The sequence below is a fragment of the Morganella psychrotolerans genome (genome assembly GCF_001676055.1).
Classification (GTDB): domain Bacteria; phylum Pseudomonadota; class Gammaproteobacteria; order Enterobacterales; family Enterobacteriaceae; genus Morganella; species Morganella psychrotolerans_B.
In genome coordinates this window covers 1-57,671 of record NZ_LZEX01000046.1, presented here as the reverse complement: position 1 = coordinate 57,671, position 57,671 = coordinate 1, and the positions used below count along the sequence as shown (strand labels likewise).

Sequence of the window (57,671 nt, the reverse complement as noted above, 5' to 3'; positions counted from 1 at the left end):
ACGGTTAACATATTTCCCGTCGTCGCCCACTTTTTTCGCCGTACCGGTTTTAATCGCCACACGATACCCTTTGATAGCCGCGCGCGTTCCGCCGCCGCCGGGTAATGCCACACTTTCCATCATCTGAACCACGGTTTTCATCACCGGCTCAGGGAAGACGCGGGTGCCCGGCACCGGCGGATCGACTTTTGTGATGGAGAGCGGGCGGTAAATCCCGAAACTGCCTATTGTTGCGTAAGCCCGCGCTAACTGTAACGGTGTTACCATCAGCCCGTAGCCAAAAGAAAAGGTGGCCCTTTCAAGTTCTGACCACCGTGTTTTTTTACTTGGATATATGCCACTGCTTTCCCCGACCAGCCCCAGATTGGTCGGTTTTCCCAGCCCGAAACGCGAATAGACGTCCACGAGTTCCTGAGCGGGCATCGCTAACGCAAGTCGTGAAACCCCTACGTTACTCGATTTCTGTAAAATACCGGTGATAGTCAGTTCGGCATAACGCCCGACATCCTTGATTTCATGACCACTGATCCGGTACGGATAGGTATTCACCACGCTGTTAGGTTTGATGATGTTATTGTGCAGAGCACTCATGACTACCATCGGTTTTACCGTCGAGCCCGGTTCAAAAATATCGGTAATAGCGCGGTTGCGCATCGAATCCTTCGGCGTACCCTGGAGATTGTTCGGGTTATATGACGGGCTGTTTGCCATCGCCAGAATTTCCCCGGTATTCACATCCACCAGAATCGCAGTACCGGATTCGGCTTTATTGAGCGCCACCGCACTGCTGATTTCGCGATACACCAGCGCCTGTAAACGCTCATCAATACTGAGCGTCAGGTTATGACCTGCCTGGCTTTCCTGTGAAATCGTATCTTCAATCACCCGTCCGCTGCGATCTTTACGGACAGTACGCTGTCCCGGTACCCCGGTCAGCCAGCGGTCGAAACTTTTCTCGACCCCTTCAATACCCTGGTCATCGATATTTGTGACACCAATGATATGAGCCGTCACCGAGCCTGCCGGATAGTAACGTTTTGATTCCGCCTGAAGGTAAATGCCCGGCAGATTCAGTTTTTTCACATAATCGCCGATGGTCGGATTCACCTGACGGGCAAGATACACAAAGCGGCCTTTCGGATTCGCCGTGACTTTGCGCTTAACCTGATCCAGCGGAATATTGAGCGCTTCAGACAGCGCCCGCCAACGGGTGTCATCCCCTACCCCGCCTTTGTCCGCTAACTCTTTCGGATCGGCCCAGACCGCATTTACCGGCACACTGACAGCCAGCGGTCGCCCCATGCGGTCGCTTACCATGCCGCGTGCCGTCGGAATTTCCTGAACCCGCAGGGAGCGCATATCCCCTTCTTTTACCAGCATGTCCGGGTTGATAATCTGTAAATACGCCACCCGTATCAGCAGTGCGGCTAACGCGATACCGATTCCGCCGCATAACAACGCAAAACGCCAGCTTATAAAACTGGCTTTTTCTTCCGGGCGCTTGATGCGGGCGCCACCCTGTGTTTTGCCTGCTGTTTTTTTGCTCTTCATGCCTTCGTCATTTTGTTACGACAATTTGTTCATTTGCAGGATCCACATGCTGCATGCTGAGACGCTCAACAGACATTCGCTCCACACGACTGTGATCCCCTAACGCGTTCTCTTCCAGAATCAGATTACGCCACTCGATATCCAATGAATTACGTTCCAGCACAAGGTGTTCCCGCTCCGCGGTCAGCAGACGCGTTTTATGTGCCGTGATCACAACAAAAATGGCACTGATTATCACGGCGACGAATAAAATCGCGGGGATAAACCCGTGGCGCAACATGTCACGGCAGATAACGCGGGCTAAATTGTGCCGTTCCGTTGTCATTCGTTATCTACTTTCTCAGCAAAACGCAGAACAGAACTGCGCGCGCGCGGGTTAACACTAATTTCCTGCTCAGACGGTTTCATTTTTCCGGCCAGTTTCAGCGATGGTGCGCCGTGCGCTTTTAATTGTGCTTCAGTCAGCGGTAACCCGCGCGGAACCTGCGGACCCCGGCTCTCGTTACGCATAAACTGCTTAACAATCCGGTCTTCCAGTGAATGGAAGCTGATTACCGATAAACGCCCGCCGGGTGCCAGAATACTTAATGCGCCCGTAAGTGCCTGGCGAATTTCATCCAGTTCGCTGTTCACATAAATACGGATAGCCTGGAAGCTGCGTGTCGCCGGATGCTTATGTTTTTCTGTCACCGGAGAAACCGCGGCGATCAGTGACGCAAGGTGTTTTGTTCTTGTCAGCGGCTCTTCGGTCTGATTACGCTCAACAATGGCGCGGGCAATACGTTTGGAAAAACGCTCTTCTCCGAAGTTTTTCAGTACCCACGCAATATCCTCTTCTTTCGCTTCTGTCAGCCATTGCGCCGCAGAAATACCGCGGGTCGGATCCATCCGCATGTCCAGCGGCCCGTCACGCATAAACGAAAATCCGCGCTCCGGGTCATCCAGTTGCGGGGAAGACACGCCTAAGTCCAGCAGCACGCCGTCAATCTGACCATTCAGCCCCAGGTCATTCACATACCCGGCAATACCGGAAAACGGACCGTGAACGATGGAAAAACGCGGGTCATCAATCAGTGCTGCGGCGGCAATCGCCTGCGGATCACGGTCTATTGCTATCAGACGACCCTGTTCGCCAAGCTGCGATAAAATCAGACGGGAATGCCCGCCACGGCCAAATGTACCGTCGATATAAATTCCGTCTTTGCGGATATTTAATCCGTTGACGGCCTCATCCAGTAAGACACTGGTATGCTGAAACTGACTCTCTGTCATTTAAAGTGATAAATCCTGTAACCGGGCTGATAAAGGTTCAGATGCCGTCTGTTCGGCGGAAATGTCATCCTGCACCTGCTGATACCAGGTTTGTTCATCCCACAATTCAAACTTATTGAACTGTCCGACTAACATAACCTCTTTGGTTAGCCGCGCATGGGTACGTAACGTACCGGCTAACAAAAGACGTCCTGCGCTGTCCATCTGGCATTCCGAGGCGTGCCCGAGCAGCAACCGCTGAACCCGGCGCTCCGCAGGGATCATCGAGGATAGCTGTGCCAGTTTCAGTTCGATCAGTTCCCACTCCGGTAAGGTATAAAGCAACAAACACGGCTGGTGGAGATCGATGGTGCATATCATCTTTCCCTCTGACTTTTCGGCAAGCAGCGACCGGTACCGTGTCGGTACAGTAATCCGCCCTTTACCATCAAGACTCACCAGTGTTGCACCACGAAACATTCGTTTCTCCGCCCTGTTTTTCCCGTAATTACCACATTCACCCACAATTCCCCACTGACAGAGTTTACGAATGGTACGAAAAGCTTGTCAAGCCAGAGCTGACAAGGTTTCGGATCTATCGTCGGGGAACAGGGGGGTGAGAAAATATGGTATTTTTAGCTTCAGGGAACAGAATTCAGGTAACACACTGATTCAAATCAGAAAAAAAATCACATAATACACACTCAGCTAACAGGGGTAAATTATACCGAATATGATGAAAGAAAGATGCATTTTTGCGAGCCACTACTCACTTTCAGGATAAAAATTCACCGTTGTATTATACCACTCCGGACTTGTACTCCGGAAAGTTACCTTGCTGTTATTTGTTACACTATGTAATTATTCAATTATTGAAAATTAAATGTTCATCAAATCAATTATATATGCATTGTTTTAATGCGGGAAATTGGTCACCCAGTAAATTACCTTACCTTAAATAAGTGTATTTACTGATGAGGAATAGCCGGTAATAAAATTTGTCAATTTCTGTCAATCAGCAAAAATGAAAAAAAAATCTTAGGATTCCTCTCAAAAAGTGCTTTTCGGCTATTTTTCTGAGGATTAAATAAAAATACCTATACGTTTTCGTATAGGTATCAGGTTAAACCATAAATTAGCGGGCAAAAAAATTACCGGCGGCTTAAGCTTCCGCGGCGGCAAAGGTCACGACGGATCCGGGTAATTCCGGCAGCGGGTTTTTGTTTTTCATCAAGACTCGCCAGCACCAGTTCCAGAACGCGTTCAGCAATATCGCGGTGGCGCTGAGCCACAGACAGAACCGGACACTCCAGGAAATCCAGCAGTTCATGATCACCGAAGGTCGCGATAACCAGCTGATTCGGCAGACGACCGCTGCGCGCAAGCGTTGCATCCATCACACCCTGCAATAACGCAAAAGAGGTGGTAAACAGCGCATCCGGCATCGGATTGTCTTCCAGCCAGGCGTTGAATGCTTTCGCTGAGGCTTCCCGCTCATAGCTGCCTGCGTACAGGAAATTCACATTCCGTGCATCACCTTCCCAGGCCTCACGGAAACCCTGCTCACGCAGAAAGCTGACAGAGAGCTCAGGCAGCGCACCCAGATACACCACAGATTCTGCCGGGAACTGGCGTAATTCAGATGCCAGCATTTTGGCATCTTCAAAGTCATCCCCGACCACACTGATAAAATGTTCGTTTTCCAGCGCACGGTCAAGCGCGACAATCGGCAGTGAACGGTTTGCCCAGCGCTGATAGAACGGATGCTCCGGCGGCAGTGCCGTGGAAACAATTATCGCATCCACCTGACGCTGTAACAGATGTTCCACACAACGGATTTCGTTATCCGGCTGATCTTCCGAACAGGCTATCAGCAGCTGATAACCGCGGCTCCGTGCCTGGCGTTCGAGATAATTAGCGATACGGGTATAACTGGTATTTTCCAAATCAGGAATAACCAGCCCGATAGAGCGCGTACGACCGGCACGCAGACCGGCGGCAACCGCATTCGGATGGTAATTATGCTCACGAACCACCGCCATCACTTTTTCGACAGTTTTGTCACTCACACGATATTGTTTTGCTTTTCCGTTGATGACATAACTGGCCGTCGTGCGCGACACACCGGCAAGTCGGGCGATTTCATCCAGTTTCACGTTAACCCCTTACAAATCAGGAACGGCCCTGAAAAGAGGGCCAACAAGAAGAACCCGTAGTTTACCCTTTCACCACGAATATTTCATCGCATTATTTTATCACCCCGCGACATTCCGACGATGCCGGAACGGGCGATTTCAACAATTTCAGCAAAGCCGCGCACTGCATCCAGGAAGGCGTCCAGCTTTTCACTCGTCCCGGTCAGTTGCACGGTATAGAGTGTAGCGGTGACATCCACAATCTGCCCGCGGAAAATATCCGTGCTTCGTTTGATTTCATCGCGCGCATAACCGCTTGCCTGTAATTTCACCAGCATCACTTCGCGCTCAATATGTGTTGCCGCACTCAGTTCCGTCACACGGAACACATCCACCAGCTTGTTGAGCTGCTTTTCTATCTGCTCCAGTACACGGGCATCCCCTTTGGTCTGGATAGTCAGACGAAACAGTGACGGGTCGTCCGTCGGGGCGGCGGTGATACTTTCGATATTATAACCGCGCTGGGAAAAAAGCCCTGCCACACGAGATAAGGCTCCCGTTTCGTTTTCTAATAAGATTGACAGAATCCGCCGCATAATCAGGTCCTCTCCGTTTTGCTTAACCACATTTCATCCATGCCGCCGTTGCGGATTTGCATCGGATAAACATGTTCTTTTTCATCCACCTGCACATCAACGAAGACCAGCCGTTTTTCTTCACGGACAATACGTAATGCCTCTGTGAGCTGTTCGCGCAATGTGGCTTTGTCGCTGATTGCGATACCTTTGTGTCCGTAGGCTTGCGCCAGTTTCACAAAATCCGGTAGTGAGTCCATATACGAGTGTGAATGACGTCCGTCATACACCATGTCCTGCCACTGTTTGACCATGCCGAGGAAACGGTTGTTCAGATTGAGCACCAGCACCGGCAGATTAAATTGCAGCGCAGTGGAGAGCTCCTGGATATTCATCTGAATGCTGCCGTCACCCGTCACGCAGACAACCATATCGTCCGGTTTTGCCAACCGGACACCCAGTGCCGCCGGTAAACCGAACCCCATCGTGCCCAGCCCGCCGGAATTTATCCAGTGCCGGGGTTCATCAAACGGGTAATAGAGCGCGGCAAACATCTGGTGCTGCCCGACATCTGAGGTCACATACGCTTTGCCTTCCGTCAGTTCCCACAAGGTGCGGATCACGGTCTGCGGCTTAATTTTGTCACCTTTTTCATCTATCGCCAGGCACTGTTTTTCTTTCCAGTGATCAATACGCCGCCACCAGTCACACAGTGCATCCGGATCCTGACCATCCTCAAGCGATTCCAGTTGTAACAGCATCTGCGCCAGACACAGCTTTGCATCCCCGACAATCGGGATATCGGCGGCCACCGTTTTGGAAATGGATGCCGGATCGACATCAATATGAATAATGGTTGCCTGCGGGCAATATTTTTCCAGATTATTGGTTGTCCGGTCATCAAAGCGCACGCCGACCGCAAAAATCACATCACTGTGATGCATGGTATTATTTGCTTCATATGTCCCGTGCATACCTAACATGCCGACACATTGCGGGTGAGTACCGGGAAATGCGCCCAGCCCCATCAGGGAGAGCGCGACCGGCAGCCGCAGTTTTTCTGCCAGGGTGAAAATTTCCGGGCTGCACTCTGCACTGACAACCCCGCCGCCGACATACATGACCGGGCGTTTCGCCTGCATCAGTGTGATAAGGGCGCGTTTTATCTGCCCTTTATGCCCCGCGCCTGTCGGGTTATAAGAACGCAGGCTGACCCGGGCAGGATAGCTGTATTCATGTTTTTGCTGGACGATATCTTTGGGGAAATCAATCACCACCGGTCCCGGTCGTCCGGTTTGTGCCAGATAAAAGGCTTTTTTGATGGTGGCGGGAATATCGGCCACATCGTGGATAAGATAGCTGTGTTTCACCACCGGCCGGGAGATCCCCACCATATCGACTTCCTGAAAAGCATCGTTGCCGATAAGCGCACTCGCAACCTGCCCGGACAGCACCACCAGCGGCACAGAATCCATATACGCAGTAGCAATACCGGTAATCGCATTGGTCGCACCTGGACCGGATGTCACCAGCACCACGCCGGTTTTACCCGTTGCGCGGGCATAACCGTCAGCCATGTGAACTGCCGCCTGCTCGTGGCGGACAAGAATATGTCCGATGCCGCCCACCGTGTGCAGTGCGTCATAAATATCCAGTACCGCGCCGCCCGGATAGCCGAAAACATGCGTCACTCCTTCATCAATGAGTGAGCGCACGATCATCTCAGCGCCTGTCAACCTCTCCATAAATGCTCTCCTGCCCGTGATTGCGGGTTATAGCTGCAAGTGTGTGTTTTTTAGTTATCTGAGGATTAACATAACGACAAACTGACAGTGCTGGCAAATGCGTTTTTTCCGCCGCCAATACAGCCCGGAAAGAGGAACAAGGTAAATGTTGTGATCCGCAGACGATCATGCCGGAGAGGACAGAACTGCAAAGCAGAGTTCACTGAGAGGAGAGGAAAAAGCAACGGGATATAAAAACGGCACCGCACACGAAACATGCGGTGCCGTCTGAGAGAATTACTCGGTATACATGGATTCAATTTCCTGATGATAACGCTGCGCAATCACTTTGCGGCGTAATTTCAGGGTCGGCGTGAGTTCGCCAAGCTCCATAGAGAAGTTCTGCGGCAACAGTGTAAAGCGTTTTACCTGATGGAATGCGGCAATATTTTTTTGCAGCTCTTTCAGGCGGCTCTCAAACAGTGCCACAATCTGGCTGTTTTTCAGTAACTCCATGCGATCAAGATACTTCAGGTTCAGCGCACGGGCGTGCTCTTCCAGGGTATCAAAACACGGGACAATCAGCGCCGACACAAACTTGCGCGCATCCGCCACAATCGCAATGTGCTCGATAAAACGATCCTGACCTAATGTGCCTTCCAGCATCTGCGGTGCAATGTATTTGCCGTTGGAGGTTTTCATCAGATCTTTGAGGCGCTCAGTGATAAACAGATTGCCCTGCTCATCCAGTTCACCGGCATCTCCGGTACGCAGCCAGCCATCTTCCGTAAAGGCCTGACGCGTCTCTTCCGGTTTATTGTAATAACCGCGCATCACGACCGGTCCGCGAACCTGAATCTCATTTTTCTCACCGATGCGCACGTCCACATCCGGCAGCGGCACACCAATCGAGCCGAGACGGTAGCCGGTATTTTCCCAGCAGGAGACGGTGGCGCAGGTTTCAGTCATGCCGTAGCCGTATTTAATATTAATACCGATGGCCAGGAAAAAACGGATAATTTCATCATCCAGCCGTGCGCCTGCCGCCGGTAAAAAACGGACATTGCCGCCCAGAACATCGCGTAATTTGCTCAGTACCAGCTGACGGGCAACATTATCACAGCGCGCTGCCAGCCATGACAATGGCTCACCGCGCTGTTGTGCATCCAGTGTTTTCTTACCGGTACGCACCGCCCAGTGGAACAGTGCCCGCTTATACCAGGGTGCCTGTGCCACTTTTTTACAGATGCCGCTGAAGACTTTTTCATAGAAACGGGGAACGGCACACATCACGGTTGGCTTCACTGAAATCAGGGCTTCACGGACTAAGTTGGTGTCGCTGAGGTAAACATTGAGCGCCCCGGTGTGCATCACATAAAAGCTCCAGGCCCGCTCGAATACATGGGTCAGCGGCAGAAAACTGAGCGAGGTATCATTTTCATTCAGTGTCAGGCGCTCATCATGGAGATAGAGCTGAGCTGCAACATTGCGGTAATCCAGCATCACGCCTTTCGGCTCGCCGGTGGTGCCGGAGGTATAAATAAGGGTGAAAAGGTCGTCGAGTGAACAATCGGCAATCCGCTGACTCAGTTCCTCTGCGGATGCACTGACATCTCTGTCCATAAACTGGCGCAGGGTACAGACAGCCGGATGTGACGGTATGGCGGCCGTTTCCGGGTCCATAATAATGATTTTTGCCAATGTCGGGCACTGTTCCAGGAGTGACAGCGCGATTTCCGCCTGTTTTTGTCCGTCAACGAACAGAATACGCGTCTGCGCATCATTAATAATATAAGCAGCCTGGTCATCACTGCTGGTGGCATACAGCGGCACAACAATGGCGCGGCACTGTAGCACTGCCAGATCAACTAACGTCCACAGAGCGCTGTTGTGTGAAAATATGGCAATATTTTCCTGTATAGTCACACCTTCTGCCAGCAGCGCTTGTGCCAGATTTTCACTGAACGCGCCAACCTGCTGCCAGGTATAATCTGTATTCGGTCCCTGCTCACACCACTGACGCAGTGCAATTTTGTCGCCCCGTTGTTGTTTCTGCTGGTGCAGCCGCGTCACTAAATGATAGTGATGCAAATTTGTAGTTGTCACACGCGTTTCCTTTACTGTGCCGCCATACTGCGCGGTTCCACGTTATGGAATTACTTTCAGCTTACAGCTGTAAGCTGAGATTTTCAGCAAGTGTAGCCTGTTGTCTGCGGGAACAAAAGCAAATTTAGTTATCTTTGCAATAGCGGGATCACAAAAAAATCTCCCGGCAGGAAAACCGGCCCGCCGGGAGGATTATGTGACTTAAATGAATGATTAAATACTATGTGTGAACTGGCTCAGCAGCGCTTTCATCCATTGGTGACCTTTATCCCGCGTACAGGCTTCATGCCAGATAAGAAATGCCGGGCGGCTGACTTTATCCCACGGCAGCTGCACTTCCTGAATCGGCAGCAGAGACGAATAAAGCTGGATAAGCCATTTTGGTGCAATCGCAACCAATTCTGTTTTAGAGACAATATTCAGCACACTGATTAAATTTGTGCCCTGATAAACAATAGCCCGCAGCAATTCATTGTTTTCATAATAGGGGGCGCTGAATGAATCAATTAAATCAAGAGCGACAACCGCATGCTGCTCTGTAAATATTTGCTTCTCAGAAATAGAATATTGCACACGGGGATGATGACGGGCAGCAACCAATGATAGTTGATCGTTAAACAATAAGTGGTGATTATAATTTTGTTTGTCGAAGCGATTATAACTAATGGCAAAATCTGTTTCCTGATATTTCAGATCATGCTCAATATTTTTACTCATATATGACTGAATATTGATATCAATTTTTTTACTGTGCTGTTTAACCTGTTCAATGATTTTATCTGTTAAGCGAATATCTAACGGGCTGGATATTGACAGGTTAAATGTCCGCTCACTGGTTGCCGGGTCAAATCCGGCGCCGGGTAACTCATTGTGCACCAGTTGCAACGCTTGTCTTACCGGACCGAATAACTGTTTTGCTCTGGCAGTCGGCTGGATCCCCCGCCCGTAACGGACAAATAACTCGTCATTAAACATAACCTTAAGCCTTGACACAGCATTACTGACAGCAGGTTGTGACATCCCTAATAGTTCAGCAGCACGGGTGACATTCTGCATTTGCATCACCGCATCAAACACGGTCAATAGATTAAGGTCTACATTACGCAGGTTTGTTTCACCGGATTCTTCTTTTACATCTGCCACTGAGGTGTATTCAGTCATCTTAAACTCCAATAAATGATTATAATGATTTCAATATGACTCATGCCATTAATAAAAACAGCCAATGAATTATAAATTGAAATCTATTATCTCAATTGATTATTAATTTAATAATTGAGTCTCTTCCTTGTACGGTTCTGAATACGCTGATGCGTATCATCATCACGATGCATACTATTTAAATATTTAAAGCCAGTAACTTATTCATATTGGTAATAAACTACTACTGCTTTATTCATTTAATTTTCACGCAGTGAGATAATAAAGCAAAGATTGTGTTTATTCATAATAAAATTGTCTTTTATCAGCATAAAAAATTCAATTTTGCATGTTAACGTAATTAAAAAATAAACCGTTTTATGGATATCGCCTGCGGCACCCGGTAACAAAAGCACTGCCGGTTACCCGTATCCCCTGCTTACTCAATTGATTCAGATTATCTGCAAAAAAATCGTGCTGAAATATTAACCCAATCATTGAGCAGGCTTATAGATGAAAACGCTGATTAATTTTTATAAATTAGTCGATACCGCTGAATTTTGCCTTTTTCTTCTCCGTTTGCAGATATCTCCTGCGAAAGGCCGGTGTTGACATCCCTTTTCATATTCAGTATCAATAATACATCGCACGACACGGCATCACACCGGATAGTGCTCATCACTCATCAGATATCAACAAAGAAGGTCATTATTATGTCATCCACTTTCCGCCTAAACCGTCTGCTAATTATCGCCTTAACTGCGCGTGGCGGGCTGGTGGCTGAAAGTATGAGGTAAACTTTCTCCCTGAGAGCTGAAGAACCCGCGCAAATGTCGCGGGTTTTTTTTATACCTGCAAACCGGAAAACAGAACAAATAAGAATAAAGAGGATCACAACATGAGCGATAACGTCATCATTTTTGATACCACACTGCGTGACGGGGAGCAGGCATTACAGGCCAGTCTCAGTGTCAAAGAAAAATTGCAGATTGCATTTCAGCTCGAACGCATGGGTGTGGATATTATTGAGGCGGGCTTCCCTGTCTCCTCTCCGGGCGACTTTCAGTCTGTTCAGACTATCGCCCGTGAGATTAAAAACAGCCGGATAGCGGCGTTATCGCGCTGTGTGATCGGGGATATTGATGCCGCTGCTGAATCATTGAAAGTCGCGGAAGCATTCAGATTACATATGGTACTGGCGACCTCCGGGATCCACGTCAAAACCAAATTACGCAAAACCTTTGCAGACATCATCGATATGGCGGTCGGCTCCATCAAACATGCCCGCCGCTTTACCGATGACGTCGAATTCTCCTGCGAAGATGCCGGGCGCACGGATATTGATGATTTATGCCGCATTGTGGAAGCCGCAATTAACGCCGGGGCCACCACAGTCAATATCCCGGACACGGTCGGTTACACCACGCCATATCAGTTCGGCGGGATCATCAGTGAATTATTCAACCGCGTACCTAATATTGATAAAACCATTATTTCAGTCCATTGCCACGACGATTTAGGCATGTCTGTTGCAAATTCCATTACTGCTGTTCAGGCGGGCGCACGCCAGATAGAGGGCACAATCAACGGATTAGGTGAACGCGCCGGTAACTGCGCGCTGGAAGAAGTGGTGATGGCGATCAAAGTGCGCGAAAAAATGTTAGGCGTGCGCACGGGGATCAACCACAAAGAAATCTACCGTACCAGCCAGTTAGTCAGTCAGTTATGTAACACCCCTGTACCACCGAATAAAGCTGTGGTCGGCAGCAACGCCTTCTCTCACTCCTCAGGTATTCACCAGGACGGCGTGATTAAAAACCGCGAAACCTACGAAATCATGACGCCCGCCAGCATCGGGTTAAAAGATAATTTAATCAACCTGACCTCCCGCTCCGGGCGCGCGGCGGTAAAACACCGCATGGCAGAAATGGGTTATCAGGAAGCGGATTATAACCTGGATGAATTATATGCCGACTTCCTGAAACTGGCAGACAAAAAAGGTCAGGTGTTTGATTATGACCTGGAAGCCCTGGTATTTATGAAACAGCAACATGCGGAGCCGGAGCACTTCTCTCTGGCCTTCCTCAACACCCAGTCAGGTACCGGCGTGAAAGCCTCCGCGACAGTCAGAATGCAGGCAGGCGATAACATTATCTCTGAATCCGCACAGGGGAACGGCCCGGTTGACGCGGCTTATGAAGCCATCCGCCGGATCGCCGGTTATTCCCTGACACTCGCCTCGTATCAGCTGACCGCCAAAGGTCAGGGAACGGATGCGCTGGGACAGGTCAATATTGTTGTGGAGTACGAAGGGCGCAAATACCACGCATGGGGCTGGCAACCGATATTGTGGAGTCATCCGCACAGGCCATTATCCATGCCATTAACAGTATCTGGCGGGCAGGTCTGGTCAAAGAAGAAAAGCAACGTATTCAGTCAGATGACGCAACCAATAACAATACAGAAACAAAGGAAGCGGTGTAACTATGTCGGAACATAACGCAAAAAAAACATCAGAAAAATACCATATTGCTGTTTTACCGGGCGACGGAATAGGCCCTGAAATCATGGCTCAGGCTTACAAGGTGCTGGATGCAGTACGCGGGCGCTTTAATCTGACCATCACCACCAGTGAATATGATGTCGGCGGCATTGCCATCGACAATCACGGGCACCCGCTGCCGCCTGCCACACTGAAAGGCTGTGAACAGGCGGATGCTGTTCTGTTCGGCTCCGTCGGCGGCCCGAAATGGGAAAAATTGCCGCCGGATTCACAACCGGAGCGCGGCGCACTGCTGCCGTTGCGTGCTCACTTTAAATTATTCAGTAACCTGCGCCCTGCCCGGCTCTATCCGGCGCTGGAAGCATTCTGTCCGCTGCGCAGTGATATCGCCGCGCGTGGTTTTGACATCCTGTGTGTCCGCGAACTGACCGGCGGGATCTACTTCGGTCAGCCGAAAGGCCGTGAAGGAGAAGGCAAATATGAGCGTGCTTATGATACCGAGGTGTATCACCGCTATGAAATCGAGCGTATCGCCCATATTGCTTTTGCATCCGCGCAAAAACGTCGCAAACAAGTGACCTCTATCGACAAAGCGAATGTGCTGCAAAGTTCAGTGTTATGGCGCGAAGTAGTGACTGAAATCGCGCAGCAATATCCTGATGTCGCGCTGTCACACATGTATATCGATAACGCTGCCATGCAGATGGTAAAAGATCCGTCCCAGTTTGATGTCATTCTCTGCTCAAACCTTTTCGGTGACATTATTTCTGATGAGTGCGCCATGATCACCGGCTCTATGGGTATGCTGCCGTCTGCCAGTCTGAACGCGGAAAAATTCGGATTATATGAACCGGCGGGCGGCTCCGCACCGGATATTGCCGGGCAAAATATTGCCAATCCGGTCGCACAAATTTTATCTGCCGCCATGATGCTGCGTTTCAGTCTGGGACAAGCCGCAGCGGCCGATTGCATCGAAAATGCCGTCAATAACGCGCTGAACGCCGGTTACCGGACAAGAGATGTCGCCGGCAACGGCAAAAGTGTCACTACTGGTGAGATGGGCGATATCATCGCGCGATTAATTACACAAGGGGCTTAAAATGCGCACAGGCAAAACCTTATACCAGAAATTATATGATGCCCATGTGGTTCGTGAAGCAGAAAACGAAACCCCGATCCTGTACATCGACCGCCATCTGGTGCATGAAGTGACTTCCCCGCAGGCATTTGACGGATTACGGGCAAAAAACCGCGTGGTGCGCCGCCCGGAAAAAACCTTTGCCACCATGGATCACAATGTGTCAACGCAGACCAAAGATATTAATGCCTGCGGCGATATGGCACGTATTCAGATGCAGGAACTGATGAAAAACTGCGACGCATTTGGTGTCCGTCTCTATGACTTAAACCATCCGTTTCAGGGCATTGTCCATGTGATGGGACCGGAACAGGGTATTACCCTGCCGGGCATGACCATTGTCTGCGGCGATTCCCACACCGCCACCCACGGCGCGTTCGGCTCCCTGGCATTCGGGATCGGCACATCAGAAGTTGAACATGTATTAGCAACCCAGACATTGAAACAGGCGCGGGCGAAAACCCTGAAAATAGAAGTGCGTGGTCAGGTGGCGCCCGGTGTTACGGCAAAAGACATAGTGCTGGCAATCATCGGACGTACCGGCAGCGCAGGCGGAACAGGCTATATCGCAGAATTTTGTGGTGATGCCATCGAAGCGCTCTCCATGGAAGGCCGTATGACCGTCTGTAATATGGCGATTGAAATGGGCGCGAAAGCCGGGATGATTGCCCCGGATCAAACCACATTTGATTATATAAAAGGTCGTCAGTTTGCACCGACAGAATCTGACTGGGATGCCGCCGTTGCTTACTGGGCAACCCTGAAAACAGATGCGGACGCTCAATTTGATGCTGAAATTATTATTGAGGCCGCCGATATTGCCCCGCAGGTCACCTGGGGCACCAATCCGGGTCAGGTCATTGCGATCGACCAGGCGATACCGGCACCGGACAGTTTCACAGATCCTGTCGAGCGGGCATCAGCTGAAAAAGCGCTGGCTTATATGAACCTGACACCCGGCGAAAAATTAACCGATGTGAAAATTGACAAAGTATTTATCGGCTCCTGCACCAATTCACGGATTGAAGATTTACGTGCAGCCGCTGCCATTGCCAAAGGCCGGAAAGTGGCTCAGGGCGTGCAGGCGATAGTGGTGCCGGGCTCCGGTCCGGTGAAATCACAGGCGGAAGCGGAAGGTCTGGACAAAATATTTACCGAAGCCGGCTTTGAGTGGCGCTTGCCGGGCTGCTCCATGTGTCTGGCGATGAATAACGATCGTCTGGAGCCGGGTGAGCGCTGTGCCTCCACCAGCAACCGTAACTTTGAAGGACGCCAGGGGCGCGGCGGACGGACTCATTTAGTCAGCCCGGCAATGGCTGCCGCTGCGGCTGTCACCGGCAACTTTGCCGATATCCGCACCATTGAAACGCACTGAGCGGGGAGAAAATAATGGAAAAATTTATTGTACACCGGGGCATTGTCGCCCCGCTGGATACGGCAAATGTGGATACGGATGCCATCATCCCTAAACAATTTCTGCAAAAAGTCACCCGCACAGGGTTCGGGCAGCATTTGTTTAATGACTGGCGTTTTCTCGATGATGACGGACAAATACCAAACCCGGATTTTGTCCTTAATTTTCCGCGTTATCAGGGCGCATCGATTTTGCTGGCACGGGAAAATTTCGGCTGCGGCTCTTCCCGTGAGCACGCGCCGTGGGCGTTAACCGATTACGGCTTCAACGTCGTGATAGCACCAAGCTTTGCCGATATCTTTTACGGCAATTCATTTAACAACCAATTGTTGCCGGTAAAATTACCTGAAGCCGCAATAAATGAACTGTTTGCCTGGGTGCAGTCTACAGAAGGCGCAGAAATAACCGTTGATCTGGAAAAAGAGACGGTTTTTGCCAACGGCAAAGCCTATCCGTTCTCTGTGGATACTTTCCGCCGCCACTGCATGATGAACGGACTGGACAGCATCGGGCTGACCTTGCAACACGACAGTATGATTTCCCGTTTTGAATCACAGCAACCTGAGTTCTTGCGTTAATCTCCACCATTGAACCCCTGCCATTACCCCTTTTGTAATGGCAGCTTTTTCCCTGTTTAACCTACTTTTATACCTGCCTTTATACCCTGTAATTCAGACATAAAAAAAACCAGCCTTACGGCTGGCGGTTAATATATACCCGACGTCATTCAAGATGCAGGAAGGCGGCAAGCTCCGATTGCCGGGGAGCATACATCAGTATGTGACCCGGCAAGCTGAGCGCAGCCAACACACCTGCAGTTTGAATGAATAAGGGTATAACCATTACTCAAGAATAAGGGAGTGAGTCAGGTATCACACTGACATCATGAGCTGCTTTAATGATAAGAAGTATGGATCTAATATAAGGAAATATAAATGGATGAAAAAAAACCCGGAGTTCCCCTTTTATGAGCACACCCCGCCTGCAATATCAATTCATCCGCCTGTGGCAACACCATCAGGGACAAAATACCGACATCACCCTTCAGGAACTTGCTGCGATCCTGCACTGCTCACGCCGCCATGTCCGCTCACTGCTCAATAATATGCAGAGCGCAGGCTGGCTTCACTGGCAGGCGGAAGCAGGACGGGGTAAGCGCTCACATCTCAGCTTTCTGCAAAGCGGACGTGAGTTACAGCACGCCCGCGCCGAACTATTGATTGAACAGGATAATATCGAAAAACTGGTTGAGATGGTCAATGACAAGGATGCCATGCGCCAAATGGTGTTGTCTCAGTTAGAACGCAGCTTCCGGCAGGGAAAAAGTCTGCTGCGCATTGTCTATTACCGGCCGTTTTATAATTTACTGCCCGGCTCGCCGCTGCGCCGCTCGGAAGTGCATCTGCTCAGCCAGATTTTTAATGGTCTGACCGCCATAAATGAGGAAAACGGGGAAGTTATTCCTGCGCTGGCGCATCACTGGCAACAAATCGGCGATAAACAATGGCGTTTCTGGCTGCGCCCTGCGGTCTTTTTCCACCACGGGCGGGAATTGCAGATGGTGGATATTATCTCCTCCTTTGAACGCCTGCGAGACCGGCATCCGCTCTTCAGCCATATCCGGACGGTCCGCTCAGATAGCCCTCATATCATTGATATCACGCTGAGTGATGAAGATCAGTGGTTTCCGGTACTCACCGGCAGCCCGCATGCCGCTATCCTGCCGCATGAATGGCAGGAACTGCCGGATTTTTCCCGCCACCCGGTCGGTACAGGACCTTATCAGGTCGTCTGTAATAATGACAAAAAACTGACTATCCGTGCCTTTGACCATTATTATGGCTACCGCGCGCTTCTGGATGAAGTGTCTGTCATCGTCGTGCCGGAACTGGAAGAGAAAATGATCTGCACCACGCTGCACATCGGCAACGACAGAACGCAGAGCGATTCCCTCGACAGCCGCATGGAAGAGGGCTGTTACTTTCTCCTTCATGACAAACGTTCAGAGAAAGGAAAACGGGAAGATATCCGCTGCTGGCTCAACAGCCTGATGACACCCGTCAATCTGCTGTATCATTGCGACCCGCTCTATCAGCGCCACTGGCGACCCGCATACGGTCTGCTGCTGCGCTGGCATCACAGCAAACTGATCGCACCCTGTGAAAAACCGGCGGATCTCACCGAACTGACACTGACTTATTATCACGATCACCATGAATACCATGCAATCGGCAAGTTACTGCAAAAACTGCTGGCTGAGTACGGCGTCACTCTGCACATTGTTATCACTGATTACGACACCTGGTTTCACGGCAACAGTGAGAGTGATTTCTGGCTTGCCACCGCCAACTTCTATAAACCGCTGGAATTTTCCATCTTTGCCACCCTTTATGAACTTCCTCTGCTGCACCACTGTCTGGCTGATGATTTGCGCACGCCGCTGAAACAGTGGCGTCAGAACACACTGTCACTGGCACAGTGGTGTGAAAAGATGGTGGATGAACAGATGCTTTACCCGCTGTTCCATCACTGGCTGGAGTTACAGGGACAACGCAGTATGCGCGGTGTCAAAATGAACACCTTTGGCTGGTTTGATTTTAAATCAGCCTGGTTTATCCCGCCGGAGAGTTAATTCACAGAAAATGGCAAAGTTATAAACACCCATCAACAAAAAAATGGCTTTTATTCACGTTTTCTGTGGATATAGTTGTGAAGAACGCAAGGGTAATGGGGGTATAGTTTTTATTACCCCTCGGTTGACAAAAAACAATGCAACAATCAATTCGTTAATAATCAATAATATAATCGCAATAAAAAAGAGAATTATCTGAATTATTCACTCCCGGTGATTTTCACAAACTCACGGAGAACAAAAAATAACCATCACTATAGTTATCCACAGATTGTGGCTTATCAATAAGCAAAATTGCGTCTCAGACGCGAAGGAGACCGTAAGTCAAGGCTGTAAATCGAACCAGTAGTACAGTGGTTTTCCACTTATCCCATAAAGCTGTGGATAACTTGGTGTGTGATCCTGTACATTGTTTGAAGATGCCCGTGCACAACCCGCCAAACCAGCTCTGTACACATCGGCGAAAAATTAAAATTAATAGCTATATATCAATAAATTAGATAGCATTTATTTTTCATTCATATCCATGTATTATTTTACCGGATACCACTGTTCAAATTTTAAGCAGCTATAAATGATGACACGCCCCTTTCAGCCACCGTTACCCCCTGACAGCGAAACCGCGCTGCTTTCCCGTGCCCGGTCCCTGGCGGGAGCCACCTTCGGTGAGCTTGCCGCCGTCGCAGGAATACCCGTGCCGCCTGATTTGCGCCGTGATAAAGGCTGGGTCGGCATGCTGCTGGAATACTGGCTGGGCGCGGAAGCGGGCAGTAAAGCGGAGCAGGATTTTACCCGCATCGGCGTGGAGCTGAAAACCATCCCTGTTGACGGACACGGCACGCCGCTGGAAACCACCTTTGTCTGTGTTGCACCGCTGACCGGCAACAGTGGTGTTACCTGGGCACAGTGCCATGTGCGCCATAAGCTGTCCCGTGTCTTGTGGGTGCCGGTGGAAGGTTCGCGTGATATCCCTCTGGCACAGCGCAGGGTCGGCTCACCGCTGCTCTGGTCACCATCAGAAGAGGAAGAACGGCTGTTGCAATCAGACTGGGAAGAGCTGATGGATATGATAGTGCTGGGAAAAGTGGAACAGATCACCGCCCGTCACGGGCAAGTGATGCAAATCCGCCCGAAAGCGGCAAACAGCCGGGCGCTGACAGACGCCATCGGCCCGCAGGGTCAGCCGATACAAACGCTGCCCCGTGGATTTTATCTGAAGAAAAACTTCACCGCGCCACTTCTTAAGCGCTATTTTCAGTGTTAAACACCACCAGCAATCGATATATTTGTGGGGTTCAGCGCAGTAAATAATATTCTTTTCATTCATTATCACTGGTTCACTAATCATTCTTCAGGAGTGTTACGGATGAAACAGACGTTACTGACTATCTCCCTTGCCGCCGCGTTACTGACCCCCGCCCTTCCCGCTTTTGCCGATACCTCAGCAGATACAATGACACTGGAACAGGTGCTGGTGATGAGCCGCCATAACCTGCGCACCCCGATTGTAAACACCGGGATCCTGACTGAAATAACGGATAAAACCTGGCCTGCGTGGGATGCACAGAGCGGCTACCTGACCACTAAAGGGGGCGCGCTGGAAGTCTATATGGGGCACTATTTCCGTGAATGGCTGGATGAGAACAAATTACTGCCGGATACCCTGTGCCCGACAGATGCAAAAACACTGAGTGTGTACGCCAACAGTCTGCAACGTACCATTGCCACCGCGCAGTTCTTTACCGCAGGGGCATTCCCTGGTTGCGCGGTCACCGTTAAGCATCAGCCGGAAATCGGCACTATGGACCCGGTATTTAACCCGATAGTGACCAATGACAGTGCTGAATTTAAAACCACGGCGCTGGCCGCAATGGAAGAACATTATAAAAGTCAGGATCTGGCCCCGGGCTATAATGCGCTGAATACCCTGCTCAATATTAAAAATTCAGAGCAGTGCAAAACAAATAAACTCTGCTCCCTGGCTGACGGAAAAAACAGCTTTATTATTGAAGCAGGTAAAGAGCCGGGCGTTAAAGGGCCGCTGAAAATGGCCAACTCCGCTGTAGATGCTATCGATTTACAATATTATGAAGGCTTCCCGGCTGATGATGTTGCCTGGGGTGAAATAACCACGCCTGAACAATGGAAAACACTGAATACCTTAAAGAACGGTTATCAGGAGAGCTTATTCACACCGCGCATTATCGCAAAAAATGTCGCACATCCGCTACTGAGCTATATTAATCAGCACTTTGCCGCGGCAACCCCGGAAAATGAAGCGAAATTTACCTTCCTTGCCGGACATGATTCCAATATTGCCTCACTGCTCTCTGCTCTGGACTTTAAACCGTATCAGTTACCGGAACAATATGAGCACACGCCTATCGGCGGAAAACTGGTTTTCCAGCGCTGGACAGACAAAAAAGATAATAAATCCTACGCTAAAATTAACTATATTTATCAGTCATCTGATCAATTGCGAAATACCAGTTACCTCTCCTTAAAAACACCGCCGAAAAATGTCACCCTGGAACTGAAAAATTGCCCGGTTGATAAAAATGGTTATTGCGGGTGGGAAACGTTCCAAAAAGTAATGAATGATTCACTGACACAATAAGCATTTTATTTTCATATTTAAGCCCGGCAGACTACTCTGCCGGTTTTTTATTATTATCGCTCCCACGCTTCGGATAACACTGATAGATATCGAACCGACAAGCCGCTAATATTCTATGGGCTAAAAATCATGTCCGTCATTACCGTAATAACACCGGCCTGAAGACAGGAATATTATAAATACGATGAAATACTTAAAAGCATTACCGGCGCCCTTAATTATCATAGCGCTCGCCTTAATAAGTTCAGGTTGCAGCAAAAAAAAACTATGATATTAAACCCGGTGAGAAAATTATGTATCCCTCCGGTGACGGCGTATTATTAGGTGCCTGTGAAAAATGGTCGCTGAAAGATGACCAAATCAGAAAAGCGATTTCCCTGAGCAAACCTTATGAAGCGCTGCCTTACGGTGAATACAGTCAGACGCCGTGTAATATGAGCGGCACTGTGACCATCAACGGAAAAACATGGGATTATCTGCTTAACGGCGGCGGGATCATCACATTAAGCATCGACGGTATGGTTCGCTACCGCGGTTGTGATACGCAAGCCTGTAAGCCCTATCTGCTGCTGCCTTACCGCGGAAAATCCTTTGCTGTCAGAGACACTGACACCCTGGTTACAGAAGAAGAGAGCACCGATCGCAAGCAGGGAAAACTGCTCAACCGGCAGAATGTCGCGCACAGACAGACCGATCCTGCCATGGTTTCCGGTTCACCGACCGATGGCACTATAATCAATGAAAACGGTCCGCTGCTGGCCGGTAAAGAAGTGAGTGCAGAACAACCGCCGCGCCAGCCGGTAGGCGGGCAAATGCGTAAACCGGAAACGCAGGCAGTACCGGCACAAAACGGCGCAAACGGACAAAAAGCCCCGTTAGGACGGCGTACCGCACCGCAAAATGCACCGGTTTATACGGATATGCAGAAAGCACCGGCTGACAGCGGGCGTATTCCGTCAGCGCAAAAACCGGCAAATAACGGACGCGTTCCTTCTGTGCCGTCAGATGTATCCTCCGGCAGAAACCCATCCATGCCATCAGTGGATATCGGAAAACCGACTATTTCGGCACCGGAGGTCGGTATTTCTGTTCCGGTAACGTCAGCGCCGAGTATTGATGTCAAAGCGCCGTCAGTCAGTCTGCCGAATGCGGATATTTCAATCCCGGTACTGAATAACCCGTTCTGACTATTTTATAAGAAATGAAACATTATCAGCTTTTATTGTCATCAATAAAAGGGCTGATTTCTATGATAAGCCAGCAAACCCCGCTCCCTGCTTCAGACTTCCCAGATAACAATCCATTCCGTCTGTGAATAAATGGAATAAACAACCAACCGCCACCGCGCGGAGTTTCCACGACGGCATCACCAGCAGGCAGAGATAAACCGCCGCCGCCCATACCGTATGCAGCGGATGAAAACCCACACTGCACCTGTCGGGATCAAAAATCGGATCTGCCAGTAAATGATCCGCATCCATAATCATGGTTGCTATCATAATGCAGGCAGCTGCTTTCCAGTGCTGCCGCCAAAACAACCGGGCGAATAAAACCGGCACCAGAAAATGAAAACCGTAATGCAGGATATTCCTGAATATCTCAAATACCACGATAACCCCGTTTATACCCTTATTTGTATTAACTCAGACCTGAGACTCTTATCTCACTTAAATTTTAAGTGCAGCAAGAATTGCAGCTTCCATTTTCTCCGGGGTGGTGAACGGTGCAAAACGCTTGAGCGGTTCACCGTCACGTCCGATCAGGAACTTAGTAAAATTCCACTTGATCCGCCCACCCGGCAGACCGGGCAGCTCATTTTTCAGATAACAGAATATCGGGTGTGCTGAGGTTCCGTTAACGTCGACTTTCCCGGACATCGGAAAGCTCACACCGTAGTTAATGTAACAGGTCTGCGCGATCTCCTCAGCGCCGCCGGGTTCTTGTTTCCCGAACTGATTGCAGGGGAAACCAAGCACCACAAAGCCCTGAGCTGCATATTTTTTGTAGAGTGCTTCAAGACCGCTGTATTGTGGCGTAAAGCCACAATGACTGGCTGTATTAACGACCAGAACCACCTTACCAGCGTAGTCAGCCATAGAGATGAGCTTCCCGCTAAGACTTGTAGCCGTCAATTGATGAAAGGTGGTCATATTAAAATCCTCAAAGCAGAACCCGCCGACATCGATATTGCAACATCGTTATTGCAATGTAATTACGTTGCTGTCAGGTCATGTGCGTGGAAAACCAATCCGATCCCTGATTGCATGCCTGGTCTGAAATCGCGTGCGGGTTATCTTTGCAAATTCTCAAGAAAAAAACAACAAACAGGCAATGCCCGCCGCAAGGCGTGAACTTGTTTCACATCAGGGGAGCATAATTCAGCGTGAGTTTTATATATAACCGTTCACATATCACTTTATGTTTTTTTATCCGCAAGTATAAAAATACAGGGATCATACATTTTGACGCAGAATTAACATAAACGTAATATAGCCCTTCTGTTTTTAATATGTCTTTTTTTGGTCTCCTTTTGGTCTCCGGATAAAAAGTAAAACATCAAACAGGTGGGTTGGTGTTGTATACATTCCGGCATCATCTTGTATATTTACGCTTTATTTAATAATTACCCTTAATAACATCAACTCTGCGGGTTATTAAAATAAAAAAACTATCCCCCGGTTTTATCCGGTTGTTAAAATAGAATAAGAACGACACAGAAAACGTTGTAAACTATTTGGGTGTTTGATAATGTAATCATGCTTTAAAATCGTTTTTAGGGGCACTTGTGAAGATGAACAAATTATTTTCACTAACCAGCCTGCCCGTTCAACATAAAAATCAATTAGCCAAATTTATTATTTATATGGATTAATTAAAAAATGAAAAAATTATTAATATTGCTTTTTTTGTTTTCACCGGCATACGCTGATTCTGTTGATTGCAAAGATAAGGATATAGCATTGTGTCAGAAAGCTACGAATGGCGATGCTATTGCGCAACTTAAGCTCGGGGAGTCGTATGTCGATGCTAAGTTGGATTATGCTGATAAGGATTATAATAAGGCTAAATACTGGTATGACCTTTCTGCCAATCAGGGGAATGCAGAAGCGCAACTTAATCTCGGAATACTGTATGCCTCAGGGATTCTCGGGACGCAGGATAATGACCAGGCCAGAAAATACTGGGAACTGGCGGCAAAGCAAAATAATGCTGTGGCGCAATATAATCTCGGACAGTTGTATTTTGACGGAAGAGGGGTTAAGCAGGATAATGCTTTAGCTAAAGATTTCTTTGAAAAGTCATGTAAGAACGGTTTTTCCCTCGCTTGTGACAGATAAAAACAATAAACAGCCTGATGATCCCGATCGCCGGTAGCGGCGCGTGGTTAAGTGGGTAAACGCTCAATCAGAGGTGACTCATCAGTCTCAGATACAAAAAACCCGCCTAAAGCGGGTTTAGTCCGTTGATCTGCCGGAAATCAACGTGTTTCACATACCAGCCAGTAATAATGGTTATTATTAAATCCGAATTCATCCAGCACTGTCAGGCCCAGTTTCCGGGTGTGTGCCGCATAAGAGCGCGGGTTTACTTTATTAATGAATGTCACAAGGATATCAAAACGCTGCGACATTTTTTCCAGCGCATAGGCGAATAATTCTTCCAGAACACCTTTTCCACGCACCGCTGTATCAATGCAAACCGGGCCGTACTGATAGGAATTTTCCATGCTGAGGGTCTGTCCTGCGAACGAATGCTCACCGAGTTTATCAATCATGTGAGCAAATAACGGCCAGGGTGACCAGTACTGCCAGGATGCAGCCATCACAAATGCCACGACTTTACCGTCCTGCTTTGCAATAAATAAACCTTGCTCATTCTCAATTAAATCAGCCATTTGTTCATCACTCATCTGTGTGGTAACAAATCCGTCCGGTTTATCTTCCGCACTGATCGTCGTCAGATGATAACGTGTCAGTAATGCTTTAACCTGATCCATATCCGCCAGTGTGGCTGTGCAATATTCCATCTTGATTCTCCATTCTTCGCTTTTTTATTTTGTGTTATTTATTCACCGTCAGGTGAAACCGCTATATCCGCAATGCGATCCGCGCCTATCACATTGAAATAGTCCTCTGCTGCCAGAGACATTGAGCGCACCAGTTCCCCTGCATTGAAATACACCCGGCCGGCACCGGTCAGACGTTTATCAACATACAGTGTCAGTGCGTCACTAAAACTGAACGGCGGCACCGCCCCCATCTGACATCCGGTCAGCGCCTGTGCTTTTTCCGGTGATGCAAAGGATGATTTTTTACCGCCCGCCAGCCGGGCGACATTTTTGAAATTGACTTTACAGTCTCCGGGCACAATCGCCAGTACATAAACCGGATCCTGAGACGGTATCGTCACTTCCAGCACCATTGCCTTGGCGGCCTGACTCAGCTTATTTCCCCGGATAGCACTTATCGCCTCTGAACGCCCCTCCTTCGGGTGCTCAATCACCTCAAAAGGAACCTGATGTGTATTTAATAAATGCGTGATTTTGTCAAATGTTGTCATATATACCCAACGTCATTCAAGTTGCAGGAAGGCGGCAAGGAAAGCCAGACGGGGAGCATAGATAAACTATGTGACCCGGCTGACTGACCGCAGCCAACGAACCTGCGGTTTGAATGAATAAGGGTATAAACCTCACAGTAAGCCGGGGAACTCCTTGATTCATAATTTACTCTCAGCATACTCTTTCTGATACACACAGAACCCTGAAGAATAAGGCAGTACAGATGGCGTCCCTTTCCCGCTACCGGCAGATAACAGAACAGATAAAACGAGCGGTTCAGGAAGGTGTGCTGCCGCCTGATACCCGGCTGCCGTCTGTCAGAACACTGGCGGCGCAGTATAATGTCAGCCTGACCACAGCACTGAAAGCCCTGCGCACACTGGAGGATGAACACGTCGCGGTTGCCAGGCCGAAGTCCGGTTTTTTTGTCGCGCCGATTCTGCCCCTGTCACGCGAACCGGTAAGATCAGAGATACTGCCTGCTGATTTTGCACCGCTCGATGAACAAACAGAACTGCATATGTCGATGGTCGGTGAAGCCTGCCGTGTCCCGTTGGATCTGGCGAACGGCAGGCGGGAGCTGTATCCGGTAAGAAAACTGAGCCAGATTATGCGCCAGCTCAGCTACAGCAAGCCCTTTCTGCTGGGCGATTGTGTAAAAGGAACAGGTTACCCGCCGCTGAAAGAAGAAATAGCACGGCGTGCGGTCAGTTACGGCTGCAATATTACCCCGGACACGCTGCTTATCACCAACGGCTGTATTGAAGCGCTCTCCCTCGCGCTGCGCGCAACCCTTGAGCCCGGGGATGCAGTCGCCGTGGAGTCTCCCTGCTATTTTGTCCTGTTACAGATGCTGCGCAATCTGGATCTCCGGCTGACCGAAGTGGACGCCTGCCCCGAAGGGTATGTGGATTGTGACAAACTCACCGCTCTGTTCCGCCGCAAAGCGGTAAAAGCATTTGTTACGCTGGCAAATGTAAATAATCCGCTGGGCAAGACGATCCCTGATGAAATCAAAGCGGATATCACCCGGCAGGCCGATGAAAACGGCATTATCATCATTGAGGATGATACTTTCGGTGATGCCGCATTTGGTGAGCAGCGCCCGTTTCCGATGCGGGCATTCAGCCGAAATGTGATCCTGTGCAGCGGATTTTCCAAAACCATCGCGCCCGGGGTACGGATAGGCTGGGTTCACAGCCTGCACTACATGCGGAAAATCACCTCGCTGAAATACACGTCATCAATGGGCTCTCAGATTCTGCCGCAGGCCGCCATCAGTGAACTGCTGAGTAACGGCGGCTATGATGCACATCTGCGCCGCCTGCGCCGTGAACTGGCAGTGCAGATACAAAAAATCCGCAATCTTGTTCTGCGGACATTTCCGCCGGGCACAACCGTGACTGAACCGGAGGGTGGCTATGTCCTGTGGGTGACAATGCCGGAAGGCAGCCTGAATGTCCGGACCCTGTTTCTCAACGCGCGGGCAGAAGGGATAGGTATTGCACCCGGTCATATTTTTGCGACGGACAGCCGCTATGACCGTAGTTTCCGGCTTAATGCAGGATTTGGCTGTGATACAGAAGTGGAAACGGCCATCATGCAGTTGGCGCAGTGGTGCCGGGGATCGTTACCGGCACAGAAAAGCCCGCCGGTGGCGGGCTGATAGTAAATACGATATATAAATTACTGCAACTCACTGTCCGTATACAATTTAGTCTGTTTAACCGCATTGATATCTTTTGCGCCACCCAGCATCATATTGATACGCAATTCTTTATTCAGTTGCTGAATAACTGAATTTACACCTTGCGCGCCGCCCAGATTCAGACCATAGAGAACAGGACGACCGACTGCCACAATATCCGCCCCTGACGCCAATGCTTTGAAAACATGCGAGCCACGGCGTACACCACTGTCAAACACCACAGGTACACGTTTATTAACCGTTTTTGCAATCGCCGGCAGTACATCAAAGGATGCCGGACCGCTGTCCAGCTGACGTCCGCCGTGGTTAGACACCCAAATAGCATCAGCGCCTGCTTCAATTACACGATCAGCATCTTCAGGAGATTGAATACCTTTGACGATCACCGGCAAGCCGGACATTTTTTTCACATATTGAATATCAGACGGGGTGAATGCCTGTTTTGCCTGCGCATAAATCTCACTGATCCCCGCCCCTTTTCCGGTTTTAGCACCATCATTGTTCTGTTTGGCGAACAATTCAAGGTTTGCAAATCCTAACGGAAATTGAAAATTATTGCGTAAATCATCTTCACGCCAGCCACCAACCGGAGAATCAACTGTCAGGATAATGGCTTTGGCGCCGCTCTCTTTTGCCCGTTTCAGGGTAAATTCATTGAAGGCATCATTCTTACTCATATAAAGCTGGAAAAAGAATGGATGTCCGTCTGATACCGCCGCAACCTCTTCAATGGTTTTATTACCGTAAGTGCTTAGTGTAAAAATAGATCCTGCTTGTGCCATCCCTCTTGCCGTCGCGATTTCCCCGTCACGGTGTGCTAATCCCTGGGCGGCCATCGGTGCCTGAATAACCGGGGTATCCAGCGGAATACCTAAAAGTGAGGTGGAGATATTGATATCTTTTAATTCAATTCCCTGCATGACCCGGGGCATTATATATTTTCGATCAAAGCTGGCGGTATTATCCCGCATATTTTTTTCATCTTCAGCCCCGCCACGTATATAGCCAAAAGCACCTTTATCCATATTGGCTTTCACCTGTGATTCCAGGTCATTCAGGTTCACTATTTTTAACGGGCCTTCTTTGATACTGGCTTTATATTCTGCCGCGTATGCGGTGGTCATCGTCATTGCCAGTCCTAAAACGGTGGCGGCAAAAAAACCTGCTTTTACTTTTTTCATTGAATAATCTCCGGATCCTTTACACTTTTATTTTTTAACCGCTTCAGCCTGAATGTTCAGTTTCACAGAAGCCGCCATTCCTTCTTTTACAAGGTAATCAACACCCCATTGAGTCCGGTCAATTGTGGTTTCAAAATCACCGCCGCAGACATCGGCTTTCAGGACCGGGCTGAAATAACAGCCAAACTTAGTGGTTTGTAATGTCACCGGATGTGTTTTTCCTTTCATGGTTAATTCACCATCAACAGAAACCACCTTGTTATCTTTAAAATTCCATTTGGTGGATTTAAAGGTAATAGCCGGATATTTTCCCGCATCAAGGATATCTGCACTCTGAATATGGTTATCAAATGCGGTAAGACCTGTATTTAATGCAGAAACAGGAATGGATACATCAATACTGCCGCGCTGTTTTTCAGGTGAATATGACATATCACCGGTAATTTCATAAAAACCACCGCTGTTAGTTGAGGTATTAAAGTGATCGATATAAAACACAGCTTTAGTGTGTGCCGGATCTAACTGATAATCAGCCGCCTGTGCGGCATTAAATAAAAACAGTGATGCAAAGAGTGATGCAAAGAGTGATGCAAAACATGATAACCTGATTTTTTTCATTATTTATTCCTGACTTATTTATCGGCAATGGCAGCAACGCATTATGCGCAGTGCCTGCATGGGATAAATAATACGGATCTGTTCACCCGGACAGTAGTGCGGATATTGATAAACACTGTTCTGAAAACAGGATAATCCGAATGCCCGGCACTGTTCTGTTTGTGCAACAGTGAAACCCGGATCCGTGACTACTCACTCATAATCTCCACCCCTATTATTAAGCCATACATAATTATCGGGAGATAAATCATGAGAAATATTATTGGTACATACCGCGCTCCTAAAGGGCACTGGGTCGGGGATGGCTTTCCTGTCAGCCAGATGTTTTCCTACAGTAACCACGGGAAACACCTGAATCCGTTTTTACTGCTCGACCGTGCCGGGCCGGCAGATTTCCCGCCTTCACAAGGTGCAAACCGCGGTGTTGGCGAGCACCCGCACAGAGGGTTTGAAACCGTCACTATTGTCTATGACGGCGGCGTGGCACATCACGATTCCACCGGAAAAGGCGGCGTGATAGGTCCCGGTGATGTGCAGTGGATGACAGCAGCGTCCGGGATACTGCATCAGGAATACCATTCTGATCGTTTTATGCAGGAAGGCGGAACGCTGGATATGGTGCAGTTGTGGGTAAATCTGCCGGCGACGGCAAAATCATCCGCGCCGGGGTATCAGTTACTGGAAAACAGCACGATCCCGACGGTCAATCTGCCGAATGATGCCGGGACGCTGCGGGTGATCGCCGGTGATTACGCCGGACAGCACGGGCCGGCGCGAACCTTTACGGAAATGGATGTGTGGGATCTGCGCCTGCGTGCCGGGAAAACCCTCGGACTGGTTGCCAAAGCAAACCGCAACGCAGGACTGGTCGTTCTGCACGGCAGCATTTATGTCGACAGCCACGCTCCGCTGAATACCGGTGAGCTGATGATCCTCGACGGGACAGACACGACTATTGTGCTCGACGCCACGGAAGATGCGGTCGTGCTGTTCCTCAGCGGTGAGCCTATTGATGAGCCGGTTGTCGGTTACGGGCCGTTCGTGATGAACAGCGAACAGGAAATCCGCGATGCCGTTGATGATTTTAATAACGGCAGTTTCGGGAAAATACCTGCTGCCCTGCTGCATAATACAAATTAGGCAAATTAGGCAAATTAGGCAAATTAGGCAAATTAGGCAAATAGCCGGGCTATTCTACTCACCTTGTGAGGCGAATAGCCGGGTTATTTGCCTCATGCCCGGTAAAACCATATCTGCACCCCGGCAGAACTATGCCCGTTTACGTTGCATATACATAAAATATGATAGCCTATAAACTCAATAATATCATAAGGATGATATACATTGGGAATCGACATTTCAGAAGAAAGGGAGATCAGATTTAATGCGGATCATGAACGCAGAATAATCACAGCTGTCAGAAAAAATCCCAAAATAACCGTAATTGGTACCCATCCGAGAATAACCGTTTACAGTATTTACCAAAGAACTAAATTCGGCGATACCGATCGTGATGGTAACCCACTGATTTACTCATTAAAAGGTATCAATAACTACACCATTACAAATAAAGAATTTTATAAATTTAAATCTTCATTCATCATTATTTTGAATAAAATCAAACAAACAATACCAGATTCAAATTATTTTTTAATTGCTATGCCATCATCGTCTGCAGTTTCAGTGCAATTCACTAAAAAAAATCGCCCGCCGATTTGGCATTCTCATGTATACAAACTGTTTTATAAAACAAACGGTAAGTGAAGTTATTACGCACTATCACACCTATGCACCAGATGTAAAACCTGCTCATAAAAAAGCAATACACCGGACATTATCTGAATTACAGAGATTACCGGTAAATACTATTTTTTCAATGAAACGGGTTCCGAACAAGATAAGACATTATTTTTCTCCCTGGAAATTAAATCCTGACTTCAATTATAACCAACTTAATAGCTCAGAAATTATTTTAGTTGATGATTTACTTTCAACCGGTACAACTCTCATCTCCGCCGCCGGGGAATTACAGCGCACCGGTCTGACCTGTTCTCTTGCAATATGTCTGCTGAGTAATCTCTGACTGCTTGATGTCCGCCGGGGAGTAAGATATAGTCGGGCAGAGCAGTATTTTTGTTCAGGAGCCGGCATACGCCCCCGGCTCTGAAAATATGAAGTATTTCGTCAGAGATACGGGTTCGTGCAGGCACCGTGATGATGGTCCGGACTATAAGAGCAAAGTAATCATCAGGAGAATGGCAGCGACATTCCCCAACAGACAAGTTGTAAAAATTACTGATCTTAAAAGTCACTTTATTGTGACTTTTTTATTGGTTCGTACTCACCCCGAAAATGGCTCCGTCCGCGGGATCCGTTCTGCCAGATAATTGAGCAGCGCCTGAACGGCGGGTAACAGTCCTTTTCGTGACGGGAAAACGGCGTGAATGATATCTTCCGGGAAATGCCAGTCCGGCAACATCCTGAGCAATTTACCTGTCGCCAGGTCATTGATAACCACACCTTCGGGCAGCCGGGCAATTCCCAGCCCTTTCAGGGCGGCACGGTGCAGTGTCATTACATCCGTTGTGGCAAGCCTCGCGGTCAGGTGCTTAGTGATGCTTCCGCCGGCGTTATCAGTCAGTGTCAGAGAATAGTTGTGTTTTTGCTCACTGTTGGCGAGGATCGGAAAATCGGCTAATTCATCGGGATGCCCGGGGGCGGCTTTACCGACAAACAGCTGCGGGGATGCCACCAATACACGGCGTGAATAGCCCAGCACTTTCATCGTCAGTCCTGAATCATCCAGCGGTAATGAGCGCACCCGCAGTGCAAGGTCAAACCCTTCACTGATAACATCCACCGGGCGGTTAACCGCCAGGATTTGTATATCAATATCCGGATAAAGAACCATAAAATCAGTCAATAAATCCTGAACATAAACTTGTAGCAAAGCCACCGGACAGGCTATTTTCAGGCTGCCGCGCGGGTGACTCTGCGCCGAACAGATAATCTCCTGTGCAATCTCCGCCTCATCAACCACATTTTTGCATTGCTGATAAAATAACTGACCAATTTCAGTCACATGAAATTGCCGTGTCGAGCGATAAATCAATGAAATATTGAGTTTTTGCTCTAAATCTGCAATCCGGCGGCTCAATTTGGATTTCGGGATCCCCAGCGCCAGTCCGGCCTGTGAAAAACCACCGTGCTCCACCACTTTCACATAATAATAAAGGTCGTTCAGATCGTATTTCATCCTGCTCCGCCATATTGCCTGTTTGTCTCTTAGTATATACCCAACACTATTCAGATTGCAGGCAGGCGGCAAGCTCCGACCGCCGGGGAGTATGTGACCCGGCGGGCTGAGTGCGGCCAACGAACCTGTAGTTTGAATGAATAAGGGTATAAAAAAATCCGCTCTGTCTTATGACAGAGCGGACCCGATTATCAGTGTAACTGACTGATGTGACAATGAGATCTAGCGGTAAACAATACCACCGTCGGTCAGAATAGCCTGGCCGGTGATGTAATCTGAATCATCGCTTGCCAGGAACGATACCAGTGCTGCGACATCATCAGGGGTTTGAGCGCGACCAAGTGCTATCCCGTCGACATATTTTTTGTAGGTTTCCCCTTTCGGCGCACCGGTAATCTCAGAGAAACGTTCATCAATTTCAACCCACATATCCGTCCCGACAATTCCCGGGCAATACGCATTCACCGTAATACCACTGCTGGCAAACTCTTTTGCAGCTGCCTGAGTCAATGCACGCACGGCAAATTTTGTAGCTGAATACACACCAAGTAAGGCGAAACCATCATGCCCGGCAATAGATGAGGCGTTAATGATTTTCCCTTTCTGTCCCCGTGCTTTGAATTTTGCCGCCGCAGCCTGGATGCCCCACATAGTGCCGTCAACATTAATACGGAAAATACGTTCCATATCTTCAGGCCGCACATCTTCAATTGCTTTCACCTGGGCGATACCTGCGTTGTTTACCATGACATCAAAGCCACCCAGTGCTTTTTCAGCCTTTTCAACCGCAGCAAAAACCTGATCACGCTGACTGATATCCGCGACTAATGTGACGGCTTTACGTCCCAGCGCTTCCACTTCTTTTTTAACCTTTGCCAGACTGTCTTCTTTCAGGTCAACCAGGGCAATATCTGCACCCTCTTTTGCCAACCGTAATGCAATACCACGACCAATTCCCTGCGCAGCGCCGGTGACCAGAACCACTTTACCCGTTAGTGACATTGTGTGCTCCTATGTGAGTGAGGTATTTCGTTATGATATTAATAATTATTAACCATACGCGTTTCTTTATAGGTTGCAAGCATCGGAGCACATAAGGCTCATAATAAAACCTCGAAATTCCACTTAAGATTATTTATTTATTCTGTATTTAATTCATCATCAAAAAAAATGACATTCATCATAATTAATAATGCATATTTAAATAATAAAATAATTATACTTGAATAAATATATACCCAACGTCATTCAGGATGCAGCCAACAAACCTGCTGTTTGAATGAATAAGGGTATAAATAAGGAGAAACAAACATGCGTTTATTATCCCCGTCAGAAAATAATAATAAAGAAGCTGACTTATTGCCACCTGTCTCACCTTCTGCTGACATTATAATTAAAAAAGAAATTATAACTAATCTGGAAAAAGGGAATATGCCGGTAGTCCATGCCATTGTTCTTCACCGGACAGGTGGTTCTTCTTTATCGGCCGCTATGGCTTCTTTCCGGAACAGTGGTATCGGAACCCACTTTATTATTGATAAAGACGGCACAATAAGACAGACCGCGAATACCAATAAATACGCTTACCATATAGGGAAAATTCGTGCGCGTTGTATGGAAGAAGGGACATGCAGCCCGGAAGAAGCGAAAAAAATAAAAGGGTTTGGCTGGGCGCCGACTAAAATTCATAATAATGAAAAAGTAAAAAAATACCCTGCGCGTTATCCGCTTAATACCGACAGTCTGGGTATTGAAGTTGTTGCCGGATATAATACCACTACAAAATTATGGGATCCGGCAACACCGCAACAAAAAACAGCCATTAATTACCTGGTGAAAAAATTACAGGCAACATTTAATCTGACTGATAAAGATATCTATGAACATGATAAAATTTCATATAAAACAGCCGGAGAAGGAGCGGGTCTTTATGTCGCCGGTTAATTTTTCCGGAAGATAAACAAAAAGACCCGCAATTAAATGCAGGTCTTTTTTATTTACCGGATATATTGACCGTTTAATTTACCGGCTTCAGCCTTTTTTAGCAGCCTGTAAATAGAGCATTTCCAGCGCGATAGTCGCACCCGCCAGTGCGGTAATATCTGACTGGTCATATGCAGGCGCGACTTCCACCAGATCCATCCCGACAATATTGAGCGGCTGTAACCCACGCAGTAATTTCAGGGCGCGATCAGTTGTCAGCCCGCCGATAACCGGTGTACCGGTGCCGGGCGCAAAGGCCGGATCCAGACAATCGATATCAAACGTCAGATACACCGGCATATCGCCGACAATAGATTTTACCTGTGCAATAACATCATCCACAGTACGGTCATTCACCTGTGCGGCGTCAATCACCGTAAAACCGTTATCAGTTTCATGTTCGGTACGGATACCAATCTGCACAGAGTGTGCCGGGTCAATCAGCCCTTCATTCGGTGCATGATAAAACATGGTACCGTGGTCAAACTTGCTGCCGTTACCGTAAGTGTCGGTATGTGCATCAAAATGTACCAGTGCCATTTTGCCGAAATGCTTTGCATGAGCACGCAGCAGCGGCAGCGTTACAAAGTGATCGCCCCCGAAAGAGAGACATTTTTTGCCGGATGCCAATACTTTTTCAGTATGCGCCTGCAATTTTTCGCTCATATCCTGCGCATCGCCGAATGCAAAAACCAGGTCGCCGCAATCCACCACATTCAGACGTTCACGCATGTCAAACGTCCACGGCCAGCGGTTACCTTCCCATGCCAGGTTCGTTGAGATCTGGCGGATAGCGGAAGGTCCCTGACGGGCGCCTGCGCGTCCGGAGGTTGCCATATCAAACGGAACCCCGGTTATCACCCAGTCTGCATCACTGGTATACGGCTGAAAATTCAGTGGCAGACGAAGAAAACCAAACGCATTAGAGACTAATGAGTTATCAGTCTGATTACCTAATGTGCTGTTAAGCATAATACTTCCTTATTCACGTTTTACCCCTTATTCCTTCAGACGGCAGGTTCGTTGGCTGCAGCCTGAATAACGTCGGGTATATAATAACGAAAAACAGATTTATTCATCTTCCAGATACGTATATCCGTAAAGACCACTTTCGAACTCTTCCGTAAAGGCCTGCTGTTCAGTTTCATCCAGATCAGACACTTTTACCTGATCACGGAAACGTTCCAGTAAAATTTTCGGATCCAGTTTCACATACTGAAGCATATCGGCGACCGTATCACCCGCTTCACTCTCCAGATAGCGGATCTGCCCGGTTTCACCGACATACACATCCAGCGCGGCGGTATCACCAAACAGGTTATGCATATTGCCGAGAATTTCCTGATACGCGCCGATCATAAAAAAGCCCAGCAGCGGCGGATTTTCCGGGTCATAAGACGGCATCGGCATGGTTGTTGCGACACCATCACCATCCACATAATGATCAATAATACCATCTGAATCACAGGTAATATCCAGCAGTACCGCACGGCGATCCAGTGGCTTATCCAGACCTTCAATCGGCAGCACAGGGAATAACTGATCGATACCCCACGCATCCGGCAGCGACTGAAACAGCGAGAAATTCACATAGAATTTATCTGCCATGCGCTCCTGGAGTTCATCGATAATCGGGCGGTGCGCACGGTTGCTCGGGTCAAGATCCTGCTGGATACGGCGACAGATATTCAGGTATAACCCTTCCGCCCAGGCGCGTTCTGTCAGGGAAAGCATCCCCTGCGCGTATTGGGTGTGGATATCATGCAGGTCAAGCTGGCTGTCATGCAGCCACTCACGCAGTGAGCGGGCATTGCCTTTAGTCTGCATCTCTTCCCAGGTTTCCCACAGGCTGGCGACCGGACGCGGTGCATCCTCTGCCGGTGGTGGCGCAAGCGGAAACTCATTGCGCTCCACCCCGATAACATTGGATACCAACACAGTGTGATGCGCGGTCAACGCACGCCCTGATTCGGTAATCACTGTCGGGTGCGGCAATCCGTGCTCTTCGCAGGCGTCACCAATTGCCCAGATAACATTATTGGCGTATTCATTCAGCCCGTAATTGACTGAGCAGTCAGACTGCGAGCGGGTACCTTCATAATCCACACCCAGACCGCCGCCGACATCAAAGCACTGAATATTAACCCCTAATTTATGCAGTTCCACATAAAAACGGGCGGATTCACGCACGCCTGTCGCGATATCACGGATATTTGCCATCTGTGAACCGAGGTGGAAATGCAGCAATTGCAGACTGTCCAGGCTGTCTGCCTGACGGAGCATTTCGATCAGTTGCAGCACCTGAGTCGCAGCCAGACCGAACTTGGATTTTTCACCACCGCTCGCCTGCCATTTACCGGAGCCCTGAGACGCCAGACGTGCGCGCACACCCAGGCGCGGCACAACATCGAGGCTTTTCGCCTCCTGCAATACCACGGCTATTTCAGACATTTTTTCAATAACGAGATACATTTTATGACCGAGTTTCTCACCCATCAGCGCCAGGCGGATATATTCACGGTCTTTATAGCCGTTACAGACAATAACACTGCGGGTCATGCCGGCGTGCGCCAGTACCGCCATCAGTTCCGCTTTGGAACCGGCTTCCAGCCCCAGCGGCTCCCCGGCACTTACCAGGGTTTCAATCACGCGGCGCTGTTGATTTACCTTAATCGGGTAAACCAGAAAATAATCACCCTTGTAACCGTAGGATTCACGGGCGCGTTTAAATGCAGCATTAATAGAGCGCAGACGATGCTGTAAAATCTGCGGAAAGCAGAACAGCGCCGGTAAACGGATGTGTTCACGTTCTTTCTGTACTTTACTGACCAGCTCAGCCAGATCGATTTTCGCCTGCGGCATATCCGGATTCGGGCAGACGGTGACATGACCTAAGTCATTAACACCATAATAACTGCCGCCCCAATATTCTATATTATAAGTCTGCTGCATCTTCAGCGCGATATTATCATTCATTGGTCATCTCCTGATTCTGGAGTGAAACTTACCTGTATGGCTGACATAAGCCTATCCCCCTTCACCGTGGGATAAATCTGTCCTGTTGACAAGTAAAAATTCAAAATGGATTACATCATCCGGAAAAACCGGACACAGATTTTACGGATTTAACCGGCTGCTCCGTCTGCTTACGGTATCCTGTCTGCCCGAATGAAGCAGATACGAATAATATCGCGCAGAGAACACGTCAGCCGGAGAGGAAGACAGTACAGGAAAAGAAGAAGTGGAAAACGACGCGGACACATGCATTGCAGCATGTGGCTGTTGAACGTCAACAAGCAGCAGATAATGGTTTATCAACCCATTTACCCCCACACAGAGTTACTCGCTGTAACCCCCGCCAGAATCACACAGAAAACCGGAGTTTCTGCCATTTATAACTGCAGGAAAACTGACAGCTATTGGGCGCAGTTTATACCGTTAATGACACAAAAATGCAAAATCAAAATGACAAACAGGTGTAAAAAAATAAGACACACCGGTAATACATTCGACGGACAGCGAAAAAAAGATGAAAAATTTATCAGCGCTATAAAATTTCTGGAACCGCTGCCGATTTTAACTTAGAATAGCCGTCTAGAAGTTAATACATCCATCAATGTACCGGAAGTTTACTTAAGGTAGAAAAATAATGAGCACACATCTTTTCACTTCTGAGTCCGTATCTGAAGGACACCCGGATAAAATTGCCGACCAAATTTCGGATGCAGTCCTTGATGCGATTTTAGAACAAGATCCCAAAGCGCGTGTTGCCTGTGAAACCTATGTCAAAACCGGCATGGTCATGGTGGGCGGAGAAATCACCACCAAAGCCTGGGTTGATATTGAAGAAATAACACGCCGCACTGTCCGCGAAATTGGTTACACCAGTTCATCAATGGGCTTTGATGCTGATTCCTGCGCTGTAATCAGCGCCATCGGTAAACAGTCTGCTGATATCAATCAGGGTGTTGACCGCGCTGACCCTGCTTCACAGGGTGCCGGCGACCAGGGCTTAATGTTCGGTTATGCATCAAACGAAACTGACGTATTAATGCCCGCACCAATCACTTACGCACACCGTCTGGTTGAGCGTCAGGCTAAAGTCCGTAAAAGCGGTATCCTGCCGTGGCTGCGCCCGGATGCAAAAAGCCAGATTACATTCCAGTATGATAACAACAACATCGTCGGTATCGATGCGGTTGTTCTGTCAACGCAGCACTCTGAAGACGTTACTCAGAAAGACCTGCATGAAGCGGTCATGGAAGAGATAATCAAACCGGTTCTGCCGGTTGAGTGGCTGAATCCTACCACCAAATACTTCATTAACCCGACCGGTCGCTTTGTGATTGGCGGACCAATGGGTGATTGTGGTCTGACCGGTCGTAAAATTATCGTTGATACCTACGGCGGCATGGCCCGTCACGGCGGCGGTGCATTCTCAGGTAAAGATCCGTCTAAAGTTGACCGTTCAGCGGCTTACGCTGCGCGTTATGTGGCAAAAAATATTGTCGCAGCCGGTCTTGCTGACCGTTGTGAAATCCAGGTTTCTTATGCGATTGGTGTGGCTGAGCCAACTTCAATCATGGTGGAAACATTTGGTACCGGGAAAATCAGCAATCAGCAACTGACTCTGCTGGTGCGTGAATTCTTTGACCTGCGCCCGTATGGTCTGATCCAGATGCTGGATCTGCTGCACCCTATGTATCAGGAAACGGCTGCATACGGTCACTTCGGCCGCCCTCAGTTCCCGTGGGAAAAAACCGACAAAGCAGAACAGTTACGTGATGCGGCCGGTCTGAAATAAGACTCCGCCACACACTTACTGCTGAAAGACAAAAACCGGCCTTCGTGCCGGTTTGAGATTGCTGACAAAGCAGGATAAAACGTGGTTTTTCCTGCTTTGTGTTATCAGCCGAAAATCAATAAATTGATTTTCCTGGTTTATTTTACAACCTCTTTTGGTCGTCAACAAACCTTGCAGGTTTGTCAACGGCCTGAAACCGGCCTTCGTGCCGGTTTTTTATCAGGTATTCATTCAGATCCGGCATACCATTAATTACATTTTGGTATTATTTTTAATCCAATCTTATTTTGTTTAAAATATCATCAATTCTGATTTTTGTTGCGGGTATATATATGAAATATATACATTCCTGTTATCATCGAAAACGTAAAAACGATACCTTTTATATTTCCCATACCGGACAATAATATCCCGGGTCCCGGACAAATACCGGCGAGCCCCCAGCCAATCCCGAACAACAGTGCGCCGGTCAGCAGAGGTTTATCGATTCGTGTATTGGACGGTAATTGCACCGGCTCACCACAGAACGACGTTTTACGGCGCTTTGCAATAACGAAAGCCACCATACTGATACTCATGGCGACCGCCATCGTCACTAATAAAGAGGGATCCCAATTTCCGGTGATATCCAGAAATGAGCGTATTTTTTGCGGGTTTCCCATTCCGGCTACCAATAATCCCAGACCAAATAATACGCCGCTGACTAATGCAAAAATAACCGGCACAGACGCCTCCTTATTTCATTAACCATACTGTCAGAAATGCACTGACCATAAATACCGCAACTGCCGTAAAAGAGCGCTTCGACAGCCTTGCCATGCCGCAGATACCATGTCCGCTGGTGCAACCGCTGCCCAGGCGCGTGCCAAATCCGACCAGCAAACCGGCAACAATCAGCAGCGGGTAGTCTGCCGCTATCACAACATCAGGCTGTCCCTGAATCAAAAAATAAATCCACGGGGAAATAACCAGCCCGGCAATAAAGGCAATCCGCCAGCCGCTGTGCGGTGAAAACACATTGGCAAGAATACCGCTGATCCCTGCAATCCGTCCGTTCAGCAGGAGCAGTGCAGACACAGCAAGACCAATAATCAGCCCGCCGAGTGCCGCACTTCCCGGTGTAAATGCTGCGAGATCAATGCTCATCCTGTTACTCCTCTTTTCTCGGGCAATAAAGCTGATATAACGTGTTCAGCAACACCAGCACTTTTTCATCTGCCACTGAATAATAAATACGTTTTCCATCGCGGCGGGTGCTGACCAGTCCCTCATTGCGCAATACGGTCAATTGCTGCGACAGTGTCGGCTGACTGATTCCCGAGCGCGCTTCCAGCTCACTGACATTACACTCCCCCTGACTCAGTTGGCAAAGCAGCAGCAGGCGGTCAGGATTTCCCAGGGTTTTCAGTAATGCCGCAACACCTGCGGCGGCTTCCTGCATATCAGTAAGCTGTGTGGATATCATCCAATTTATCTCCCGTTACATTATATGGAATTATATTATATTGTTTTTGGATATATTCAATCCTCTGATAACGGTTGCAGCTTTTTCCGGGTATCGTTAAGCTGCGTTCATGAAACCAATCCGTGTTCCCACCGCACTACAGCAAGCGTGCATGCAAACACTGCGCGACTATTTAGCCCGCGCCAATCTTGCACTGAATGAAACATTTCCCGAACCTGAACTGAATTACCGCCAGCGTGGTACTACTGCGGGCAGTGCCTGTCTGCAAAAATGGGAGATCCGACTGAATCCGGTTCTGCTGACTGAAAATGGTGAACAGTTTATTCAGGATGTTATCCCGCACGAGCTGGCGCACCTGCTGGTTTACCGTCGTTTCGGGCGGGTAGCGCCTCACGGGAAGGCGTGGCAGTGGATGATGAGTTCCGTACTGGGCATGCCCGCGGCAAGAACACATCAGTTTGATGTGACATCTGTACGCAGCCGGACATTTACTTACCGCTGCCAATGCAAAACGGCACATGAACTGACTGTCCGCCGCCACAATAAAGTGTTACGCGGGGAGAGCCAATACCTGTGCCGCCATTGTAAAAGTGTACTTGTTGCTGATACTGCCTGTGTTACACCAGATCCGTCATAACGTGTCTGGCGATTTCGAAATAGATAATCAGCCCGGTGCCATCAATCAGCGTCGCAATAAACGGAGCCGAAACAACCGCAGGATCAACTTTCAGGCGCTGAAGCACCATCGGAATGATAGATGAAACAACCGCACTCCAGACCGTGATACAGACCAGTGTCAGACTGACCACTACCATGATTTCCGGACCAACACCAAGGAACCAGGCGCGGATCATCCCGGCACAGCCCATGGTAAATGCGACCATCAGTGAGGTGGTCAGTTCTTTGCGCAGTACCGCACCGATATTACGCAGTCCCACTTCTCCAAGCGCCATTGCCCGCACCAGCGTTGAGGTTATCTGCGTACCACTGTTACCACCGGTGCCTATCAGCAGCGGAATAAAAAATGCCAGAGAGATAGCCGCTTCCAGCTGATCCTCAAATGCCTTGAGAACCGTTCCGGTGTACGCTTCTGCCACAAACAGCATCAGCAGCCATACTGCACGCTTGCGCCACAGTGTGACCGGGCTGGTACTCAGATACGGCTCATCCAGTGGCTGTGAGCCTCCCTGTAATGCCGCATCCTGTGTATTCTCATCCTCAATCAGTTCCGCGATATCCTGCGGGCGCAGAATACCTGCTAGTTTACCGAACTGTACCACCGGTACCGTATCAATCCCGCTGTTGTTAATCAGTTCAAACACGTCATGGCGTGTCTGTTCCGGTGAAACAAAGAAGTAATTCTGACGCATCACCTCTGCGACAAACAGCTCTTCCCCTGACGTCAGCAAGGCTTTCACCGGCAGAATGCCATTCAGGTAATTATCCTCATCCAATACATATAAATAGGTGGGGATTTGCTCGCCCTCAAGCTCTTCACGCAGAACGTGTTTTACCTGTGCGATGGTGTCAGATACTGCCACGCGGATGTAGGCCTGGCTCATGTAAGCGCTGACGGCGTCTTCATCGGTGTGGGTCTGGCGTTCGGTTTGATGTGGCGGATTGACGGACGGCGTGGTCATGACCAGCGCATCCGCTTTTTCATAGTGAGTTAATTTCATGATGTGTGACCCTAATGTCTGTTATGAACTTCAAACAGCACTCCAATAGGGGCGAAACCAGATGAGAGAATGCGTAGGCTATCTCACGTCTCGGTTTTAGCACTATACAACGTATCCTGCGTAATTTGCAGGAAGTTACTTCGGGTTATACCTTCATTCGATATAACCTGTCCTAATCTTGGGCGTCTCGCGACGTCGTCAGATCAGCAACCTCTGTTTGTATAGGAGCCTCGCCTAACGAGATACTGCACCTTAAATGCGGTGCGAATTATAACTCCCGTAAATTATATGGCGAGGATTAAACCACTTTCGTTTAGAAAGCATTTAACTAAAAAGCATTTAACTAAATATACCCAACGTCATTCAAGATGCAGGAAGGCGGCAAGCTCCGATTGCCGGGGAGCATACATCAGTATGTGACCCGGCAAGCTGAGCGCAGCCAACACACCTGCAGTTTGAATGAATAAGGGTATAGTGTTTCAGATGCGGGAGCCCAGATCACTGTCAGACTCATCGCCGGAAAGCTGCCGGGTCACTTCTTCACAACGGATAATTTTTCCGTCAGCCAGATGAAAGCAGGCAAAAACTTCGAACGCTACCAGCTCACCGGTAATTTTTTCCGCTTTTGCAATATGTTGTGTATGCACGCACTGCTCACCCTGTGCGATAGATTTTATCTCAATAACTATAGACCGGGTGGCCATTTTAAGGGCATTAAGATGGGCAAGAAACTCAGGAAACTGAATTGTCTGACCATTCACCACCTGAACATATTTGCGGGAGAAATAGGTATCGACTAATACTTCATCCCCGATATGTTTACCGAGAACATCAGTCAGTGCGCGGGTGACAAATTCTGCATTCTTCATTATCCAAAATCCTTTTTATTGTTATCAACAATATAGAATAGCGATAAAATGAATTTATTGCAGCCTGAAATGAAAAAAGTGCCGTCTGACGGCACTTTTTTTCAATAATAAATAATTAGGTCTGACACAAAATCAGGCTAATTCAACATTCCCCTGTAACTGGCAACTGCACGCCAGTACATAACCCTGCTCAATTTCTGCCGGGGTCAGTGTCATGGTGCTGGTTGTGGTGTATTCACCACTGCGGATCCGGGTTTTACAACTGCCGCAAACGCCGGCACGACATGCCGCCATCACAGGTACTTTGTTAGCTTCCATTGCCGCCAGCAATGTCATTCCCACCGGTACATTCACCTGACGCAGCGGAGACTGAATTGTCATCGTGAGGGTTTTTTCGCCGGTTTCAGCTTCCGGCTCCGGCCCGAAACGTTCCATAAAGAAACAGCCCGGCGCCACATTCAGTGACTGACAAAATGCCTGCACGTTTTTCATATAAGGCGCAGGACCACAGGTCATCACCGTATGCTGTGCAATATCCGGGATCAATGAGAGCAATTTTTCCTCTGACAAACGCCCCGCCAGTAAATCATCGGCTTCATCACTGTTTTCCACCATCAGGATCAGACGCATACGCTCCGGGAACGTATTCAGCAAATGCTGCCATTCCTGTGCAAAAATCACCTGCTGCTTATCACGCACGTTAAAAATCACCGTGACCTGACTTTCCGGCTGACGATTGAGGATCCAGCGGGTCATTGACATCACCGGTGTCACGCCACAGCCTGCCGCCAGCATCAGATAGCGGTCTGCCGGACGGGATGCACAGGTAAATTCACCCTGCGCATCAGACAGCCAGAGAAAATCCCCCGGTTTCACATCATGTGTCAGCCAGCCGGAGCCCTGTCCGTCATCCAGACGGCGGACCGTCAGGCTCAGAAACGGACTGAGTTCCGGTGTGGACGATAATGTATAAGCACGCAGCGTTTCGCCGCTGTTACGAATGCTGACCAGCGCATACTGTCCTGCATTGTACTGATAGAAATCGTTATTGATCAGATTGATAGTCCACACATCCGGGGTTTCCTGCTTAACAGAATGGACCTGCATGCGGTTCGGACATAAAGACGTCGGCATTGTCATCGGGCTCTCCTGACTCCGTACCGGAGAGCGCCGCGCGGGCACTCTCCGGTTATAACAGTTACAGCGATTACGCGCCTAAAATAGCGTGTAAGTCGTTTTCAACAGTAGTAATCGGGCGCATACCGAATTTTTCATTCAGTACATTCAGCAGATTTTCAGTCAGGAATGCAGGTGCGGTCGGGCCGGTAAAGATATTTTGCACACCTAATGACAGCAGGGTCAGGAGGATAACAATCGCTTTCTGCTCAAACCAGGATAACACCAGACTCAGTGGTAAATCGTTAACACTGCAACCTAATTTTTCTGCCAGTTTCACTGCCAGCATAATCGCAGAGTACGCATCGTTACACTGACCGACATCAAGCAGACGCGGTAATCCGCCTTCCAGGGTGCCGAAATCCAGTTTATTGAAACGGTATTTACCACAACCCAGGGTTAAAATGACGCAATCCTGCGGAACTTCACGCGCTAAATCAGTGTAGTAGCTACGTTCACCCAGGCTGCCGTCACAACCGCCGATCAGGAAAACATGACGCAGTTTTTTCGTTGCAACAAGGTCGATTACGGCATCAGTTGCACTCAGCAGTGTTTCACGACCAAAGCCGACGGTGATCAGGTGTTCAATTTCGCTGTACGGGAAACCGTCCATGCCCTGAGCCTGCGCGATAATATCGCTGAAATCATCACCCACAAGATGCTTCGCACCCGGCCAGCCGACAATACTGCGGGTCCAGATACGGTCTGTATAATTGCCGACATTCGGATCAATAATACAGTTGGATGTCATCACAACCGGGCCCGGGAATTTAGCAAACTCAGTTTGCTGATTCTGCCAGCCGCTGCCGTAGTTTCCGACTAAATGCTTGTATTTATTCAGTTCAGGATAACCGTGGGCAGGTAACATTTCACCGTGGGTGTAAATGTTGATCCCTTTACCTTCAGTCTGCTGTAACAGCATGTGCAGGTCTTTCAGGTCGTGACCTGAAATTAAGATTGCTTTACCCGCAACAGGGCGCACATTGACAGTTGTTGGTGACGGGTTGCCGTATAACGCAGTTTCACCCGCATCCAGAATTTCCATCACAGCAAAGTTCATCTGACCAATTGCCATTGAATTATTTAATAATTCATTCATATCTGATGGTGTTGTACCCAACCACGCCATCAGTTTATGGTACTGGCTGTAGATATCATTACTGTATTTGCCCAGTACATGGGCGTGTTCCATATACGCTGCCGCACCTTTCAGTCCGTACAGGCAAAGCATACGCAGACCGTGAATATCATCACCGACTGCCTGTTTATCTTTATTCAGTGCAAATTCTTCAGACTGTTTCACCAGTGTCGCAATATCCGTGCCCTTCAGTTGCAGGTTTGCTAACGGGTGATCCAGAACCATTGCCGGATTTTTTTCCATGCAGAGCTTCATCAGTCTGTCGCGCAGGTAAATCGCTTCCTGTGCATAACCGATAATGCGCTCTGAATCAAAGTTGACATTGGTTAACGTTGAGAAAAAAGCACGTGGTGCAAAGCTGTCTGTGTCGTGATCGATGATACCCGATTCACGTGCAGCAACTGCCCACGCAGAAAGACTTTCCAGTACCGCGACCAGCAGATCCTGTAAGTCTGATGTTTCTGATGTTTTACCACACATGCCCTGGGAATAAGCACAGCCATTACCCACCGGCGTACGCATCGTTTGTTCACATTGCACACAGTACATGCTCTTGCTTCCTTATAAGTTGTATTTTATATGCAACATAAGGATACGCCAATTCAGACCGGAGAAAAGACGTTTTACCGGCAATCACAACTTTGCTTGATCTAAAGCAAATATTAAACATCACAACACATCAATAAAACGAATGATTAACATTCTCAATGTCTTCCGGCGCAATATAACTGCGTAAAATCAGCATCTGCGTAACCTTTTGTTAAAAAAACATTGCGTGTCAGTAATGGTTATTATTATCATTACGTTTCTTATTTTCTTACGGAATACGACGCAATTATGACAATCCGTCACACACACCACCGCCTTACCCTGCTGGCTTTTTCCCTTTCCTCTGTCTGCTTTGCAGGAACTGGCGGAGCAGAAAACAAAGAAGAGCCGATTGTTGTGGTCGGCAACTGGCTGGATAACGCTGACAACAGTGATACTCTGCTGAATCACGGCGGTGCGCGAACCATCAAAACCAAAAAACAGATTGATGAGTCCGGTGCACAAACCGTTGCAGATGCCCTGCGTGGTATTCCGGGTGTTCAGGTGCGTGACAGTAACGGCACCGGCGGCAGTGATGTTTCACTGAATGTCGGGATACGCGGGCTTCCCGCACGACTGTCTCCGCGCTCCACCATTCTTCTCGACGGTATTCCGCTGGCAGCCGCTCCCTATGGCCAGCCGCAGTTATCAATGTCCCCGCTCTCTTTAGGGTCAATAAGCAGTATAGATGTCATGCGCGGCGCGACCTCAGTCCGCTACGGGCCACAAAATGTGGGTGGTGTGATTAATTTTGTCACCAAACCCATTCCGGCAACCTTTGGCGGCTCTGCATCAGTTAAAACACAGGGCGCACGTACCGGCGGGCTGAAAACTCTGACGGACGCCTCGGTGGGTGGCTCAAAAGAGGATGGCTCGGCAGGTGCACTGCTGCTCTACTCCGGCCTGCACGGTCAGGGATACCGCAAAAATAATGATAATACGGATATCGACGATATTATTCTGAAAACCCGTTATACCCTGAGTGAAACGGATGAATTGCTGGCTAATTTTCACTATTACCATGCTCAGTCAGGGATGCCGGGCGGGCTGACCGACGCGCAGTATAAAGCGGATCCGTATCAGTCTGTCCGCTCATTTGACCGCTTTGAGGGTAACCGGCAGGATATGTCATTCAAATACCGCCATCAGGAAGATGATAAGCAATTTGAATTACTGACCTGGTTCAGCAAAAGCTATCGCGGCAGCTACATTGAGAGTGAAGGAAAAGATAAAAATGCCGGTAACAGCCGCCTGATTTCCTACCCGCGTCATTACACCGCGTATGCCATCGAACCGAGCTATTCACAACTGTTCCGCTTTGATAATCAGTCCCATGAAATCACTTTCGGTTACCGCTATCTGAATGAAACCGCTGATGAAAAAGCCTATCGCTCCGGCTGGTATCAGACCGGGTCACAGGGTTCGCGCCCGGATACCGGTGATTATTACCAGCACACCTCCGGCGGCACCGAAGCGCATGCCATCTATATTGATGATACGATCAATGCAGGTAACTGGACTATTATCCCGGGGCTGCGTTATGAAAACATCAATATTCATCTGGATGATGGTTTCCGTAATCAGTATCGCAGCAAAAGTTACAGTGAGCCTCTGCCGGCACTGTCAGTTATCTATCATATTGATGACCAATGGAAAATTTTCGCAAACACCGGAAGTTCTTTCGGCAGCCTGCAATACTTCCAGCTCAATACCGGTGGTGCAGGTAATGATCCGGCAAACGGACTAAGTGCGGAAAAAGCCCATAACTATGAAGTCGGCACCCGGTTTGATGACGGATTACTCTCTGCTGAAGCAACGGTTTTCTATATCGACTTTAATGATCAGCTGCAATATATCGAAAATTCCACCGGCTGGACAAATCTCGGTGCCACAACACATCAGGGTATTGAGCTGGCGATAAATTATGATTTGAGTGAAATGGCCCCGGCACTCGATGGCGCAAGTATTTACAGCACTTATACTTACACCAAAGCCGTCAGTAAACGCGGTAATTTTGCTGATAAAGACCTGCCGTTCTACTCCCGCCAGGTCTTCACCGCCGGAACCCGTTATGAAACAGGCAACTGGGTCTGGAATCTCAATACTTACGCACAATCAAAACAGCAGTCACCGGGAACCGGAAAAGACTATCTCACCGAAGGCAGTGCTGACGGGCGGTACGGAATAATCCCGGGCTATATGATGTGGGATGCGCGCACAGAGTATCATTTCGGTCCGCAGTGGTCAGATCTGACACTGTCAGCCGGGGTGAAAAATCTGTTTGGCCAGGCGAGTTTCACCCGTTCAACAGATAATAATTACGGTATTTATGCCGGACAACCGCGAACCTTCTTTGCTCAGGCATCCGTAACTTTTTAATAAATAAGTGTTTAATATGATAAATCAACATACTCACGCTGCCGGGCGTTTTCCGGCTCGTTTTCTGAATACCGGTATAGCCTTGCTTCTGACCATGCTGTCATTCAATGCAGCGGCACAACCGGTAACCGTCACCGATATCGCCGGGCGCACCGTGACTGTCAATGCGCCGGTCTCCCGCGTTATGCTGGCTGACAGCCGGGTGCTGGTTGCACTGAACATTCTGCACCCCGCCGAACCACTCAAAGGTATTGTTGCGTGGGATGATGCGCTGACTAAAAAAGCGCCTGACCTGCGCATCGCCTATGAAAAAGAATTTCCGCAACTGGCTGATATTCCGGTATTTCCAAATCCGTACACAACTGATTTCAGTGTCGAAAAGGCTCTGACTCATCAACCTGATCTGGTCATTTTTGATACCGGATTACAGAGTAAAGTGGCGGAAAGCGGCACATTGGATCTGCTGGAAAAAAGCGGTATTCCGGTTATATTTGTCGATTTTCGTCAATCTCCGCTAAAAAATACGCAACCGAGTATGACACTGCTGGGACAGGTATTCGGACAGGAGAAACAAGCAGAAGCCTTTAATGATTTTTATAACCGGCGCCTGACCCTTATCCGTTCACGCGTTGCACAAATACCGGCAGATAAACAACCAACTGTCTTTATTGAACGGGCAGCCGGTCTTGCCGGGGAAAACAGTTGCTGCAAGACCTTTGGTAACGGTAATTTCGGGGAGTTTGTTACTGCCGCAGGCGGTCATAACCTGGGTGCGGACTGGTTTAAAAACACGATGGGCGGGGAAGTCAGCGAAGAACAAATCATTGCCGCTGATCCGCAATTTTATCTGATGACGGTCGCAGACTGGCAAAGCACCCGCAAAGGCAGCGCTTCAGTCCCGCTCGGCTATACCGGCTCTGCCGTCCGGGCTGTTCCCGCACTGGAAAAACTGATGGTGCGTCCGAAACTGCAACACCTGAGTGCTTATCAGGAAAAACGGGTACTGGCGCTGTATCAGCAATACTATGATACGCCGTTTAATATTATTGCTGTTGAAGCGATAGCAACCTTCCTGCATCCGGAAACTTTCCGGGATTTAGATCCGCAGGCTGACAGCCTGATGTTGCATAAAACCTTTACCGCACTGGATGGCAGCGGCCTGTTCTGGCTCACGCCTGATACAGATTAATTTTATATATCAGCAAGTGCAGCCGCGCCATTCATCAGTGACGCGGCTGTACTTATCGTCATATCCTGCCCGCAGACTGACTATTTTTTGTCGTATAACTCATTTGCCACGTCAATGCTGTCCGCATTAATATCACGGATATGATCCCGCGTCAGACGGTACACCACAGGGCTGAGTAACATCAATGCAATCAGGTTCGGAATAGCCATCATTGCATTCAGCGTATCGGCCAGCAGCCAGACAAAATCCAGAGACTGCGTGGCACCAACCGGTAATGCAATAATCCATAACACGCGGAATACTTTGATCGCTTTCAGACCAAAGAGATACTGAACACATTTCTCACCATAAAAACTCCAGCCGAGGATAGTGGTGAATGCAAAAATGGTCAGCGCAACCGCCACAATATAGTTCCCGCCAGGAATTGCGGCTTTAAAGGATGATGCGGTCAGTGTTGCACCGGTTTCACTGGTTAACCAACCACCCATAATCACAATCGTCAGTCCGGTGACGGAACAGACAATAATGGTATCAATGAAGGTGCCCAGCATGGCGATCAATCCCTGACGGATAGGGTTTTGTGTTTTTGCCGCAGCATGGGCTATCGGCGCACTGCCAAGACCCGCTTCATTAGAGAAAACGCCGCGCGCCACCCCAAAACGGATCGCCGCCCAGACTGCGGCACCGGCAAAACCGCCCTGCGCCGCCACCGGGGTAAATGCAGAGGTGACAATCAGCGAAAATGCCGCCGGAACTTCACTGATATTCAGCGCCAGTACCAATAACCCTGCACCAAAATAGCCGACGGTCATCAGGGGCACCAGTTTGCCCGCAACATCAGAAATACGGCGGATCCCGCCAATCAGTACCGCACCGACCAGTATTACCAGCACGGCACTGGTAACCCATTTGTTCACCCCGAAGTTGCTTTCCAGCACATCCGCCACTGAATTTGCCTGAACCGTATTTCCGATACCAAAACTCGCGCAGGCACCAAAAAAAGCAAACAGTGTTCCCAGCCAGATCCATTTCGAACCCAAACCATTTTTGATGTAATACATCGGGCCACCGACATATTGCCCGTATTTATCGACTTCGCGAAAGCGGACAGCCAGAACCGTTTCTGAATATTTTGTTGCCATCCCGACCAGAGCTGTCATCCACATCCAGAACAGTGCGCCCGGCCCGCCCATCACGACTGCCGTTGCCACTCCGGCAATATTACCGGTTCCGATGGTTGCGGACAGCGCGGTCATCAGCGCATTGAACGGCGAGATTTGCCCTTCCCCGCGCGATTCATTACGCTGAAACAGTAATTTAAACCCGGTACCCAGTTTACGGATCGGCAAAAAACTGAGCCGTACCTGCATAAACAACCCCACACCCAGTATCCCCACCAGCATTGGTACGCCCCACACAATGCCGTTTAACGTCCCCAGCCACTCTGTAATTAAGTCCATTCATTCCTCCTGACCGGCTCTGTTATTTTTATCTTATGCACCACAAATGAGTAACATTTATTTATCATTTACTAATAAAGCCGAAAAATGTATAAACTGCGAGCAAAAAACGGCCAAAAACGTGTCGGATGTTTGATAGTGTGAGAGGAGTCACTCGTCGTAATCGGAACTAAAATAGTGCGTTATTTTTCCGGTGATGGATAACTCAAATTTATATGAGGGATTTTACTGTGCGGAGAAATGAAAAAACGCCATGCTGCCGGAAAGCCGACAACACAGCGTGAGGGTCTGGTTTTTACGGGTGATCAGGCTTTTTTACGGGCAATCAGAGTAGCAAAATTCAGGCAGATCCGGTTACCTGCCGCATCAGTGCGGTGCAAATGGCCCGGATTTTCATTGTATTTCAGGATCTCCCAGTCTGCGTAGGCAGCGGAGAGCTCACCGGGCTTCAGGAAACAGTCAAACGGCAGTTCATCGTACGGCATATTATCCGTCTCTACCGGACAGACAATCAGGTTATAACCACCGGGAAGGGTATGAGCCTGCATATCGGCGATGATCGCGGCAATATTTTCTCTTTTCAGGAACATCAGCACTACAGTGGAGATAATGATGTCGTAATCATCCTGCAAAGCATGCTGATTGATATCGTACACTGCGGTGCGGATATTACTGATCCCGCTGACCGCTTTTACATCCTCAATTGCCTGAATATGCTGCGGATTAATATCTGTGGCAGTCACATCATAGCCGAGTTGTGCCAGGAAAAAACTGTTGCGACCGCGACCGGAGCCTAAATCCAGGGTTTTGCCGGGTTTGGTCATTGTCACCAGTTCACGGACTTCGGAGTGCGGACGGGTCAGACCATGAATTTTGTAAAATTCATCTTCCTGTTTACAGTGAAAAGCGAGCTGACAGGAAATATCATCACTGACAGACTCAATTCTATGCCACACCTGCGGATCAAGACGCGGCGGCTGATGTTCAGTATCAAAGTGGTAACGGGTCTCTTCACCGTTTTCACCGAAAACGACAAAATCCATTTCTCCGGCCAACACGGATAATTGTGCCCATGTGCCTTCCGCCGTATTATGCCTTTCCATAAATGCCATCGGAATAGTGTTTTTTTGCCAGACCGGCAGAGTTTTATAACAGACCAGATTTTCCATTTTACGCCTCACCTTAAAGATGCATATTAAATGCATCTTATACCCTTTCCGGTGAGGCGTAAATGCCTTTTATTTCTTCTGAGCAATCACTTTATTAATCCCTTCAAAAACGAAAGGTTTAGTCTCAACAAAGTCATTTGCCACATCGCCGGAGTAAATATTTTGTTGCTCAGGCCCTAAATCCAGTTTCTTCACTTTGCCGTTTTCTTTGCTGAAATCCACTTTCTTCAGGTCAACCCAGAAGATATTGGGCGTCAGTGCGGATTCAAAGAAATAAATCTGACGTTTATGATCGACCACCGTGCGCCAGCGGGTAGAAGAGATATTCGGCTCTTCTTCCGTATTCAGCCCGAACGGCACAGAGACATTGCGGATCACACTAAAGACTGATGCTACTGCTTTATTCGGTGTGGTTAATTTAGGAATAGCATTGATATAAAAAGAGCCGCGCGCAAAACGATCAGCAGAGCGGTTGGTGCCCGGCAGCATAACTGTGCCGTTAATCTGCTGCCAGTAACTGTCCAGCGCCAGTTGCTCACTGAATACCGGGGAGTTGGTCATCACCTGATATTTTTTGTTGTGATGAATAACCTGCTTACCATCAATGTATTCAATAATTGCACTGTCACCGGATGCATCTGACAGAGAGAGATGCAGTGTCGCCAGACGCTTTTCACCCGGAACTTTATCTGTAATAACATCAAACGGTTCTTTTTCCAGGGCAGCAACTGCCTCTGCCACCGTTGCATAGTTATCCAGCACATACTGCGCCCATGCTGAAATGCTCAGCGTCTGTTTACCATTTTCCGGGTCAGGATAGGATGATTCCACCAGCCAGAGCAGGTTTGCAACTAACCCTTTTTCGTTAATCCCGTCAGTGGTAGAAATATCATAGCCGGAAGCGGTCACACTGCCGTATTTAGACACCCATTTAACCGAGTTTGGCCCTGCGGCACCATCACGCGCCATGCCCCGCGGGAAAATCCATAAATTAGTGCCGACATCACTTTTCCAGTCCATTGACCGTGCCGTGATCACCTGCGAGTCATCCCCCAGATACACCAGGCGTGTGCAGGCAGAAGCTATCTGTGCTGCCAGTAATGTAGCCGACGCAATTGCACCGGCAAGCATAAATTGTTTAAATCTCATGGAAAAATCCTCTTCATTGCGTCCGGCAACCGGCACATTACCGGTTACGCATCCTTGTTACTGTAATGGTTATCAGGACTTAGCGGTAAAGGGTGGTTTGGCAAACCAGACCAGCACAATCAGACAGATAAAAACCCCGCCTGAAAGCCAGAAAATTTCATTCGCGCTGATAATTAATCCCTGCGCAGTTATCTCTTTTGCGAGGTACGCCGATGTCTGTATCTGCGACATACCATGCTGCGCCATTTCCTGATACATCTGTACCGACTCAGGATTATACTCTGTGATTGACTCAGTTAACTGAGAATGATGTAACGATTCGCGTCGGCTCCACAATGTTGTGGTGATCGACGTTCCTATCGAGCCCGCCAGTGTCCGGAAAAAATTCGCCAGCGCGGAAGCTGAAGCCAGCTTTTCCGGCGGCAATCCCGAAAGCGTGATGGTTGTCAGCGGCATAAAGAAACAGGCAACCGCAAACCCCTGAACCAGTTGTGGCCAGACGGACGCATAAAAATCCATTTGCGGCTCAAATGTGTATGCCCGCCAGTAGAAACAGATGGCATATATCACGAAACTAAAGGTTACAATCCAGCGCAAATCCACCACATTGGATATTTTACCGACAAATGCCGAGATCAATATCGGCACCAGCCCGATAGGCGCCAGCGCCAGCCCTGCCCACTCCGCCGTATAGCCGTATACCTCCTGCAACAACTGTGGTAACAGAACAATTGCGCCGAAATAAACCATATACGCCAGACTGACTGAAAGTGTCCCGACCGTAAAGTTTCGCGACTTAAACAGAGACAATTCGACAATCGGGTTTTTATCTGTCAGCTCCCAGATAACCAGGAACACAAGCGCTACCGCAGCAATAACTGCCAGTGCAACAATTTCATCCGATTCCAGCCAGCCGAGATCTTTTCCTTTATCCAGCAGGATTTGCAGACATCCTATACCGACTATCAGTAACGATAAACCAATCACATTGAGCGGGACTTTTGTGGTTTTCGATTCCATGCCACGCAGCAGCATCAGGCTGACAATCACCACCGCTATGCCGATCGGAACGTTGATAAAGAAAATCCAGCCCCAGTGGAAATTATCACTGATATAACCACCCATAATTGGCCCGCACACCGGCGCCAGAATGATGGTCATCGACCACAATGCGAGCGCCGTATTGCGTTTCGCAGGAGGATAGCTTTTCAGCAACAGGCTTTGTGACAGCGGAATAATCGGTCCTGCAACACCGCCTTGTAATACACGGAAAAAAATCAGCATGCCGAGGCTATCAGACAGCCCGCACAGCAAGGATGCCAGGGTAAACAGCCCGACTGACCAGATAAACACGCGGACTTCACCGAAGCGTTTAGCCAGGAACCCGGTGATAGCAATAGAAATGGCATTCGATACCCCGAACGAGGTAATCACCCAGGTTCCCTGCGAGACAGACGCCCCGAGATTACCCGAGATAGTCGGAATAGCCACGTTGGCAATGGTGGAGTCCAGCACCTGCATAAAGGTCGCCATCGCCAGTGCGATGGTCGCCCAGACCAGTCTTTTTCCTGTTAACGGTTGATTATCCACAATAAACCCCGTACAGCTTAACTGGCATTGTCTGTAATGATTTGTGCAATCACAACATTCACCGGCGCAAGATCCGGAATAAGCACATCACTTTTAAACGCCGGGGTATCACGCTGAACATTCGCCAGCACCTGACCACCGGTATCTTTTGTTTCAATAGTGACATTCATGGACAGCCCGATACGCAGCGGGTATTTTGCAATCTGCTGAGGATCTAACTCCACCCTGACCGGCAGGCGTTGCACCACTTTAATCCAGTTGCCGGTCGCGTTTTGCGCCGGAAGCAGTGAAAATGCGCTGCCGGTGCCCATATCCAGACCGGCGACTGTGCCGTTAAATATCACTTTACTACCATAGAAATCGCTGGTGATCGTGACCGGTTGCCCGATCCGCACATCGCTGAGTTGCGTTTCTTTAAAGTTAGCATCAATCCACACCGGCTCTGCCGGAACAATCGCCATCAATGACGCATTCGGACTGACCTGCGCACCGACCTGGACATTGCGCCGTGAAACATATCCGGTAAACGGGCTGCGGATTTGTGTACGCTGAAGGGTTATCCAGGCATCACGGACTTTATCTGCCGCCTGTAATACTGCGGGTTGATCCGCCAATGCCGTTGTTTTCAGCAGCGCTTTCGTGGCATTAAATTGCTGCACTGATGCATTCAGAGAGGCCTGAGCTTCTTCCACGGCTTCACGTGAATGTTGCAGATCCTCTTTGGAAATAGTTCCCCGCTGCCCCAGCACACTCCGCCGTGCATAATCACTTTTCGCCTGATTCAGCAGCACATTTTTCTGTGCAATCACCGCACTGAGCTGGTCACGGTTATAGTAAAGCTCCTGTGTCTGGCGCACTATTGCCGCGAGGTCATGCCGCGCCTGTGCATAAGCCAGTTCAGCATTGGTTTTATCCAGCACCACCAGTACATCCCCGGCACGCACCAGATCGGTATTCTCAAAATTTACCTGTGTCACATTACCGGTGGTTTGCGCCACAATCGGCACCTGAAGTCCCACCACATAAGCATCATCTGTATATTCCTGATAGCGCAGAACCATAAACCAATAAATCAGATAACCCGCCAGCAATATAATAAACAGCAGAGTTGTACCGATAAGCCAGGCTTTTCGTTTTGCAGGGTGAGTCGAAGATGTATGTTTATCGGAAGGTTGGGCGGCAGAAGACTGCGTTGACGTGTTGTCCATCAAAATACCCCGGTCATTAAAATTAATTCAATACAATATTATTGCGCACAGAATAGCCTGAATAAAGGCAAAAGTAACGATAAGCGAAATAATATGGCGAATCAATGAAAACGAAATAAACAAAAACAAAATATCCGACTGATATAATGAATTGTGTGATTTATTTGTCGGTTTATGATGCCCTGCAATGCAATATAAAGAAATGTCCGGAAATGAAAGTAATATCCGCTTCACACTTTGATATTTCTTTGTGTCCGAGCTTCACAAAAAATACCCCGCTGAATAAGATTTTGAAAAAAGCATACCGATTATTCGATTAGCAGGTTCATTTTCGGGTACGAACGTATTTTATTTTGTCAGGGTTCAGAAAAAACAGCACAATTTGCACAATGATCATACCGGGAGCGACTTTTACAATGAAAAAAAACCGCAGATAAAATAAATACCGGCGGATTTTTTACAGTGTGACAGAAAAATCAATCAGATAAAATCTGTCGCAATGCTTCTGCGGAAGCGGCTTTATCCGGCACCTGAGTAAATAATTCATAAAAATCACCGACGATACGACAGGTCATTGCCGGGTCTTTTGCACCTTCTTCAGGGTTTGATAACAAATTAACCTGATCACCGTATTTCTCACTCAGTTTCTGTGAAACTGAGCCTAATACCTGCCAGGCATCATGCTCAGAAACAGAATGACTATTTCTGTTTTCCGTGGATGACGTCAGGATCAGATTTACGGTTTTTAACATCCGGATATCCGCTTCATTATAAGAAACAGCCAGTTTATCCTGCGGAAATTTATTCAGTCCCGGGAAAAAATTATTAAAACACAGTTTCCCGGACGGATCTTTTATCAGATATTCGTCTGCCTGCTCTTTAACCGCCACTGCAAAGGCATTTAACGCCTCGTCAGAAGCATAAGGAACACGATCGATTAATAACACCGCCGTCAGCTCTGTAATTTTATTCACCCATGCCAGTTTTTGCTCATAGGTCATTGAATCGTAATCACCCATCTCGCGTTTTATTTCTTTATATTTTTCAGGTGAGATTTTACGCAGTGACTCAAGAAACAGAAATGATTCCGCCATCATCTTTTTTTCTACAGTAGCGGATGTTTCCCCCGCGTTGATACTGAGCGACTCCCGTAAAACCGGCGGCTTAGTTTTCGGCGTTCCCATATAATAACCGGCGCCTGTAAATGCAGCAGCGACAATCAGCATCAACACCAATTTTATTACTTTACCCATACTTTCCTCTGATCTTACCGGCAACATATAAAAATATACTGGCATAAATAAAGAAGTCCCGCTATAGCCGTATCCATTCAAACGGCAGGTTTGCCGACTGTACTCAGCTCGCCGATCATATAGTTTATCTATGCTGCCATCTGCCTGCATCTTGAATGACGCCGGTTTTAAATAAAAAATAGTTTGATATTTTAAAAAATAGTTTATAAAAAAATTTGACATCCATCACATAATTGGTATGATACCTCCATCGAAGCGAAAGACGCTTTAACCCTTAATTCAAACGCAGGAGTTCATTATGAAAAGCATCAAAACTTTCTTCTCAAATCTGACCCGTGCTGCTGCTATCATTGCTAAATACAGCAAAGCATTCTCATCATCAGACAGACAACAAAAAAGCGCCTTCATGGCGCTTTTTTGTTGTCTGTAATTAGGAGTGTACTCCGTACACCGTTATTTACA

At 48.5% G+C, this 57,671-nt stretch carries 49 protein-coding genes, 1 pseudogene and 1 riboswitch (1 of these 51 running past the window's edge); of the genes and pseudogenes, 18 read left to right on the top strand and 32 right to left on the bottom strand.

Translation table 11 applies throughout. The annotated features are described in order from the left end of the window. From ftsI to leuO, 9 genes are all read right to left on the bottom strand, one after another. On the bottom strand, nt 1-1,551 hold the 5' portion of the coding sequence (gene ftsI / locus AYY17_RS20170; protein ID WP_067426892.1) for a peptidoglycan glycosyltransferase FtsI. 243 nt of this gene lie to the left of the window's left edge; 1,551 of the gene's 1,794 nt are visible here — the first part of the coding sequence; its start codon is at nt 1,549-1,551; its stop codon lies beyond the left edge, outside the window. A 7-nt stretch (nt 1,552-1,558) separates the two neighbouring features. Next, the gene (ftsL, locus tag AYY17_RS20165; protein WP_067360495.1) at nt 1,559-1,876 is read right to left on the bottom strand and encodes a cell division protein FtsL; all 318 of its coding nucleotides are present in this window, start codon (nt 1,874-1,876) and stop codon (nt 1,559-1,561) included. Next, nucleotides 1,873-2,823, bottom strand: a complete 951-nt coding sequence (gene rsmH, locus AYY17_RS20160; RefSeq protein ID WP_067426890.1) for a 16S rRNA (cytosine(1402)-N(4))-methyltransferase RsmH — start codon at nt 2,821-2,823, stop codon at nt 1,873-1,875. Before rsmH ends, ftsL begins: the two co-directional genes overlap by 4 nt. Next, entirely contained in the window at nt 2,824-3,282 is a 459-nt protein-coding gene (gene mraZ, locus AYY17_RS20155) for a division/cell wall cluster transcriptional repressor MraZ (RefSeq protein ID WP_067404563.1), read from the bottom strand. A gap of 671 nt (nt 3,283-3,953) precedes the next feature. After that, nucleotides 3,954-4,958, bottom strand: coding sequence for a catabolite repressor/activator (gene cra / locus AYY17_RS20150; RefSeq protein ID WP_067404560.1), 1,005 nt, complete (start codon nt 4,956-4,958; stop codon nt 3,954-3,956). Nucleotides 4,959-5,041: 83 nt separating this feature from the next. Further along, entirely contained in the window at nt 5,042-5,533 is a 492-nt protein-coding gene (gene ilvN / locus AYY17_RS20145; RefSeq protein WP_067360484.1) for an acetolactate synthase small subunit, read from the bottom strand. A gap of 2 nt (nt 5,534-5,535) precedes the next feature. Next, a complete protein-coding gene (ilvI, locus tag AYY17_RS20140) occupies nt 5,536-7,257 on the bottom strand; it encodes an acetolactate synthase 3 large subunit (protein WP_067426888.1) in 1,722 nt (573 codons plus the stop codon). A 276-nt stretch (nt 7,258-7,533) separates the two neighbouring features. Then, complete coding sequence (locus AYY17_RS20135; RefSeq protein ID WP_067426883.1) at nt 7,534-9,342, bottom strand: AMP-dependent synthetase/ligase; 1,809 nt, start codon at nt 9,340-9,342, stop codon at nt 7,534-7,536. A gap of 213 nt (nt 9,343-9,555) precedes the next feature. Continuing rightward, nucleotides 9,556-10,503 (bottom strand): transcriptional regulator LeuO, encoded by a 948-nt coding sequence (gene leuO / locus AYY17_RS20130; protein WP_067426880.1) that lies wholly within the window; start codon nt 10,501-10,503, stop codon nt 9,556-9,558. 877 nt (nt 10,504-11,380) lie between these two features. Here leuO and leuA point away from each other — a divergent pair. The 8 genes and pseudogenes from leuA to AYY17_RS20090 all read left to right on the top strand — a co-directional run bounded on the left by leuA (nt 11,381) and on the right by AYY17_RS20090 (nt 21,973). Next, nucleotides 11,381-12,966, top strand: a pseudogene (gene leuA / locus AYY17_RS20125) (2-isopropylmalate synthase). 2 nt (nt 12,967-12,968) lie between these two features. Further along, nucleotides 12,969-14,084, top strand: a complete 1,116-nt coding sequence (leuB, locus tag AYY17_RS20120) for a 3-isopropylmalate dehydrogenase (RefSeq protein ID WP_067426876.1) — start codon at nt 12,969-12,971, stop codon at nt 14,082-14,084. Nucleotide 14,085: 1 nt separating this feature from the next. Further along, complete coding sequence (leuC, locus tag AYY17_RS20115) at nt 14,086-15,498, top strand: 3-isopropylmalate dehydratase large subunit (protein ID WP_067426873.1); 1,413 nt, start codon at nt 14,086-14,088, stop codon at nt 15,496-15,498. A gap of 14 nt (nt 15,499-15,512) precedes the next feature. Then, nucleotides 15,513-16,115: a 3-isopropylmalate dehydratase small subunit gene (gene leuD, locus AYY17_RS20110; RefSeq protein WP_067426869.1), complete on the top strand. Its 603-nt coding sequence runs from the start codon at nt 15,513-15,515 to the stop codon at nt 16,113-16,115. Between the two features lie 389 nt (nt 16,116-16,504). Further along, nucleotides 16,505-18,169, top strand: coding sequence for an HTH-type transcriptional regulator SgrR (gene sgrR, locus AYY17_RS20105; RefSeq protein WP_067426866.1), 1,665 nt, complete (start codon nt 16,505-16,507; stop codon nt 18,167-18,169). Between the two features lie 577 nt (nt 18,170-18,746). Next, the gene (mutH, locus tag AYY17_RS20100; protein ID WP_067427196.1) at nt 18,747-19,433 is read left to right on the top strand and encodes a DNA mismatch repair endonuclease MutH; all 687 of its coding nucleotides are present in this window, start codon (nt 18,747-18,749) and stop codon (nt 19,431-19,433) included. Between the two features lie 102 nt (nt 19,434-19,535). After that, a complete protein-coding gene (agp, locus tag AYY17_RS20095; RefSeq protein ID WP_067426863.1) occupies nt 19,536-20,786 on the top strand; it encodes a bifunctional glucose-1-phosphatase/inositol phosphatase in 1,251 nt (416 codons plus the stop codon). A gap of 293 nt (nt 20,787-21,079) precedes the next feature. Continuing rightward, on the top strand, nt 21,080-21,973 hold the full coding sequence (locus AYY17_RS20090) for a hypothetical protein (protein ID WP_067426861.1): 894 nt from the start codon (nt 21,080-21,082) through the stop codon (nt 21,971-21,973). Nucleotides 21,974-22,033: 60 nt separating this feature from the next. On the opposite strand, the gene AYY17_RS20085 is transcribed toward AYY17_RS20090, so the two are convergent. Continuing rightward, nucleotides 22,034-22,396, bottom strand: coding sequence for a DUF6122 family protein (locus tag AYY17_RS20085; protein WP_067426860.1), 363 nt, complete (start codon nt 22,394-22,396; stop codon nt 22,034-22,036). Nucleotides 22,397-22,453: 57 nt separating this feature from the next. Then, nucleotides 22,454-22,936 carry a glutathione peroxidase gene (locus AYY17_RS20080; RefSeq protein ID WP_067426857.1) on the bottom strand — a complete coding sequence of 161 codons (483 nt, stop codon included), beginning with the start codon at nt 22,934-22,936 and terminating at the stop codon, nt 22,454-22,456. A 729-nt stretch (nt 22,937-23,665) separates the two neighbouring features. Here AYY17_RS20080 and AYY17_RS20075 point away from each other — a divergent pair. After that, the gene (locus AYY17_RS20075) at nt 23,666-24,124 is read left to right on the top strand and encodes a tetratricopeptide repeat protein (protein ID WP_067426855.1); all 459 of its coding nucleotides are present in this window, start codon (nt 23,666-23,668) and stop codon (nt 24,122-24,124) included. Between the two features lie 140 nt (nt 24,125-24,264). Here AYY17_RS20075 and AYY17_RS20070 read toward each other — a convergent pair whose 3' ends face one another. Next, entirely contained in the window at nt 24,265-24,813 is a 549-nt protein-coding gene (locus AYY17_RS20070; RefSeq protein ID WP_067426853.1) for a GNAT family N-acetyltransferase, read from the bottom strand. A 38-nt stretch (nt 24,814-24,851) separates the two neighbouring features. Then, a complete protein-coding gene (locus AYY17_RS20065; RefSeq protein ID WP_067426850.1) occupies nt 24,852-25,346 on the bottom strand; it encodes a YbaK/EbsC family protein in 495 nt (164 codons plus the stop codon). Between the two features lie 224 nt (nt 25,347-25,570). On the opposite strand from AYY17_RS20065, the gene AYY17_RS20060 reads away from it, so the two are divergent. Further along, nucleotides 25,571-27,013, top strand: a complete 1,443-nt coding sequence (locus AYY17_RS20060; protein WP_067426847.1) for an aminotransferase-like domain-containing protein — start codon at nt 25,571-25,573, stop codon at nt 27,011-27,013. A 20-nt stretch (nt 27,014-27,033) separates the two neighbouring features. Here the strand turns inward: AYY17_RS20060 and AYY17_RS20055 are convergent, their stop codons facing one another. After that, nucleotides 27,034-28,236 carry a lactate oxidase gene (locus tag AYY17_RS20055; protein WP_067426844.1) on the bottom strand — a complete coding sequence of 401 codons (1,203 nt, stop codon included), beginning with the start codon at nt 28,234-28,236 and terminating at the stop codon, nt 27,034-27,036. 27 nt (nt 28,237-28,263) lie between these two features. Beyond that, nucleotides 28,264-28,854 carry a YceI family protein gene (locus AYY17_RS20050; RefSeq protein WP_067426841.1) on the bottom strand — a complete coding sequence of 197 codons (591 nt, stop codon included), beginning with the start codon at nt 28,852-28,854 and terminating at the stop codon, nt 28,264-28,266. A 249-nt stretch (nt 28,855-29,103) separates the two neighbouring features. Here AYY17_RS20050 and AYY17_RS20045 point away from each other — a divergent pair, with 249 nt between their 5' ends. Further along, entirely contained in the window at nt 29,104-29,994 is an 891-nt protein-coding gene (locus AYY17_RS20045; RefSeq protein ID WP_067426840.1) for a pirin family protein, read from the top strand. Between the two features lie 204 nt (nt 29,995-30,198). Further along, on the top strand, nt 30,199-30,618 hold the full coding sequence (locus tag AYY17_RS20040) for a hypothetical protein (RefSeq protein WP_067426838.1): 420 nt from the start codon (nt 30,199-30,201) through the stop codon (nt 30,616-30,618). Nucleotides 30,619-31,195: 577 nt separating this feature from the next. Here AYY17_RS20040 and AYY17_RS20030 read toward each other — a convergent pair. Continuing rightward, nucleotides 31,196-32,110, bottom strand: a complete 915-nt coding sequence (locus AYY17_RS20030; RefSeq protein WP_067426832.1) for a LysR substrate-binding domain-containing protein — start codon at nt 32,108-32,110, stop codon at nt 31,196-31,198. Between the two features lie 222 nt (nt 32,111-32,332). Further along, nucleotides 32,333-33,112: an acetoin reductase gene (locus AYY17_RS20025; protein WP_067426830.1), complete on the bottom strand. Its 780-nt coding sequence runs from the start codon at nt 33,110-33,112 to the stop codon at nt 32,333-32,335. 309 nt (nt 33,113-33,421) lie between these two features. Here AYY17_RS20025 and AYY17_RS20020 point away from each other — a divergent pair, with 309 nt between their 5' ends. After that, nucleotides 33,422-34,054: a peptidoglycan recognition protein family protein gene (locus tag AYY17_RS20020; RefSeq protein WP_082981460.1), complete on the top strand. Its 633-nt coding sequence runs from the start codon at nt 33,422-33,424 to the stop codon at nt 34,052-34,054. An 87-nt stretch (nt 34,055-34,141) separates the two neighbouring features. On the opposite strand, the gene speB is transcribed toward AYY17_RS20020, so the two are convergent. Together speB and speA are read right to left on the bottom strand one after the other, a co-directional pair. Further along, the gene (gene speB / locus AYY17_RS20015) at nt 34,142-35,065 is read right to left on the bottom strand and encodes an agmatinase (protein WP_067426827.1); all 924 of its coding nucleotides are present in this window, start codon (nt 35,063-35,065) and stop codon (nt 34,142-34,144) included. 99 nt (nt 35,066-35,164) lie between these two features. Further along, complete coding sequence (gene speA, locus AYY17_RS20010) at nt 35,165-37,069, bottom strand: biosynthetic arginine decarboxylase (protein WP_067426826.1); 1,905 nt, start codon at nt 37,067-37,069, stop codon at nt 35,165-35,167. Between the two features lie 673 nt (nt 37,070-37,742). On the opposite strand from speA, the gene metK reads away from it, so the two are divergent. Beyond that, on the top strand, nt 37,743-38,897 hold the full coding sequence (metK, locus tag AYY17_RS20000; RefSeq protein WP_067426821.1) for a methionine adenosyltransferase: 1,155 nt from the start codon (nt 37,743-37,745) through the stop codon (nt 38,895-38,897). A gap of 302 nt (nt 38,898-39,199) precedes the next feature. Here the strand turns inward: metK and AYY17_RS19995 are convergent, their stop codons facing one another. Genes AYY17_RS19995 through AYY17_RS19985 form a run of 3 tightly spaced genes read right to left on the bottom strand, consistent with a single transcriptional unit; the run spans nt 39,200 to nt 40,362 of the window. Continuing rightward, entirely contained in the window at nt 39,200-39,622 is a 423-nt protein-coding gene (locus AYY17_RS19995) for a DUF6691 family protein (RefSeq protein WP_067426819.1), read from the bottom strand. A gap of 10 nt (nt 39,623-39,632) precedes the next feature. Then, entirely contained in the window at nt 39,633-40,043 is a 411-nt protein-coding gene (locus AYY17_RS19990; RefSeq protein ID WP_067426817.1) for a YeeE/YedE family protein, read from the bottom strand. Nucleotides 40,044-40,047: 4 nt separating this feature from the next. Further along, a complete protein-coding gene (locus AYY17_RS19985; protein ID WP_067426814.1) occupies nt 40,048-40,362 on the bottom strand; it encodes an ArsR/SmtB family transcription factor in 315 nt (104 codons plus the stop codon). A 109-nt stretch (nt 40,363-40,471) separates the two neighbouring features. Here AYY17_RS19985 and AYY17_RS19980 point away from each other — a divergent pair, with 109 nt between their 5' ends. Continuing rightward, nucleotides 40,472-40,999 (top strand): SprT family zinc-dependent metalloprotease, encoded by a 528-nt coding sequence (locus AYY17_RS19980; RefSeq protein ID WP_067426811.1) that lies wholly within the window; start codon nt 40,472-40,474, stop codon nt 40,997-40,999. Here the strand turns inward: AYY17_RS19980 and AYY17_RS19975 are convergent. From AYY17_RS19975 to hcp, 4 genes are all read right to left on the bottom strand, one after another. After that, the gene (locus AYY17_RS19975) at nt 40,980-42,002 is read right to left on the bottom strand and encodes a magnesium transporter (protein ID WP_412779030.1); all 1,023 of its coding nucleotides are present in this window, start codon (nt 42,000-42,002) and stop codon (nt 40,980-40,982) included. The genes AYY17_RS19980 and AYY17_RS19975 overlap by 20 nt on opposite strands. 114 nt (nt 42,003-42,116) lie before the next feature. Continuing rightward, nucleotides 42,117-42,290, bottom strand: a riboswitch (M-box (ykoK) riboswitch). Between the two features lie 230 nt (nt 42,291-42,520). Further along, on the bottom strand, nt 42,521-42,910 hold the full coding sequence (locus tag AYY17_RS19970) for a hypothetical protein (RefSeq protein ID WP_067426806.1): 390 nt from the start codon (nt 42,908-42,910) through the stop codon (nt 42,521-42,523). Nucleotides 42,911-43,042: 132 nt separating this feature from the next. Then, a complete protein-coding gene (gene hcr, locus AYY17_RS19965; RefSeq protein ID WP_067426803.1) occupies nt 43,043-44,050 on the bottom strand; it encodes an NADH oxidoreductase in 1,008 nt (335 codons plus the stop codon). 67 nt (nt 44,051-44,117) lie between these two features. Then, a complete protein-coding gene (gene hcp / locus AYY17_RS19960; RefSeq protein WP_067426798.1) occupies nt 44,118-45,773 on the bottom strand; it encodes a hydroxylamine reductase in 1,656 nt (551 codons plus the stop codon). 288 nt (nt 45,774-46,061) lie between these two features. On the opposite strand from hcp, the gene AYY17_RS19955 reads away from it, so the two are divergent. Both AYY17_RS19955 and AYY17_RS19950 read left to right on the top strand, forming a co-directional pair. After that, complete coding sequence (locus AYY17_RS19955; RefSeq protein ID WP_067426795.1) at nt 46,062-48,191, top strand: TonB-dependent receptor family protein; 2,130 nt, start codon at nt 46,062-46,064, stop codon at nt 48,189-48,191. A gap of 16 nt (nt 48,192-48,207) precedes the next feature. Continuing rightward, nucleotides 48,208-49,380: an ABC transporter substrate-binding protein gene (locus AYY17_RS19950; protein WP_412779027.1), complete on the top strand. Its 1,173-nt coding sequence runs from the start codon at nt 48,208-48,210 to the stop codon at nt 49,378-49,380. Between the two features lie 80 nt (nt 49,381-49,460). Here the strand turns inward: AYY17_RS19950 and AYY17_RS19945 are convergent, their stop codons facing one another. The 6 genes from AYY17_RS19945 to AYY17_RS19920 form a co-directional block, all read right to left on the bottom strand. Next, complete coding sequence (locus AYY17_RS19945; RefSeq protein ID WP_067426792.1) at nt 49,461-50,840, bottom strand: alanine/glycine:cation symporter family protein; 1,380 nt, start codon at nt 50,838-50,840, stop codon at nt 49,461-49,463. 305 nt (nt 50,841-51,145) lie between these two features. Then, the gene (gene tehB, locus AYY17_RS19940; protein WP_067426790.1) at nt 51,146-52,009 is read right to left on the bottom strand and encodes an SAM-dependent methyltransferase TehB; all 864 of its coding nucleotides are present in this window, start codon (nt 52,007-52,009) and stop codon (nt 51,146-51,148) included. 69 nt (nt 52,010-52,078) lie between these two features. Beyond that, nucleotides 52,079-53,158 (bottom strand): linear amide C-N hydrolase, encoded by a 1,080-nt coding sequence (locus AYY17_RS19935; protein ID WP_067427187.1) that lies wholly within the window; start codon nt 53,156-53,158, stop codon nt 52,079-52,081. Nucleotides 53,159-53,230: 72 nt separating this feature from the next. Beyond that, a complete protein-coding gene (locus tag AYY17_RS19930) occupies nt 53,231-54,751 on the bottom strand; it encodes a DHA2 family efflux MFS transporter permease subunit (RefSeq protein ID WP_067426787.1) in 1,521 nt (506 codons plus the stop codon). 14 nt (nt 54,752-54,765) lie between these two features. After that, nucleotides 54,766-55,956 carry an EmrA/EmrK family multidrug efflux transporter periplasmic adaptor subunit gene (locus AYY17_RS19925; protein ID WP_067426785.1) on the bottom strand — a complete coding sequence of 397 codons (1,191 nt, stop codon included), beginning with the start codon at nt 55,954-55,956 and terminating at the stop codon, nt 54,766-54,768. Between the two features lie 476 nt (nt 55,957-56,432). After that, on the bottom strand, nt 56,433-57,209 hold the full coding sequence (locus AYY17_RS19920) for a hypothetical protein (protein WP_067426782.1): 777 nt from the start codon (nt 57,207-57,209) through the stop codon (nt 56,433-56,435). Nucleotides 57,210-57,507: 298 nt separating this feature from the next. Here AYY17_RS19920 and AYY17_RS22600 point away from each other — a divergent pair, with 298 nt between their 5' ends. Further along, nucleotides 57,508-57,639: a hypothetical protein gene (locus AYY17_RS22600; RefSeq protein ID WP_268873075.1), complete on the top strand. Its 132-nt coding sequence runs from the start codon at nt 57,508-57,510 to the stop codon at nt 57,637-57,639. Nucleotides 57,640-57,671: the final 32 nt, after the last annotated feature.

Bases quoted from the DNA above. Each gene is read 5' to 3' on its own strand.
- AYY17_RS19980 (WP_067426811.1), top strand. From the start codon at position 40,472: ATGAAACCAATCCGTGTTCCCACCGCACTACAGCAAGCGTGCATGCAA.
- speB (WP_067426827.1), bottom strand. From the start codon at position 35,065: ATGCTTAACAGCACATTAGGTAATCAGACTGATAACTCATTAGTCTCT.
- AYY17_RS19985 (WP_067426814.1), bottom strand. From the start codon at position 40,362: ATGATATCCACACAGCTTACTGATATGCAGGAAGCCGCCGCAGGTGTT.
- leuB (WP_067426876.1), top strand. From the start codon at position 12,969: ATGTCGGAACATAACGCAAAAAAAACATCAGAAAAATACCATATTGCT.
- hcp (WP_067426798.1), bottom strand. From the start codon at position 45,773: ATGTACTGTGTGCAATGTGAACAAACGATGCGTACGCCGGTGGGTAAT.
- rsmH (WP_067426890.1), bottom strand. From the start codon at position 2,823: ATGACAGAGAGTCAGTTTCAGCATACCAGTGTCTTACTGGATGAGGCC.
- AYY17_RS20065 (WP_067426850.1), bottom strand. From the start codon at position 25,346: ATGACAACATTTGACAAAATCACGCATTTATTAAATACACATCAGGTT.
- leuO (WP_067426880.1), bottom strand. From the start codon at position 10,503: ATGACTGAATACACCTCAGTGGCAGATGTAAAAGAAGAATCCGGTGAA.
- AYY17_RS19970 (WP_067426806.1), bottom strand. From the start codon at position 42,910: ATGAAGAATGCAGAATTTGTCACCCGCGCACTGACTGATGTTCTCGGT.
- speA (WP_067426826.1), bottom strand. From the start codon at position 37,069: ATGAATGATAATATCGCGCTGAAGATGCAGCAGACTTATAATATAGAA.
- sgrR (WP_067426866.1), top strand. From the start codon at position 16,505: ATGAGCACACCCCGCCTGCAATATCAATTCATCCGCCTGTGGCAACAC.
- AYY17_RS20045 (WP_067426840.1), top strand. From the start codon at position 29,104: ATGAGAAATATTATTGGTACATACCGCGCTCCTAAAGGGCACTGGGTC.
- agp (WP_067426863.1), top strand. From the start codon at position 19,536: ATGAAACAGACGTTACTGACTATCTCCCTTGCCGCCGCGTTACTGACC.
- AYY17_RS19935 (WP_067427187.1), bottom strand. From the start codon at position 53,158: ATGAGATTTAAACAATTTATGCTTGCCGGTGCAATTGCGTCGGCTACA.
- AYY17_RS20080 (WP_067426857.1), bottom strand. From the start codon at position 22,936: ATGACCACCTTTCATCAATTGACGGCTACAAGTCTTAGCGGGAAGCTC.
- hcr (WP_067426803.1), bottom strand. From the start codon at position 44,050: ATGACAATGCCGACGTCTTTATGTCCGAACCGCATGCAGGTCCATTCT.
- AYY17_RS20075 (WP_067426855.1), top strand. From the start codon at position 23,666: ATGAAAAAATTATTAATATTGCTTTTTTTGTTTTCACCGGCATACGCT.
- AYY17_RS20060 (WP_067426847.1), top strand. From the start codon at position 25,571: ATGGCGTCCCTTTCCCGCTACCGGCAGATAACAGAACAGATAAAACGA.
- ilvN (WP_067360484.1), bottom strand. From the start codon at position 5,533: ATGCGGCGGATTCTGTCAATCTTATTAGAAAACGAAACGGGAGCCTTA.
- AYY17_RS19925 (WP_067426785.1), bottom strand. From the start codon at position 55,956: ATGGACAACACGTCAACGCAGTCTTCTGCCGCCCAACCTTCCGATAAA.
- mraZ (WP_067404563.1), bottom strand. From the start codon at position 3,282: ATGTTTCGTGGTGCAACACTGGTGAGTCTTGATGGTAAAGGGCGGATT.
- ftsL (WP_067360495.1), bottom strand. From the start codon at position 1,876: ATGACAACGGAACGGCACAATTTAGCCCGCGTTATCTGCCGTGACATG.
- leuC (WP_067426873.1), top strand. From the start codon at position 14,086: ATGCGCACAGGCAAAACCTTATACCAGAAATTATATGATGCCCATGTG.
- AYY17_RS20070 (WP_067426853.1), bottom strand. From the start codon at position 24,813: ATGGAATATTGCACAGCCACACTGGCGGATATGGATCAGGTTAAAGCA.
- AYY17_RS20030 (WP_067426832.1), bottom strand. From the start codon at position 32,110: ATGAAATACGATCTGAACGACCTTTATTATTATGTGAAAGTGGTGGAG.
- AYY17_RS20025 (WP_067426830.1), bottom strand. From the start codon at position 33,112: ATGTCACTAACGGGTAAAGTGGTTCTGGTCACCGGCGCTGCGCAGGGA.
- AYY17_RS20020 (WP_082981460.1), top strand. From the start codon at position 33,422: ATGCGTTTATTATCCCCGTCAGAAAATAATAATAAAGAAGCTGACTTA.
- AYY17_RS19990 (WP_067426817.1), bottom strand. From the start codon at position 40,043: ATGAGCATTGATCTCGCAGCATTTACACCGGGAAGTGCGGCACTCGGC.
- AYY17_RS19945 (WP_067426792.1), bottom strand. From the start codon at position 50,840: ATGGACTTAATTACAGAGTGGCTGGGGACGTTAAACGGCATTGTGTGG.
- AYY17_RS22600 (WP_268873075.1), top strand. From the start codon at position 57,508: ATGAAAAGCATCAAAACTTTCTTCTCAAATCTGACCCGTGCTGCTGCT.
- AYY17_RS20055 (WP_067426844.1), bottom strand. From the start codon at position 28,236: ATGAAAAAAGTAAAAGCAGGTTTTTTTGCCGCCACCGTTTTAGGACTG.
- mutH (WP_067427196.1), top strand. From the start codon at position 18,747: ATGACACGCCCCTTTCAGCCACCGTTACCCCCTGACAGCGAAACCGCG.
- AYY17_RS20050 (WP_067426841.1), bottom strand. From the start codon at position 28,854: ATGAAAAAAATCAGGTTATCATGTTTTGCATCACTCTTTGCATCACTC.
- AYY17_RS19950 (WP_412779027.1), top strand. From the start codon at position 48,208: ATGATAAATCAACATACTCACGCTGCCGGGCGTTTTCCGGCTCGTTTT.
- leuD (WP_067426869.1), top strand. From the start codon at position 15,513: ATGGAAAAATTTATTGTACACCGGGGCATTGTCGCCCCGCTGGATACG.
- AYY17_RS19955 (WP_067426795.1), top strand. From the start codon at position 46,062: ATGACAATCCGTCACACACACCACCGCCTTACCCTGCTGGCTTTTTCC.
- tehB (WP_067426790.1), bottom strand. From the start codon at position 52,009: ATGGAAAATCTGGTCTGTTATAAAACTCTGCCGGTCTGGCAAAAAAAC.
- metK (WP_067426821.1), top strand. From the start codon at position 37,743: ATGAGCACACATCTTTTCACTTCTGAGTCCGTATCTGAAGGACACCCG.
- ilvI (WP_067426888.1), bottom strand. From the start codon at position 7,257: ATGGAGAGGTTGACAGGCGCTGAGATGATCGTGCGCTCACTCATTGAT.
- AYY17_RS19920 (WP_067426782.1), bottom strand. From the start codon at position 57,209: ATGGGTAAAGTAATAAAATTGGTGTTGATGCTGATTGTCGCTGCTGCA.
- AYY17_RS19975 (WP_412779030.1), bottom strand. From the start codon at position 42,002: ATGACCACGCCGTCCGTCAATCCGCCACATCAAACCGAACGCCAGACC.
- AYY17_RS20090 (WP_067426861.1), top strand. From the start codon at position 21,080: ATGTATCCCTCCGGTGACGGCGTATTATTAGGTGCCTGTGAAAAATGG.